The following is a 54,779-nucleotide window of genomic DNA, read 5'->3' on the forward strand; positions in this document are numbered from 1 at the left end:
GAGATTTGTTGGGCATACGTTCTCCGTTAGAGAACTGTCCCTAATTTCCCGTGTCTCACTTTTGGGGGGCACTCCAGCATCCGCCGATCAAGTGGCCCCGGATTGCGCTGCGCTCCATCCGGGCTACGCACGTCACCCCACGGCCACGCTTGCAGATAGTTTCAGCCATCACGATAAATTATCCCGCGAAACCTCGTCCCAAACCCTCCCGTAGCTGCGGCCAACGACGGCCCAATCGAATAGCCGCACCGTCGTTGCCTTCATCCCCGGCGGCAGCTCCGCCGGTCATTGTTAGCCAAACGGGAGATTGTCCATGTTGAAACGTACAGCACTTCTCGCCGCCGCAGCGTTCAGTGCGCTGACGTTCACCGCAAGCGTGATGGCGCCGGTTCGCGCCGAGGAAAAGACCGTGATGGTCGGCGGCGCCGCGATGTTCCCGTCCAGGAACATCGTCCAGAACGCGGTCAATTCCAAGGACCACACCACCCTCGTCGCCGCGGTGAAGGCCGCCGGCCTCGTTGGCACGTTGGAAGGCAAGGGCCCGTTCACGGTGTTCGCGCCGACCAACATGGCGTTCGGCAAACTGCCGGCCGGCACCGTCGAAACCCTGGTCAAGCCGGAGAACAAGGCGACGCTGACCAAGATCCTGACCTATCACGTCGTGCCCGGGAAGTATGAAGCCTCCAGCCTTGCCGACGGCAAGAAGCTCACGACGGTGGAGGGCGAGGAACTGACGGTGAAGAAGCAGGACGGCAAGGTCTGGATCGGCGACGCCAAGGGCAACTGGTCGACGGTGACGACCTCCAACGTCAACCAGTCCAACGGCGTGATCCATGTGGTCGACACCGTGTTGATGCCTGCCTCGTAACACCGCACGCGCCTGTTTCATCCCCCGACAGGCAGCGTAAGGACCAGCGAGCCGGGGGAAACCCGGCTCGCTTTTTTGTGACCGCGAAGCGACGTGCGTATCGCACTTGTACCAGGTGTCGCGGTAACAAGGCCCCGATCCGGGCGTATAGATCGGTAACGAACCCCGAGCAGGGAAACAGCCATGTCGAGCCTTGCAGTCAGCAACGAGCACGCAGCCTCCGCCAGCACGGGCAAGGTGATCCAGCCGGCCTGGGTGCGGATCGTGCACTGGATCAACGCGGTCGCGATGATCCTGATGATCATGTCGGGCTGGCAGATCTACAACGCCTCGCCGCTGTTCAACTTCACGTTCTCCCGCAGCATCACGCTCGGCGGCTGGCTCGGCGGCGCGCTGCTCTGGCACTTTGCCGCGATGTGGCTGTTGATGGTCAATGGCCTGGTCTATCTTGTCCTTGGCTTCGTCACCGGCCGCTTCCGCAGGAAGCTGCTGCCGATTACCCCTAGCGGCGTGATCTCGGACGCCAAGGCGGCGCTGACCTTCAAGCTCTCGCACGACGATCTCGCCAAGTACAATTACGTGCAGAAGCTGCTCTATGCCGGCATTATCATCGTCGGTGTGGTTATTGTGCTGTCGGGGCTGTCGATCTGGAAGCCGGTGCAGTTGCAGTGGCTGACCGCGCTGTTCGGAGGCTACGACGTCGCGCGCTATGTCCATTTCATCTGCATGGCGCTGATCGTGGCCTTCCTCGTCATTCACGTCGCGCTGGCCGTCCTGGTGCCGCGAAGCTTGCGCGCCATGATCATCGGCCGCTGAATTCAGGGAGAGAGACATGGGTCGCACGCGCAAGCTCCTGATCCCCGGCGTCGACAAGAAGCTCCTGGTCAAGGACGCCGTGAAACTGATGCCTGATCTGACACGCCGGCGTTTCATCACCGGCGGCGCCAGCTTGGGGGCGCTGACGCTGCTCACCGGCTGCGATGTCGTCGACAGCTCCTCGGCGGAAACGATGCTGGCGCAGGTTTCGAAGTTCAACGATGCGGTGCAGGCCTGGATGTTCAATCCGAACGCGCTGGCGCCGACCTTTCCGGAAAGCGCCATCACCAAGCCGTTTCCGTTCAACGGCTACTATGATGTCGACGAAGCGCCCGACATCGACGGCAAGGACTGGAAGTTGGAGGTGCGCGGCCTGGTCGAGAACAACAAGCCGTGGACGCTGGAGGAGCTCTACAAGCTGCCGCAGGTCAAGCAGGTCACGCGCCATATCTGCGTCGAGGGCTGGAGCGCGATCGGCAGTTGGACCGGCACGCCGCTGCGCGATTTCTTGAAGCTCGTCGGCGCCGACACCCGCGCGAAATATGTCTGGTTCCAGTGCGCCGACAAGGACGGCTACAACTCGCCGCTGGACATGCCGACCGCGCTGCATCCGCAGACCCAGATGACCTTCAAATTCGCCGACGAGATCCTGCCGCGCGCCTACGGCTATCCGATGAAGATCCGGGTCCCGACCAAGCTCGGCTTCAAGAACCCGAAATATGTGATCTCGATGGAAGTCACTAACGACTACAAGGGCGGCTACTGGGAAGACCAGGGCTACAATTCGTTTAGCGGAAGCTGAGTCTCTCGCTGTCATTCCGGGGCGCGCGCAGCGCGAGCCCGGAATCCATCGAACCGCAGGCGCAAGCGGAGAAATGGATTCCGGGCTCATCGCTTCGCGCTGCCCGGAATGACAGCACCCGTCATTGCGAGCGGAGCGAAGCAATCCATGTCTCCACTTGCCGCACCATGGATTGCTTCGCTCCGTCGCAATGACGACGCCGGGAAAGCGCGCCTGCCTACGCCGTCACGTCCAGCTTCCTTTGGAACGCCGAGAGGACGGCGCCGAGCGCGAGCATCGCCGCCGATATGTTCAGCGCGAATGACAGGCTGCCGACCGCATCGGTGATCGCGCCGACGACGATCGGCCCGATGGTCTGGCCGGTCCCGAACGAGATCGTCAGCGCGGCGATCGCGGTCGGCCAGGACGATGGCGGATAGTTGAAGCGCACGAAGGCGGTGGTCGATCCCACCACCGCGAAGAACGCGACGCCGAACACCAGGGCGGAGACCGCGAGCAACAGCGGCGAGTGTCCGAAAATCGGTAGGCCGGCGCCGATCGCGTTGACGCCGAGGATGATCGTGGTGGCAAGCCCGCCGCGGTTGAGCCCGAGCACGCCTCGCCACACCCACGGCGTCACGAAAGCGCTCAGCCCGATCAGGCTCCAGAAGGCGCTTTGCGCCAGTGCGCCGCCGCCGGCGTCGCGCACATAGGCGATCATGAACGTCATGTAGGCGATATAGCCGGCACCGAACAGGAAATAGCCGCCGAGATAGATCGCAACCGGCGTTATCGCGAACTTCGCCGCTGACTCCTGCCTGGTCATGGCGTCAGAAGGGAAGGATGTGAGCCAGAGCGGAATGGTCATGATGGCCGCAAGCAGCGTCATCGCCCACCACACGATCCACCACGAGCCCGGGCCGAACCATTGCAGCACGAACGGCGCCACCAGTCCCGACAGCAGGATGCCGCTGCCGGGTCCGGCATAGAACAGGCTGAGCAGGAAATTGGCGCGTTCGGGCCGCGTCTGCGCGATCATCGCCGCAAGCGCGCCGCCGCCGACGAAGCCGGCAGCAGCGCCAAGGCCGGCGAGCAGCCGCGCAAAGCTCAGCACCACGTAGTTCGCGGTGATGGCGCAAAGCGCGAGCGACACCACGCAGGCCAGCGTTCCCCAGCGTACCGACGCCACCAGCCCGAAGCGCCGGATCAGCCGTGCGGCGAGCAGCGCGCCGATCAGATAGCCGGCGGCGTTGATGGTGTTCATGAAGCCCGCCGCCGAATAAGACCACGCAAGCTGCTCGCGCATATCAGGCAGCACCAGCGAATAGGCGAAACGGCCGATGCCGAGCCCCGCGGTCGGCGCCAGCGACAGGATCAGAATCAGCCGCGCGGGGTGCGCGGAAGATGGGGGCAGGTCGGGGGCTTTCACTGAGAACTCCGGCAGGGCCGCATTGTGGCAGGCCTGGCCATGCTTGCACAGGCCAACTCCGGGAATGGTGTCTTGCCAACCGCGCAACAGCGCTTTAGCACTCCGCGCGGATTTCCTTAGATCTCAAGGCGAAAACCCCATGGCGACCCACAAGCTCCTGCTCCTGCCCGGCGACGGCATCGGCCCCGAAGTGATGGCGGAGGTGAAGCGCCTGATCGGCTGGCTCAAGGCGGAAGGAATCGCCACCTTCGAGACCGAAGAGGGGCTGGTCGGCGGCGCTGCCTATGATGCGCACAAGGTCTCGATCTCGGAAGGCGACATGACCAAGGCGAAAGCCGCCGATGCCGTGATCTTCGGCGCGGTCGGCGGGCCGAAATGGGACAGCGTTCCCTATGAGGTGCGGCCCGAGGCCGGCCTGCTGCGGCTGCGCAAGGATCTCGGCCTGTTCGCCAATCTGCGGCCCGCCGTATGCTATCCGGCGCTCGCGGATGCCTCCAGCCTGAAGCGCGAGGCGGTCGAAGGGCTCGATATCATGATCGTGCGCGAGCTCACCGGCGGCGTCTATTTCGGCGAACCGAAGACCATCACCGATCTCGGAAACGGCCAGAAGCGCGCCATCGACACCCAGGTCTACGACACCTACGAGATCGAGCGTATCGCCCGCGTCGCCTTCGACCTTGCCAAGAAGCGCCGCAACAAGGTGACCTCGATGGAAAAGCGCAACGTCATGAAATCGGGCGTGCTCTGGAACGAGGTCGTCACCCAGGTGCACAAGCGCGAATACCCCGATGTGACGCTGGAGCATCAGCTCGCCGATTCCGGCGGCATGATGCTGGTCAAATGGCCGAAGCAGTTCGACGTCATCGTCACCGATAATCTGTTCGGCGACATGCTCTCCGACATCGCGGCGATGCTCACCGGCTCGCTCGGCATGCTGCCGTCGGCTTCGCTCGGCGAGACCGATGCCAAGAGCGGCAAGCGCAAGGCGCTGTACGAGCCGGTGCACGGCTCGGCGCCGGATATCGCAGGCCAAGGCCTTGCCAACCCGATCGCGATGCTCGCTTCGTTCGGGATGGCGCTGCGCTACTCCTTCGACATGGGTGCGCTCGCCGACAAGCTCGATGCCGCAATCGCCGCCGTGCTCGCAAGCGGCCTGCGTACCGCAGACATCAAGTCCGAAGGCACGACATCAGCCTCGACCACGCAGATGGGCGAAGCAATTCTGAAGGAATTGCAGAAGCTGCACGCTTAGGTGCAACAGGCACCGGGATTGGTAAGGGTGGGCAAAGCGAAGCGTGCCCACCGCCACGAGCGGAGCGTAAAATGGTGGGCACGGCGCGATGCGCCTTTGCCCACCTTATGCCCTCAGCTCAATACAGCGGGAACCGGGTCGGCTCGCCACCCAAATCCGACGGCGGGTTGAGCGGCTGGCGGTCGATCGGCCGATTGAGGTTTTCCCGCGCGAAGTCCGGGTACCCGAACGGCGACGGGAAGGCGTAGTCCTGGAACTTGCGGTCGCCCGGCAGCACCTCGGTGCCGGCATCGAGCCAGGAGCGGGTGGTCACGAAGACGCGGGTGCGCGGTCCCTGCTGGTAGGAACGGTTGGGCCCCTGCCCTCCGTAAGTGACCCGGCCGTCGCGGTCATACCGGAGCTGGTCCTGACGCCTGCTCTGGGCATCGGCAGGGCTGGCGAGGAGACCGGCCACGGCCGCGGCGGTGGCAAAAAATACCGCGAGCTTGGTCGCAGCAGGAAATTTGGCAGTCATTTCATCCTCGTCACTGTGCCCGCACGCCGGGCTGGCAGATCGCCCATCTGATTTGGCCATATTGTAGCCTTGGCGCAACGGTCGCAACTAGGTCAAATGCGCCACACCCGCGCGCGATAATGCCGCGGGAAGCGCAAAAGTTTCATGAAAACCAGTGCCTTGCCGCGATAACGCCATCATCGAAGGCGCCGCAACCGATGGCGGCCGGCCCCTAAGTGATTACATAGCGTCACGGCGCGAGGCGGCCGGACCAGCAAAGCGCTACGACTAACGTTGTCTTAACGGCGTTTCTCGCATAGAAGCGCTGCGCTTCCTGATCCGCCGGACTGCGCGGGCGAGCATTTTTCCTCGGAGAATGAACGATGGGTTACAAAGTCGCGGTGGTGGGTGCGACCGGTAATGTCGGGCGGGAAATGCTCGGCATTCTGGACGAGCGCAAATTCCCGGCTGACGAGGTGGTCGCGCTGGCCTCGCGCCGCAGCGTCGGCGTCGACGTCTCCTATGGCGATCGGACCCTGAAGGTCAAAGCGCTCGAGCATTACGACTTCTCCGATGTCGACATCTGCCTGATGTCGGCGGGCGGGGCGGTGTCGAAGGAATGGTCGCCGAAGATTGGTGCCGCCGGCGCGGTCGTGATCGACAATTCCTCGGCCTGGCGCATGGATCCGGATGTGCCGCTGATCGTGCCGGAAGTGAATGCGGACGCGGCGGCGGGCTTCACCAAGAAGAACATCATCGCCAATCCGAACTGCTCGACCGCGCAGCTCGTGGTGGCGCTGAAGCCCCTGCACGACAAGGCGACGATCAAGCGCGTCGTGGTCTCGACCTATCAATCGGTCTCGGGCGCCGGCAAGGACGCGATGGACGAATTGTTCTCACAGACCAAGGCCGTCTACACCAATGACGAGCTGATCAACAAGAAATTCCCCAAGCGCATCGCCTTCAACGTCATCCCGCACATCGACGTGTTCATGGAGGACGGCTACACCAAGGAAGAGTGGAAGATGATGGCGGAGACCAAGAAGATTCTTGATCCCAAGATCAAGCTTTCCGCGACCTGCGTGCGCGTGCCGGTCTTCGTCGGCCATTCGGAAGCCGTCAACATCGAGTTCGAGAATCCGATCTCGGCGGATGAGGCGCGCAACATCCTGCGCAATGCGCCGGGCTGTCTCGTCATCGACAAGCAGGAGCCCGGCGGCTACGTCACGCCCTATGAGGCTGCGGGCGAGGACGCCACCTATATCAGCCGCATCCGCGAGGACGCGACGGTGGAGAACGGGCTCGTGCTGTGGTGCGTGTCGGACAATCTGCGCAAGGGCGCCGCGCTGAATGCGGTGCAGATCGCCGAATGCCTGATCAACCGCAAGTTGCTCACCGCCAAGAAGAAGGCGGCCTGAGAATAGCGGCGAATGGTGAATGACCGGGGAGCCGGAATCGATGACCGACGAGCCGGTTCCCTATCGACCTGATCCCAGGCTGAAACGCGTTGAGATCGGCTTCGAAAGCCTGATCTTCAACAGTCGCTGGCTGATGGCGCCGTTCTATTTCGGTCTCGTCGTCAGCCTCGCCGTGCTGCTCTACAAATTCGTTGCACTGCTGTGGGAGTTCATCCTGCACGTGCCCTACGCCAAGGAATCCGACATCATCCTTGGCGTGCTCAGTCTGATCGATGTGTCGCTGACCGGCAATCTGATCCTGATCGTGGTGTTCTCGGGCTATGAGAACTTCGTGTCCCGGATCGATCCCGCCGGCCATCCGGACTGGCCGGAATGGATGACCAAGGTCGATTTCGGCGGCCTGAAGCAGAAGCTGCTGTCCTCGATCGTGGCGATCTCGGCGATCCAGGTGCTGAAGGCCTTCCTGAACATTGATGCGATCTTCGACGCGCAGAAGCTCGGATGGCTGGTTGGCATCCACCTGGTGTTCGTGATCTCGACCCTGATCCTGGCGTTGTCGGACCGCTGGGGCGCCGGCCACGGGGCGGATTAGGTTGATTGGCGAATAGGGAGTAGCGAATAGCGAGTGGAATTACGCTACTCGCTACCCGCCATACGCGCACTCACGAATTCCTTCGTCGTCCGGTCGAGCACGAACAGCGAGCCTTCGGCGACGCCGAAATAGGCGCCGTGCAGGTTCGTCTCGCCCTTCTGCACCCGCTCGCGCACGAACGGGAACGTCATCAGGTTCTCGATCGAGCGGAACACCGCGGCTTTCTCGATCCGGATGGTGAAATCCTGCATCGTCTCATGCTCGCGCTGCTCGACGACCTCGCCGGGCTTGATGAACATCTGCATCCACTTGCCGATGAAGTCGCCGGGCGACAGCGGCTGGATTTTATCGATAAAGGCGCGGATGCCGCCGCATTGGGCGTGGCCAAGCACGACGATGTGCTTCACCTTCAGCACGTTGACGGCATATTCCAGCGCAGCCGAAACGCCGTGAGCGCCGCTGTCGGGCTGGTAGACCGGAACCAGGTTGGCGACGTTGCGCACCACGAACAATTCACCCGGCCCGGCGTCGAAGATCACTTCCGGCGAGACGCGGGAATCGCAGCAGCCGATCACCATCACCTCGGGTGACTGGCCGCGCACGGACAATTCGCGGTAGCGGGATTGTTCCGTGGGCAGCCGCTGCGTGGCGAAAGCCCGGTAGCCGTCGAGCAGATTTTTCGGGAAGAGCTCCATGCCCTTGCCTAACCACAAGCCGATGACCGGAACAAGGCTTTCGGAGCGATGGCCGAAATGATAGGCGGGATGGAAACGACCGAAAGGAAACGACCATGACCCGTCCGCGCCGCAGCCTGTTGTTTATGCCCGGATCCAACGCGCGGGCGCTGGAGAAAGCGCGCAACCTGCCGGCCGACGGTATCATCCTCGACCTCGAGGATTCGGTGGCGCCGGACGCCAAGGGCCTGGCGCGGGACCAGATTGCTGCGGCTGTGGCGGCCAAGGGCTTCGGCAAGCGCGAGGTGCTGGTCCGGATCAACGGCCTGGACACGCCGTGGTGGGTCGACGACATCGGCATGGCCGGCAAGGCGCAGCCCGACGGCATCCTGGTTCCCAAGGTCTCCAGCGTCGACGACCTCAATGCGATTGCCGACCGCCTGAGCGACATCAACGCGCCTGCCTCGATCCGGGTCTGGGCCATGATCGAGACCGCGCGTGCGGTGCTGCATGCCGAGGAACTCGCCGCGGCCTCAAAGGATTCCGAGACCCGGCTTGCCGGTTTCGTGTTCGGCCCGAACGACATTTCGCGGGAGACGCGGATCAAGATGCAGCCGGGCCGTGCGATCATGATTCCGATGATCACCCATTGCATCCTGGCGACGCGCGCGCACGGATTGGAGATCCTCGACGGTCCCTATAGCGATTTCGCCAATGTCGATGGCTTTGCCGCCGAATGCGCACAAGCGCGCGATCTCGGTTTCGACGGCAAGACACTGATCCATCCGGGCCAGATCGAAGCCTGTAACGCGATCTTCACCCCGCCGGCGGAAGAAGTCGCGGAAGCCCGCAAGATCCTCGCTGCGTTCGACAAGCCGGAGAATGCCTCGCGCGGCGCGATCCAGATCGACGGCCGCATGGTGGAGCGACTCCACGCCGAGATGGCGCGCCGCACGATCGCAATCGCTGATGCGATCGCGGCAATGAAGGGTTGAGACGACGGGTTAGCGAAATTTTTCCGCCGCCCACGCGTAGAGACTGCCTGGGATCGGCGCTTCGCGGCCGCGGCCTTTCGGCGAGATGTGCAGGCCGATGACGTCGGGGTTGCCGAGCAGTTTCGAGAAGTCGCGCGGTTCGAAGAACAATTTCGGTTCGGCGTGCACGGCGTAAAATGACTGCTTCGGCAGGGCGTATTGCAACTCCCCTGCGCGGCGGGCGAGCGCGGTGATCGCCGGCGGGCCGTAGAGCGAGATCCGGATATCGGAGAGACGGTCGGAAACGCCGCGCAGGCGTCGCAGCGCGAAGACGACGCGATGACGAAGCGCGAGCCACTCCGGCGTCAGCTCCTCCTGCTTCATCAATCCTTCGAAGGCGCGCACGATCGGATCGTCCGGTGGCAGATAAAGCACGGAGTTGCCGAGCTGGCGCGGCCGCTCCCACGCAAAGTAAGGCTTGGCCGGATCAATCTCGATCGGCTTCAGCAGCAGCACATCGGCATCGAGCCAAACGCCGGCGCGCTCAGTCATCAGCCGCATGCGGAAGAAATCGCTGAACTGCAGGATGGTCCAGCCGTGCCAGCTCCCGTCCGGCCCCGGCGGGCGCAGTTTCTCGGAGAACGCATGCGGCAGGATTGCCTCGGCCTCCGCATTGCCGACGCCGTCGGGCAGGCCGGGCAGCGGATCGAAACTGTAGACGGTGACCTTGTGGCCGGCGGCGACCTGCGAACGCAGGCAGGTCAGCCGCAGCCGGTCGAGCGGACCGTGCCAGAAGCTAACGACGTCCGGACGCATGCGCCGTCCCTCTAGAGCATGATCCGGAGCGGAAAGATCAGGCCCAGGCGCGCTCGCGGCTGGCCTTGGCCTCGTAGTCGTCGATCGACGACTTCTTCTCCATCGTCAGCCCGATATCGTCGAGACCGTTGATCAGGCAGTGCTTGCGGAACGGGTCGATCTCGAACTTCACCGCGCCGCCGTCGGGACCGCGGATTTCCTGGTTCGCCAAGTCGATCGTCAGCGTCGCATTGGCGCCGCGCTCAGCGTCGTCGAACAGCTTGTCGAGGTCTTCCTGGGCAACGCGGATCGGCAGGATGCCGTTCTTGAAGCAGTTATTGTAGAAGATGTCGCCGAACGAGGTCGAGATCACGCAGCGGATGCCGAAATCGAGCAGCGCCCAAGGTGCGTGCTCGCGGCTCGAGCCGCAGCCGAAATTGTCGCCGGCGACCAGGACCTTGGCATTGCGATAGGCCGGCTTGTTCAGCACGAAGTCGGGATTCTCGCTGCCATCGTCCTTGTAGCGTTGCTCCGAGAAGAGCCCCTTGCCAAGGCCGGTGCGCTTGATGGTCTTCAGGTACTGCTTGGGGATGATCATGTCGGTGTCGACATTGATGATCTTCAATGGCGCCGCGACGCCTTCCAGCTTGGTAAATTTTTCCATCGATCGCACTTCCCGGTTCAAGGTGGGAGAGGGGTTATCTATCCCGAAAAACCCCCTGAAAAAAGGCCAATTTACGCAATCCTAGCCTGCGGCAGCCTCGATCGCCTCCATATCGGCGTCCGAAAGGCCGAAATGGTGGCCGATCTCATGGACCAGGACGTGGCGGACGATGTGGCCCAGCGTCTCCTCGTGCTCGGCCCAATAGTCGAGGATCGGCCGGCGGTAGAGCCAGATCATGTTGGGCAAATGCGGGATGTCGCCATGGCTCTGGTGCGGCAGACCTATGCCCTGGAACAGGCCGAGCAGGTCGAATTCGCTTTCGCAGCCCATCTCGTCCATGACTTCGTCGGTCGGGAAATCGTCGACGCGGATAATCACGCCTTCGCAAAGACTGCGAAAACGCTGGGGCAGGCGCTCGAAAACGTCATGCGCCATGACCTCCATTTCGGCGAGCGACGGCGCTTTGGCTGTGGTCCACATGGCGCCTGTTTAGCGCGAGTTTCGCACAGGGCGCCAGCGCTGTTGACCTTGTCGCGGCAATCGGAGACCGTACGGCCCGCGAACAGGACTTTGGGTGGGCGTGATGCGGCGGATCGTGATGGGAATGCTACTGGCGGCTTTGGCGGGAGCCTCGCTGCCGGTTGCTGGCGCGCAGGCGCAAACGGCGCCATCGACCAGAGGGGCCGTGCAGGCGGCTGCGCCCACCGTCTCCGAGACCTCCGCGCAACGTCGGCGGCCGCTGCGACGGATTCCGATCTACCGCCAGGATCACTGGGAACCGGATGTCATTCCGCGCTACAATCCGGGCCCGAACGCCGTGCGCGATTGCACTGCCCACTATGTGCAGGAATACCGGCCGAGCGGGACCGTGATCACACCGCGCATGCACTGCTACTGGCGTCCCGGTTAGCTTCCCGCTGGGGCGTGATGACTTTCTTCGAATCGTCATCCCGCTCTAGCTCTTTGTTTGAGCATGATCTTTTTCGGAAAACCGGTCTCCACTTTTCCGGATCATGCTCTAGCCGCATCGCCAATCGCCAATACCGCGGGCGGCCAGAATTCCTGACTTTGTCAGGGAACTGAAACGCGCAGTCCTGCGTTCACGTCCGCGGCGCAGATTCATTCCCTCCACATTCACGTCGTCCGCTTCTGCTTGCGACCTGCGTCGCGGCAGCCTCACTCGATTCGAATCGATGGTTGCAGACGTGACATCCGAGGACGTTCGGGAGAACAAAAAAATGAAAGTGACAAAACTTCTGGGGCTGGTTGCCGCCGGTTCACTGTTTGCTCTTGCCGTGCCGGGCGAACGCGCTCACGCGCTTTCGCTGAACAGCCCCGGCGCCGCTGCGGCAGTTCAGGATGCTCCGAAGCAGATGTCGGGGACGACCGAAGTGCGCTGGCAGCCCCGCCGCCATCACCGTTGGCACCGACCGCATCCTCGCCGCCACTGGCGCCGCTAACAGGCACGCGGCATTCAACGCAGAGCGCACAGGCCCGTTAGCAACGGGCCTGTTTTGATTTTGGCCGCGAAATCGGCATGATGGCTTCCTTATCGCCCGCCCGATTGCTTCAAGGAGTCCTGTCATGAAAAGTTGGATCGATATAGCGCTCGTCGTAGGTGTATTGGCATTGGCATCAACGCCGTCGCTGACGACGAGGGCAGCAGCGCAGCAGCGGATCGTCACGGAAACGGCCGACACAGGCAAAGCCACGGATCTCAGCGCGCGCCGTTACAGGCCATACTACCGAAACATTGATCGGTCCTATGCGGGCTTCTATTACAGGCCCTATCAGCCTTACGTTCGCACTTACACGGAGCCTTACTACTTCCGACCATATCCATACGACAGGCTGGTCCCGTACGCATTCGGCTTCCGGCATGACCCGTCGTGGTGGTGAAGACGGAAAGCCTCCCAGCAGAGGGCGACCGCGTCGCACGCTTCGTATTATTAGGGCGTTCACTTCGTTATCTCTGACGTCGTGACAGGAGCGACCGAACATGCGCGACGACACGCCGCTGACGCGGCGCAATCATCGTTGGGCACGTAGCAGCGAACCGCAGGAGATGTGGACGCCCGGGGTCAAGCCCGGGCGTGACAAGTCAGTCGCGAAATCGACCTCTCAAATCGGTGCGGTGCATCAGTCCCAGTCCCTGAACTTCCAGGACTTCAGTTTCCACGGCGTCAGATTCTCCACCCGCCATTGCGCCCAGCGGTCCGGCGGCCAGTGGCTGAGGCGCGAGGTCTCTTTCGCCTGCGGCATTGGATCGATCACGCGCGGCGTGGTTCGGCGCCGGCTCTGGCGCGTCGCCTCGCTGATCATATCGACATATTCGCGCTTGTCGGCCATGGCTGGCTCCTTGCGAAACGATGCATTCGCAAGGAGCAAGTTTGCGCCTCGTCGCTTAACGAGGCGTTTCCGGGATCGATCGAGCTTGAACGAAGGCGGTTAGCGCCAGTCCCTCACGTCGACGAAGTGGCCGGCAATTGCCGCGGCGGCCGCCATTGCCGGCGACACCAAATGGGTGCGGCCCTTGAAGCCCTGGCGTCCCTCGAAGTTGCGGTTCGAGGTAGAGGCGCAGCGCTCCTCCGGCTTCAGCTTGTCCGGATTCATGGCAAGGCACATCGAGCAGCCCGGCTCGCGCCACTCAAAGCCGGCCTTGATGAAGATCTTGTCGAGACCTTCCGCCTCCGCCTGCTCCTTCACGATGCCGGAGCCCGGCACGATCATGGCGTTGACGTTGGCATTCACCGTCTTGCCTTCAGCGATCTTGGCCGCGGCGCGCAGATCCTCGATGCGGCCGTTGGTGCAGGAGCCGATGAAGACGCGGTCGAGCTTGATGTCGGTGATCTTCGTGCCCGCTGTCAGGCCCATATATTTCAGCGCGCGATGCTTGGAGAGACGCTTGGCCTCGTCCGCGATCTTGTCGGGATCTGGCACGAAACCGGTAACCGAGATGACATCCTCCGGCGAGGTGCCCCAGGTCACGATCGGCGGCAGCTTCGCTGCGTCCAGCCGGAGTTCGTGATCGAAATGCGCGCCCTCGTCGGAACGCAGCGTCTCCCAATAGCGCAGCGCCGCATCCCAGGCCTCGGCCTTCGGTGCCTTCGGACGACCGCGCAGGAAGTCGAACGCCTTCTCGTCGGGCGCGACCAGGCCGGCGCGCGCGCCGCCTTCGATCGACATGTTGCAGACGGTCATGCGGCCTTCCATCGACAGTGCGCGGATCGCCTCGCCGGCATATTCCAGCACGTAGCCGGTGCCGCCGGCGGTGCCGATCTCGCCGATGATGGCGAGGATGATGTCCTTGCCGGTCACGCCTTCGGGCAATTTGCCGTCGACGGTGACGCGCATGTTCTTGGCTTTCTTCTGGATCAGCGTCTGCGTCGCGAGCACATGCTCGACTTCGGACGTGCCGATGCCGTGCGCGAGTGCGCCGAACGCGCCATGCGTCGAGGTGTGGCTGTCACCGCAGACGATGGTGGTGCCGGGCAGCGTGAAGCCCTGCTCGGGGCCGATGACGTGGACGATGCCTTGGCGCTTGTCGAACTCGTTGTAATATTCGATGCCGAATTCCTCGGCGTTCTCGGCCAGCGCCTTGATCTGCTCGATGCTTTCAGGGTCGGGGTTTGGCTTGGTGCGGTCGGTGGTTGGCACGTTATGGTCGACGACGGCCAGCGTCTTTTGCGGCGCGTGGACCTTGCGGCCAGCGGTGCGCAGGCCTTCGAACGCCTGCGGCGAGGTGACTTCGTGCACCAGATGGCGGTCGATATAGAGCAGGCAGGTGCCGTCTTCGGCTTCGTGCACCAGATGGTCGTTCCAGATCTTGTCATACAGGGTGGTCGGTTTGGACATGAGCAGCAGCTCCAGCGATGTTGTGATAGCGGATCGGCGCGGTTAGGCGCCGGGGCAAACGAAGGGACGGCGCAGCATCAAGCTGCGCGCGTAAGCTCCGACGTCGCCGAGGTCGCAAAGCGCCCGAAGAACCGGCCAGGCAGCCGCGAGCGATCGTCGATCACGACGCGCTTGATGGGCTCGATGCTGGTCTGATCTGGAACCATTCTACAAATATATAGCAGGCCAATCCGGAATCGCGAGTGCTTTCAATGCGCGTCTGGATGCGCCATATGCGCGATTACGTGACCTTCACCCTCTCGGGATGAGGGATGAGCAGTTGGGTCCGCTGTGACGGCGGTAACAAAAAAGCGCGGGGACCGGCCCCGCGCTCTTGGTCGCATCCGATTTGGTCGGATGGGATTACTCGTTGACCGCGGCGGCGCGATCCTGCTTGTCCTGCTTCTCGACGATGCGGGCCGATTTGCCGCGCAGGCCGCGCAGATAATAAAGCTTGGCGCGACGCACCTTGCCGCGGCGCACCACCTTGATCGAGTCGATCATCGGCGACATCACCGGGAAGACGCGCTCCACGCCCTCGCCATAGGAGATCTTGCGCACCGTGAAGCTCTCGTTGAGGCCGGAGCCCGAACGGCCGATGCAAACGCCTTCATAGGCCTGCACGCGGGTGCGGTCGCCTTCGACCACCTTGACGTTGACGATCACGGTGTCGCCGGGCGCGAATTCCGGGATCTGCTTGGTCGCAGCGAGCTTGTCGTACTGCTCTTTTTCGAGCTGCTGGATGAGGTTCATTGAAATCTCCATCGGAGGCGCGCCCAGCACCGACGCGGGCTGCGCAAGAATTCGGTCTATCCTGATTGCGGATTTGGGCGCTCCTATAAGGCAAAGCGGAGGCTTTGTCACCCGTCTGTCGTGTTTTTTGTGCCGTGCCGCGCGGCCCACAAGTCCGGCCGCCTGGCCCGGGTCAGAGCCTCGGATTGGGCCTGCCGCCAGGCTGCAACCTTGGCATGATCGCCCGACGTGAGAATTTCCGGGATCGGCCGGCCCTCGAACTCCTGCGGGCGGGTAAATTGAGGGTATTCCAGTAGTCCTTCGGAGAAGCTTTCGTCTTCGCCGGAGGCCTGCTTGCCCATCACCCCCGGCAACAGCCGCACGCAGGCGTCGATCAGGGCCATGGCGGCGATTTCTCCGCCCGAGAGCACATAATCCCCGATCGAGACCTCCTGAAGGCCGCGCGCCTCGATTACCCGCTCATCGACCCCCTCGAAACGGCCGCAGACGATGAGGGGACCTGGGCCGGACGCGAGTTCCGCAACCAGGGACTGGGTCAGTGGCCGACCGCGCGGGCTCATTAAGAGCCGTGGCCGGTTCGGCGCGATCTCGGTGGCATCGATGGCTGCGGCCAGGATGTCGGCACGGAGCACCATGCCCGGCCCGCCGCCGGCGGGGGTGTCGTCCACGCTGCGGTGCCTGTCGGTCGCAGAATCCCTGATGTCCCGCGTTTCCAGAGCCCATAGCCCGGAGGCGAGTGCCCTGCCGGCAAGGCTGACGCCGAGCGGCCCGGGAAACATCTCCGGGAACAGGGTCAGGACGGTGGCGCGCCATATGGTCAGATCGGTCATCGGGTTCCGTTACGGTACCACGCACGTAAGGTCGAGACCCTGCATCAGTGCGGCGGCGTCTACCGCACGCTTGATGTCGGCGAGCGAAAACGTCGTGACGTTGATTTGGCGGAGATCGAGCAGGTTCTCGGCGGCCAGCGCCGCCAATTGGCCAGGCGCCGTCCGGTCGTACATGAATTGCCCGACCACCTCCCAGTCGTTCGCCAGCATTTCGCGGAACGAGAGCTCGAGCGGCACCTGCGCGCTGCCCATCAGCACTAGCCGCCCGCCGCGCCTAAGCGCGTGCAGGCACGACAGCGTGGTCGAGGTGCTGCCGGCGTTGCCGAGCAGGTCGAGCGCAAGGTCGGCGCTGCCGCCTGCCGCGCGGCGGATGATCGGGATATCCTTGGCCATATCGCCAGTGACGACGGCCGGAATGGCGCGCGGACCGCACGTTTCGCGCAACATCTCCAGCGCCGCCTGCTGGCGCCCGACCGCGACTACGCGTCCAGCGCCCATCGCGACGGCTAGCATCACCGCGCCCGACCCGAAGTAGCCTGATGCGCCGTTGATGATGATGGTTTGTCCGCCGCGCAGGCCCGAACGCTGCAACCCGCCGAACGGCACGATCAGTTTTGCGAGTCCGATCAATTCGGTCGCGGGTCTGTCCTCGAGCCCCGGAAGCGGCGTTACGCAGGCTGCCGGCCAATGCGCGACCTCGGCAAATACCCCGTCGCGCCAGCGTGTCTGCAGGGCCAGCGCTTCCGGCGTGGTCGTCATAGCCGTAAGCCCGATCAGGATCTGTGGTGGCTCGCGGTCGGGCACATCGCCGCGCAGATGCGGGCTCAGGAAGACGCGGTCGCCGGCTTCGACATGGTTGACATTGTTGCCGACCGCGATCACGCGCGCGATGGCATTGGTCCCGGGCACGAATGGTGTTGGCGGCAGGCTGTAGGGCGCCGCGCCTGACAGTACCTTGCCTGTGTAAGAAAGCACCATGCCGGCTTCGATGCGGACCACGACGCCATCGGGCGCGGGCGCTGGAGTCTCCACTTCGTCAAAGCGAAGATCGTTAGGCGCGTGCAGGCGCCAAGCCTTGTGGGTATTCGTCATCGCGACTCTTCCTGATTCGTCGTCTCAGCGGACGCCGGGATCCAACCCGAACGCTCATGGCGCGCTGAATTTAGGCGCTTGCCGATGCAACAACAAACGCCCGCGGCTATGGGTCCCCGCTTTCGCGGGGACGACTTGGGGAGGGTTCCTCGCCCTCTATCTCATCAGGCAATTCGACGATCACCCGTCCGCCAGCGAGGTCGACAGTCGGCACGACCGCATTGGTGAATGGCAGCAGCATTGTCGCGCCCTGCGGCGGTGCGATTTCGATGATGTTGCCGGCGCCGAAATTATGGATCGCAACGACCTTGCCAAGCGGCTGGTCGGCGGTCGTGACAGCGGCAAGGCCGATCAGATCGGCGTGGTAGTATTCGTCGTCGTCCGTTTCGGGCAATCGCTCGCGCGGAACGTAGAGCTCAAGCCCGTTCAGCCGCTCGGCCTCTTCGCGCGTGGATACGTCCTTGAACGTCGCGACCAGATGATCCTTCGCCTCGCGGACATGCGCGACCTCGAACTGGCGCGTGCCGTCCTTGGTCGTCAGCGGGCCGTAATGCTTCACGGCCAGCGGGTCTTCGGTGAAGGTCCAAAGCTTAACGGCGCCGCGCACGCCATGCGCAGCGCCGATCCGAGCGACGCAAACCGGTGTGGACACCGTCGTGCGCCGAAAAGCTTACGCCTTCGCGGCGGCTTCGGCCTGGGCCTTCCGCTCCTTGCGCGGCACGGCCTTTTCCGGGTTGTTGCGCGGCGCGCGCTTCACGACGCCGGCCGCATCGAGGAAGCGGGTGACGCGGTCCGATGGCTGCGCGCCCTTGGCGAGCCAGGCCTTCACTTTGTCCATGTCGAGCTTCAGCCGCGCCTCGCTGTCCTTCGGCAGCAGCGGATTGAAGTGGCCGAGCCGCTCGATGAAGCGGCCGTCGCGCGGAAAGCGCGAGTCGGCGACGACGACGTGATAGACCGGACGCTTCTTGGTGCCGGCGCGCGCAAGACGGATAACGACAGACATTTAGTTCTCCTGATGAATGGTTTGATTGGATGTTGGTCAGTTACGCCGTCATTGCGAGCGCAAGCGAAGCAATCCATAGCGCCGCATGTGGAGGCGTGGATTGCTTCGTCGCTTCGCTCCTCGCAATGACGAGAGACGTCATTTCTTCTTCCCCGGAAAGCCGCCGAGGCCCGGCAGTGTCGGCTTGCCGCTGAGGCCGGTGAGCCCTGGCACGTTCGGCAGGCCCTGGCGCAGCCCGACGGGGAGTTCCTTCGGCAGGTTTGGCAGGCCGCCACCGGGCGCGCCCTGCATCTTCTCGGCCAACGCCTTCATCTCTTCCGGCGAAGGCGGCTTCATGCCGCCGCCAAAACCCATCGCCTGCGCGATGCCGGCGAGCGGGCCGCGTTTGCCCGAACCCATGGCCTTCATCATGTCGGACATGTTCCGGTGCATTTTGAGCAGTTTGTTGACCTGCTCGACGTTCTGCCCTGCGCCCGCGGCGATGCGCTTCTTGCGGCTGGCCTTGAGGATGTCCGGGTTCTTGCGCTCCTGCCGCGTCATCGAATCGATGATCGCGACCTGGCGCTTCAGGATCTTGTCGTCGATCCCGGCGGCGGCGATCTGGTTCTTCATCTTCGCAATGCCGGGCATCATGCCCATCAGGCCGCTGATGCCGCCCATATTCGCCATCTGCATGAGCTGCTCGCGCATGTCGTTGAGGTCGAACTGGCCCTTGCGCATCCGCTCGGCGGTGCGCGCGGCCTTCTCGGCATCGATGTTGGCGGCGGCACGCTCGACCAGCGACACCACGTCGCCCATGCCGAGGATGCGGCCGGCGATGCGGCTCGGATGGAAGTCTTCCAGCGCATCGGTCTTTTCGCCGGTACCGATCAGCTTGATCGGCTTGCCGGTCACCGCGCGCATCGACAGCGCGGCGCCGCCGCGGCCATCACCGTCGACGCGCGTCAGCACGATGCCAGTCAGCCCGACGCGCTGGTCGAACGAGCGCGCGAGGTTGACCGCGTCCTGGCCGGTCAGGGAGTCCGCGACCAGGAGCACTTCATGCGGATTGGTGGCGGCTTTGATCTCGGCCGCCTCTTGCATCATCTCTTCGTCGAGTGTGGTGCGGCCCGCGGTGTCGAGCAGCACGACGTCATAGCCGCCGAGCTTGCCGGCCTCGATCGCACGCCGCGCGATCTGCGGCGGCTTCTGGCCGGCGACGATCGGCAGCGTCGGGATGTCGAGGTCGCGGCCGAGCACGGCCAATTGCTCCATCGCCGCCGGACGATAGACGTCGAGCGAAGCCATCAGCACCTTGCGCTTGTCGCGCTGGACCATGCGGCGGGCGAGCTTTGCGGTGGTGGTCGTTTTACCGGAACCCTGCAGGCCGACCATCATGATCGGAACCGGCGGCACCGTGTTGAGGTCGATGGTCTGGCCGTCGGAACCGAGCGTGGCGACCAGCTCGTCATGGACGATCTTGACCACCATCTGGCCTGGCGTGACCGACTTGACGACGGTGGCGCCGACCGCCTGCTCGCGCACGCGCTCGATGAAACTCCTGACAACCTCGAGCGCGACGTCGGCCTCGAGCAGCGCGCGGCGCACTTCGCGCATCGCGGCGTCGACATCCTTTTCGGTGAGCGCACCGCGCCCTGTCAGCCGATCAAGGATGCCACCAAGCTTTTCCGACAGATTGTCGAACAATGCCGTTGTCCTTTGCCTGTTACAGGCGCTGCCTTAGACTCTTTGTCCGTCATACCCCGCGAAGGCGGGGTATCCAGTACGCCGGGACCTTGCATCAAAACGAACGCGGCCGGTTACTGGATCACCCGCCTTCGCGGGTGATGACCACCTAGGTGTCCCGACGCAGAACGCCAAGACGATCTGCAAAAAGACGGTCTTCCAAACACTTTCGCGCCCGAGGGCGCACAGCGCTGTCGGGCGTTGACCTCCGGTCTCGAGGGGCCGGTCGGCGGGTCGAAAAGAACGATCTTTCCGAGAAAGTGGCGGCGTTAAACCCCCACCGAGGCCAAAAGTCAAGGAAAAGTCGGGTGAGGTGATCCGAATTGAACCCGTAAAGACATGAAAGTACTTATGTTTCGGTCATAGGTTCCGATTTATGTACTCACCGCCATATAAATTCCCACGTCACTACCCGTGATACAGGCCCGTGCCCATCACCCGTCGCCGCATTTTTGGACTGCTCGCCGGTACTGCCGCCGTAGTGGGCGTGCCGTCTGCTTGGATTGACCGCATGAAGACCTATGACGGCCCCGTCTCCGATCATTTCGATGGCTTGCGCTTCTTCGATCCTCACGGCGCGCCGCCCAAGAAACTGGCTGAGGTGCTGCGCTGGCAGTTCGACGGCGAGCGGAAGCGCGTGACCTGGCCGGACTGGGTGCCAAGTCCTCACGCCGATACGCCGCCGCCGCGGGTCGAGGGCGACAAGGTGCGGCTGTCCTTTGTCGGCCATGTGAGCTGGCTGATCCAGGCCGCCGGTCTCAATATATTGGTCGACCCGGTGTGGTCGATGCGCGCCTCGCCGTTCTCCTGGGCGGGGCCGAAGCGACGCAATGATCCCGGCATCGCCTTCGAGGCGCTGCCCGAGATCGATGTCGTGCTGGTATCGCACGGCCATTACGATCATCTCGATATCGCGACGCTGTCGAAGCTGGCGGCGAAGTTCTCGCCGCGCGTGATCACGCCGCTCGGCAACGACGTCACCATGCGCGAGGCGGATCGCGCGATCAAAGCCGAAGCGTTCGACTGGCAGGATCGTGTCGAGCTCGGCAACGGCCTCGCGGTGACGCTGGTGCCGACGCGGCACTGGTCGGCGCGTGGGCTACTCGACCGCAACAAGGCGCTGTGGGCGAGCTTCGTGCTGGAGACGCCGGTCGGCAAACTCTACATCGTCTGCGATTCCGGCTATGGCGACGGCGGGCATTTTCGCCGTGTCGCCGAAGCGCACGGCCCGCTGCGCCTCGCGATCCTGCCGATCGGCGCCTATGAGCCGCGCTGGTTCATGCGTGACCAGCACATGAATCCGGAAGATGCGGTGAAGGCGCTGGCCGATTGCGGCGCCGCGCAGGCGCTGGCGCATCACCATGGCACCTTCCAGCTCACCGATGAGGCCATCGATGCGCCGGTGATCGCGCTCGGCGAGGCCCTGGACCAGGCGGAAGTGCCGCGGGACAAATTCGCGGTGCTGAAGCCGGGACAGGTGTTCGAGATCTAACGTCGTCCCGGCCGAGCGCGGGACGACAGCCTCATCTGTTCGGCTTGCTCATTGCTTCGGCTTGATCGCCCAGGACACGTTCACTGAGACCGACAGCGTCTCCTCGCCCGGCGCGACGGGAGCTGATGCCGCCATTGGCGCGGCCATCTTGCCGCGGAAGAGGGGCGTCGGCGGTCCGCCTTCCGTGACGCTGAGTGCATCGCCAAGCGTGACGCCGGCCGCCCTGGCGTAGATTTCCGCCTTGCGACGCGCGTCGGCGACGGCCTTTTCGCGTGCGTCATCGAGCAGTTTTGACGCCTGCGAGACCAAGAAGCCGATACCGCCGATCTCATTGGCGCCGGCGCCAACCAGGACATCGATCAGGCCCGCGATCTTGGTGACGTCGCGCGCCTTGATGATCACGCGATTGGTGGCGCGATAGCCGGAAATCGTTGCCGGCCCCGGCCGGCTTTGGGTCGTGGGATATTGCGGCTGCAGCGACAATCGCGAGGTCTGGTAGTCCTTCTCATCGATGCCAGCGCCTTTCAGCGCCAGCAGCACCTTGCCCATTGCGGCGTTGTTGATGTCGGACGCCTCGCGCGCGGTCTTGGCTTCCGAGGTTACGCCGGCGTCGATCTCGGCCTGGTCGGGCGCTGCCGAGATGGTGGCTTCGCCGTTGACGGAAATCGCAGGAGGCGGGACCGTCTGCGCGAGGGCAGGCGATGCCGCCAGCGCCAGCGCCGCGAGGGCAACGAGCTGTTTCATTCGCTTCACTTCACTTCAGTTCACTTCAGGGGAACGTAGACGTTGATCACCAGCTTGTCTTCCGCCGTCTTCAGCGGATCGGTGGTGTATTCCTCGATAAAGGTGTCTTTTGCTTCGAGTTTCTTGTCGTCGAGGTGATTGGTGATCGCCTCGTAGGTGTTGTCCATATTGTCGTAGGATCCGCGGTGGACGAACTTCAAGGCTTTGCCGTCAGGCGAGTTGCCCATGCTCATGTTTTTGCCGAGGTTCTTCACCTCCTGGTCGACAGGGATTTCCGCGATGAAGGTGAAGCCGGTGTCGTCGGTCGAGGTGTAGACGATCATCGCATTGCCCGTCGGCTTGATGTTCTGCTTCTCAAGCAGCGCCGTCAGCGCCTTCAGCGAATCGGTCAGGGAGTCGAACGCCGAGTCCCAGTTGGCGGAGCCCTTCACCATGACAACCTTCTTCGGCTCCAGCGTGAACTCCTCGCCGAAGGGGTCGGCCGTCTGCACCGGCGCGGAGGCCGGGGGCGTCGGACTCTGGGCGGTTGAAGGGGCGTCGGCCGGCGATTTGGTCTCGGCCGGCGGCGGCGCGGGAGTAGGGGCGGGCGCAGGCGGCACCGGCGCGGCCGAAGGCGCCGGCGATGGCGAGGCGGCTGGAGCCGGCGCTTGCGCCAGCGCCACGCTGCCCCAGGCAATAGCGATTATCGGGACCAATGCGACCAATGCGCCGCGGAAACCATTGAATCGAATCATCTTGATATTCTCCATCCCCATCCCGAGCGGCCGCCTTTTTGTCCCGGCTGACGTCCGCAAGGCGCGATAGTCCTAACACGCAAGTTCCGCTTTCGTCCCATGACACTTGTGCCATGGGCGGCCGCGGGTGCGGAATGAATAGCGTCGTTTCGCGACATCATTCCGCTGCATCTTTCTGTCTGAGCGGGATCTTTTTCGGAAACGGACGCCGCTTTGCACGGGGCGCCACCTTCCGGGTCCGGACCATGCTCTGGCCAATTCGGCCTCATTCGCCATATAAGGCAGGCATAAATTGGGAAATTCCATGAGCGCGCTCGCCAACCACGCATTCGCCAAGATGAACGGTATCGGCAATGAGATCGTCGTGGTCGACATGCGTGATTCGAAGGCTCAGGTAGCGCCGGAGGACGCCCGCGCGGTGGCCGCCCCGGCCGGCGTGCCTTACGACCAGCTCATGGTGCTGCAGCCGCCGCGGCTGCAGGGGACGGAAGCCTTTATCAAGATCTACAACAATGATGGCTCGGAAGCCGGCGCCTGCGGCAATGGCATGCGCTGCGTGGTGCGCCGGGTGTTCGAGAAGACCGGGCAGACCGCCGCCACCTTCGAGACCCGGGCGGGGCTGCTCAATTGCTGGCAGGGCCCGGCGCCCGATCTTTACACCGTCGACATGGGCACGCCGAAATTCGGCTGGCAGGACATTCCGCTGGCCGAGGAGTTTCGCGACACCCGTTATATCGAATTGCAGATCGGACCGATCGATGCGCCGATCCTGCATTCGCCCTCGGTCGTCAGCATGGGCAATCCGCACGCGATCTTCTGGGTCGAAGACGTCAACGCCTATGACCTTTCCCGCTTCGGGCCGCTTCTGGAAAATCATCCGATCTTTCCGGAGCGCGCCAACATCACGCTCGCCCATATCGTCGATGCCGACCACATCACGATCCGGACCTGGGAACGCGGGGCGGGCCTGACCAAGGCGTGCGGCTCGGCCGCCTGCGCGACCGCGGTGGCGGCGGCGCGGCTGAAGCGCGCCAGTCGTACCGTCGAGATCACGCTGCCCGGAGGCAAGCTCAATATCGAATGGCGCGAGCGCGACGACCACGTGCTGATGACGGGGACGGCAACCTTCGAATATGAAGGCCGCTTCGATCCTGCGCTGTTCGCCAGCGCCAGCGTCACCTGAGATGACCGTCGACGTCATCACCTTCGGCTGTCGCCTGAATGCGTTCGAATCGGAGCTGATCCGGCACGAGGCTGACAACGCCGGCCTTGCCGACACCATCGTCATCAATAGCTGCGCGGTTACCAATGAGGCGGTGGCGCAGGCGCGCCAATCGATCCGCCGGTTGAAGCGCGAGCGCCCCGAAGCGCGCATCGTCGTCACCGGCTGCGCGGCGCAGACCCAAGCGCAGATGTTCGCTGACATGGCCGAAGTCGATCGCGTCATCGGCAATGATGAGAAGACGCGAAGCGCAGCCTGGCACGATGCACGCGCGGTGTTCGATGCGGGCCTTGGTGTGGCGGCGAGCGAGAAGATCGCGGTCGCCGATATCATGGCGGTCAGGGAAATGGCGCCGCATCTGCTGGAAGGTTTTCAGAAGGGCCTGCCGCGGGTGTTCGTGCAGGTGCAGAACGGCTGCGACCATCGCTGCACCTTCTGCATCATCCCGTTCGGCCGCGGCAATTCGCGTTCGGTACCGATGGGCGCGGTGGTCGATCAGGTGCGTGCGCTGGTCGAACGCGGCCATGTCGAGATCGTACTGACGGGCGTTGACCTCACGAGCTATGGCGCCGACCTGCCGGGCACGCCCAAGCTTGGCACATTGACGCGGCAGATCCTGAAGCACGTGCCGGAGTTGCAGCGCCTGCGCATTTCCTCGATCGATTCCATCGAGGCTGACCGCGACCTGCTCGATGTCATCGCTGACGATAACAGGCTGATGCCGCATCTGCATCTGTCGCTGCAGTCCGGTGACGATCTGATCCTGAAGCGGATGAAGCGGCGGCACTCGCGTCAGGACGCGATCGAGTTCTGCGCGCAGGTACGGCGGCTGCGGCCGGATATGGCGTTGGGCGCCGACATCATCGCAGGCTTCCCGACCGAGACGGAAGAGATGTTTGCGCGCTCGCAGGATCTGGTCGCGGAATGCGATCTTACTTTCCTGCATGTGTTTCCGTATTCCAAGCGCCCCGGCACGCCGGCGGCACGGATGCCGCAGGTGGCAGGCGGAGAGATCAAGGAACGTGCGCGACGACTGCGCGCCGTGGGCGACGCGGCGTTGCGCAAGCGGCTTGCCGCCGAAGTCGGCGCGACGCGTCAGGTCCTGATCGAGAGTGACAGGCAAGGCCGCACGGAGCACTTTTTGCCGGTCGCGATCAGAGGCGAAACGCCGGGCGCGGTGCGGGCGCTTGCGATCAGTGGCCACGATGGTGCGAGGCTGACCATCTAGTTCTCCGTCATGCCCGGGCTTGTCCCGGGCATCCACGTCTTGCTTTTCTCAAGCGGCACGACGTGGATGGCCGGGACAAGCCCGGCCATGACGAGCTCGGGGCTACTCGCTACTCCCCATTCCACCCGCACGCCCGCAGTCGCTCATGCATGTGCTCGGGCGCCGGCGCGATCACGCGCACCGGGTCCTTGTTCTTCGAGATCGGGATCACCAATTCGCGCGAGTGCAGATGCAGGCGCGGCTCGCCGAAGCGCGGGCCGTTGCCGTAGATGTTGTCGCCAAAGATCGGCCAGCCCATGGCGGAAGCGTGCACGCGCAATTGATGGGTGCGGCCGGTGACCGGTTCCATCGCGAGCCAGGCAAGACTGTCGCCGCGGCCGAGCACCTTCCAGTTTGTCACGGCCTTTTGACCTTCCGGGTCCGGCTTCTGCCACCAGCCGCGTTCGGCGTTCTTGCGGCCGAGCGGCAGATCGATCGTGCCTTGCTCTTCGGCAGGTCCGCCTTCGACCACGGCCCAATATGTCTTTGATATCTTGCCGTGCTTGAACAACAGGCCAAGCGAGGCGGTCGCCTTGCGATGCCGCCCAAGGACGAGGCAGCCCGAGGTGTCCCGGTCCAGCCGATGGGCGAGCACCGGCGGCCGCGGCAGGCCGAAACGCAGCGCGTCGAACGAGGCTTCCAGGTTGGCGCCGCCTTTTGGGCCACGATGCACCGGAATTCCGGCCGGTTTGTCGATCACCAGCATCAGGCCATCGCGATGGAGCACGCGGGCCTCGATTTCCGCCGGCGTCAATTGTGGAACATCGTTCACGCGTCGAGACTTTCGTTTGCGGGGCGAAACGGCTAACACACCCGTGCCATGAACGATACCACTGCACCCAAACTGAGCTGGTGGAAGCGGCTCTCCAACGGGCTGAAGCGGACCTCGAGTTCGATCGGCACTGCCGTTGCCGGCCTCGTCACCAAGCGCAAGCTCGACCGCGCCATGCTCGATGATATCGAGGATGTGCTGCTGCGCGCCGATCTCGGCACCGATGTCGCCGTGCGTATCGCGGACGCCGTCGGCGCCGGACGCTATGACAAGGAGATCTCCGCCGACGAGGTCAAGGCCGTGGTCGCAACCGAGGTCGAGAAGGTGCTGGCGCCGGTGGCCCAGCCGCTCGAGATCGATGCGGCGAAAAAACCATTCGTCGTCCTCGTGGTCGGCGTCAACGGCTCCGGCAAGACCACGACCATCGGCAAGCTCGCGGCGAAGTTTTCCGCCGAAGGCCGCAAGGTAATGCTGGCCGCCGGTGACACCTTCCGGGCCGCCGCGATCGAGCAGCTCAAGATCTGGGGCGAACGGACGAAATCTCCCGTCATCGCCGGCGCGCAGGGGTCGGATTCCGCAAGCCTCGCCTTCAATGCGCTCAGCGCGGCCAGGGAGCAGAAGCTCGACGTGCTGCTGATCGATACCGCCGGCCGGCTGCAGAACAAAGCCGAATTGATGAACGAGCTCGAAAAGGTCGTGCGCGTGATCCGGAAGGTCGATGCCACGGCGCCGCATGCGGTGCTGCTGGTCCTCGACGCCACGGTGGGACAAAATGCGCTGTCGCAGGTCGAGGCCTTTCACCGTACTGCTGGCGTCACCGGCCTCGTGATGACGAAACTGGACGGCACCGCGCGGGGCGGCATTCTGGTGGCGCTGTCGGAGAAACACAAATTGCCGGTGCACTTCATCGGGGTCGGCGAAGGCGTCGATGATCTTGCCCCCTTCACCGCGCGTGATTTCGCCAGGGCGATCGCAGGGATCGAGTAGTAATGGACAAGAAAGCACCGCATCCTCTGTTCAAGCTCGCAACCGAGCTTGGTCCGCTGCTCATCTTCTTCTTCGTCAATGCCAAGTCGAACCTGTTCATCGCCACCGGCGTATTCATGGTGGCCGTGGTGATTGCGATCATCGCGGCTTACCTCGTGACGCGGCATGTGCCCTTGATGGCGATCGTCACGGCGGTGGTTGTCGTCGTGTTCGGCACGCTGACGCTGATCCTGCACGATGAGACCTTCATCAAGATGAAGCCTACCATCGTCTACACGCTGTTCGCCGCGATTTTGGGCGGCGGCCTGCTGTTCGGCCGCTCCTTCATCGCGATCATGTTCGACCAGATGTTCAACCTCACCCCGCACGGCTGGCGCATCCTCACCTTCCGCTGGGCATTGTGGTTCCTGGCGATGGCCGTGGTGAACGAGATCGTCTGGCGCACCCAGACCACCGATTTCTGGGTCACCTTCAAGGTGTTCGGCATGGTGCCGCTGACGATGCTGTTTGCCGTCACCCAGATGCCGCTGATCAAGCGCTACCAGCTCGAGCCGGTCTCGCTGGAGCGGAGCGAGGCGGAGGCCGGGGACGTCAGCAAGGGGTAGTCTTTCCGCCCGTCATTCCGGGGCACGCGTAGCGTGAGCCCGGAATCCATTTTGCCATTTGCGCTCGCGGGCCAATGGATTCCGGGCTCGTGCTACGCACGCCCCGGAATGACGGAGAAAACTACGTCCCGGCCTTCAGCGCCTTCTCGATCTCGACTTTGAGCACGCTGTCGAAATTCTGCGGCGTCACCGGTCCGACCATCTTGTAGACGATGGTGCCCTCGCGTCCGACGATGAAGGTCTCGGGCACGCCATAGACGCCCCATTCGATCGAAGCGCGGCCGTTGGCATCGACGCCGACGATGCTGAACGGATTGCCGTAGCGGCCGAGGAAGCGGCGGGCGTTGTCGGGCGCATCCTTGTAGTTGATGCCGACGAGCTGCAGCCGGTTGTCCTTGGCGAGCTCGGTCAAGAGCGGCGCTTCGTCATGGCACGGCACGCACCAGGACGCCCAGACATTGACGAGGCTGACCTTGCCCTTGAAGGCGGCGGGATCGAGTCCGGGCACCTGCGCGCCATCTCTGGTCAACCCTTCGAGCGCGGGCAGCGCGGTTTGCGGCGCCGGCCGGCCGATCAGTGCCGATGGAATCCTCGAGGGATCGCCGCCATAGAGCCGCAGCAGGAATAGCGCGGCGAGGGCGGCAAAGACCACCAGCGGCAGCGCCACCAGCCAGCGCCGGCTCCGCGGCGCGGTTTCGGCAATGGGTTCGCTCATGAGATCTTTTCGGAAAACCGATTTCCCCTTTTCCGGATCATGCTCTAGATCTCCGCCGCGCTGCGCCCGGAGCGCCTGACAATGCCGCTGGCCTCGAGTTCGCGCAGCCGCGCCGTCTGCTGGCGGTAGTCGAGAAAGATCCAGACGATCAGCAGCACCACCACGGCTGCTACCAGCCCGTAGGATGTCGCAATGAAGGAGGCGTAGGGGCCGAGCGCTGCCATCATGCCGCCTTTTGATTGGCCTGCATCATCTGCAGGCTGCGCACCCTGCGGCGCAGGATTTCGTTCCGCATCGCCGCCAGGTGCAGCGTGATGAACAGCAGCGAGAATGCGACCGCCATCACCAGGAGCGGAATCAGGAAGGCATTATCCAGCGTCGGCCCGCCCATCCGGATCACGGATGCCGGCTGGTGCAGCGTGTTCCACCAGTCGACCGAGAACTTGATGATTGGGATGTTGATCGCGCCGACCAGCGTCAGCACCGCAGCGGCGCGCGCCGCGCGCGAGGGATCCTCCACCGCGCGCCACAGCGCGATCAGGCCGAGATACATCAAAAACAGGATCAGGACCGAGGTGAGCCGGGCGTCCCATTCCCAATAGGTCCCCCACATCGGCCGGCCCCATAGCGAGCCGGTGACGAGGGCGAGGAAGGTGAAGGCGGCGCCGATCGGGGCTGCAGCCTTTGCCGCGACGTCAGCGAGCGGATGTCGCCAGACCAGCGTGCCGAGCGAGGCGATGCTCATGATGCCCCAGACGAACATCGACAGCCACGCGTTCGGCACGTGGATGAACATGATCTTGACTGTCGCGCCCTGCTGGTAATCGTCCGGCGCCATCGCGGACTGGTAGAGCCCGATCAGCAGCAGGATCGCGGTCGCGCCCGCCAGCCACGGCAGCACGCGCGCGGTCAGCGCGAGGAATTTCGTGGGGTTGGCAAGGTCGATCAGGCTCATGGCTTTCTCTGATAGTCGCGGCCGGCGTCGCAAGCAATTGGCCCAAAACCTCTCGTGAAGAGTTGATTGATCTCAATCCAGCCCATGCCGCAGGCTGGCGGCTGCGGCAAAAGGCCCGACCACGAAACTCACCAGCGACAGCGCGCACAGGATCGAGAACGGGGTTCCGAACGACAATGGGCCCGTGATCGCGGCTTGCGAGGCCGCGACGCCGAAAATCAGCACCGGAATCGATAGCGGCAGCACGAGCACGGCCAGCAGCAGCCCGCCGCGGTGCAACGTGACGGCAAGCGCCGCCCCGATCATGCCGGTGAAGGTGAGCGCGGGGGTTCCCGCCAGCAGCGTCAGCGCCACCGCCAAGGTCGCGGTGCCATCGAGATTGAGCAGCAGCCCGAGCACGGGCGTCGCCACGATCAGCGGCAGGCCGGCGGCGAGCCAATGCGCCAGCGCCTTCGCCGCGCAGGCGAGTTCCAGAGGCGTCCGGCTCATCACGATGAGATCCAGCGAGCCGTCCTCGTGGTCGGCCATGAACAGCCGGTCGAGCGTCAGAAGGCTCGCCAGCAGCGCGCCGAGCCAGAGGATCGCGGGTCCCAGCCGCGTCAGCAGCGCCAGGTCCGGCCCGACCGCGAACGGCATCAGCACGGTGACGGTGAGGAAGAACAACACGCCGATCAGCGCGCCGCCGCCGACGCGCAGCGCAATCCGGATGTCGCGCCGAATCAGTGCCGAGAGCCCGGTCATGACGCGGCCCCCATGCGCATTTCCCTGACGTCGATGCCGAGCGGGGTATGGGTCGCGGCGATCAGGATGCCGCCGCCTGCGAGATGATCGCGCATCAAACCCACGAAGAGGTCCTGGCCTTTGGTGTCGAGCGCGGAGGTCGGTTCGTCCAGCAGCCAGACCGGCCGCCGCGCGACCAGCAGCCGCGCGATCGAAAGCCGTCGGCGCTGGCCAGCGGAGAGGTAGGCGGCGGGCAGATGGGTCGCATGGTCAAGACCGACGGAGGCGAGGCATCGGCCGGCGTCATCCGATTCGCCGCCGAGAAAATCCCGCCAGAAGGAAAGATTTTCGAGCACGCTTAAGCCCGGCTTCAGCGCGTCGCGATGGCCGAGATAGTGCGCCTGCTCGGCCACCGTCAGTTCGGCCTCGCCGCCATCGAGCGTGATCGAGCCGTCCGACGGCATTAAAAGGCCGGCGATCACGCGCAACAGCGAGGTCTTGCCCGAGCCATTGGGGCCGGTGATGGCAAGCGCTTCGCCCGATGATGCTGCAAAGCCTAATCCGGAAAACACTTCGCGGCCGCCCCGCACGCATCGCAAGTTTTGTCCTGAGAGCCGCATCATGCCCTTCACGGCCCTCTAGATCTGCTCAAGCACGATCGCCGCGCAGACGCTTCGCGTTTGTCGCGGGGAAAACCGGTCCCCACTTTTTCGGATCATGCTCAAAGAAATCTTTCGCTAGCCGTTGAGAATTTTTGGGTGGCGCAAGGCTGTGGCGCGCTCGTCGGTGTGGCGGCGCTTCTAGAAAGATTCTATAAGCCCCGGAACTTGATGCAGCACACCATCGGCCTCCGCAAGCCGGAAGCCGACCTCGCCGCTGCCGGTATAAAAATACCCTTGCCGGGTATAACGGAATAAGTGGGATTTCCTCGCATGACCTCGCTCGACAGCTTCAAATGCCGCAAGACCCTGAAGGTCGGTGGCAAGACCTACGTCTATTACAGCCTGCCTACGGCAGAGAAGAACGGTCTGAAGGGCATTTCGAAGCTGCCATACTCGATGAAGGTGCTGCTTGAAAACCTTCTGCGCAACGAGGACGGCCGCACCGTCAAGAAGGAAGATATCGTCGCAGTCAGCAAATGGCTGAGGAAGCGCAAGCTCGAGCATGAAATCGCCTTCCGCCCCGCGCGCGTGCTGATGCAGGATTTCACGGGTGTTCCGGCTGTGGTCGATCTCGCGGCGATGCGCAACGCGATGCAGAATCTCGGCGGCGATGCGGAGAAGATCAACCCCCTGGTGCCGGTCGACCTCGTCATCGACCACTCCGTGATCGTCAACTTCTTCGGCGACAACAAGGCCTTCGCCAAGAATGTGGTCGAGGAATACAAGCAGAATCAGGAGCGTTACGAGTTCCTGAAATGGGGCCAGAAGGCATTCTCGAACTTCTCGGTGGTGCCGCCTGGTACCGGCATCTGCCACCAGGTCAATCTCGAATATCTGGCCCAGACGGTGTGGACCAAGAAGGAGAAGATGACGGTCGGCAAGAAGACCGGCACCTTCGAGGTCGCCTATCCCGATTCGCTTGTTGGTACTGATTCGCACACCACGATGGTTAACGGCCTTGCCGTGCTCGGCTGGGGCGTCGGCGGCATCGAGGCGGAAGCCTGCATGCTCGGCCAGCCCTTGTCGATGCTGCTGCCCGAAGTGGTCGGCTTCAAGCTCAAGGGACAGCTCAAGGAAGGTGTCACCGCGACCGACCTGGTGCTGACAGTGACGCAGATGCTGCGCAAGCAGGGCGTCGTCGGCAAGTTCGTCGAGTTCTTCGGCCCTGGCCTCGATTATCTTTCGGTCGCGGACAAGGCGACGATCGGCAACATGGCGCCGGAATATGGCGCGACCTGCGGCTTCTTCCCGGTGGACGCCGCGACCATCGATTATCTCAAGACCTCCGGCCGCAAGGCGGACCGTGTCGCGCTGGTCGCCGCCTATGCCAAGGCGCAGGGCCTGTTCCGCACGGCGAAATCGACCGATCCGGTGTTCACGGAAAAGCTGATTCTCGATCTCAAGGATGTCGTGCCGTCGATGGCCGGGCCGAAGCGCCCAGAGGGCCGCGTCGCCCTTCCTGCGGTCGCGACCGGCTTCGCAACGGCGCTCGCCAGCGAATACAAGAAGGCCGATGATGCGGAGAAGCGCTATCAGGTCGAGGGCCGCAACTTCGATCTCGGCCATGGCGACGTCGTGATCGCGGCGATCACCTCCTGCACCAACACCTCCAATCCGAGCGTTCTGATCGGCGCCGGCCTTTTGGCACGCAACGCGGTTGCCAAGGGCCTGAAAGCGAAGCCTTGGGTGAAGACCTCGCTTGCCCCGGGTAGCCAGGTGGTGGCGGAATATCTCGCCAATTCCGGCCTGCAGGCCGATCTCGACAAGGTCGGCTTCAACCTGGTCGGCTTCGGCTGCACCACCTGCATCGGCAATTCCGGCCCGCTGCCGGAAGAGATTTCGAAATCGATCAACGACAACGGCATCGTCGCCGCCGCCGTGCTGTCGGGCAACCGCAACTTCGAGGGCCGCGTCAGTCCTGACGTGCAGGCGAACTATCTCGCCTCGCCGCCGCTGGTCGTAGCGCACGCGCTGGCGGGCACCGTGACCAAGGATCTCGCGGTCGAGCCGATCGGCGAGGGCAAGGACGGCAAGCCGGTCTACCTGAAGGACATCTGGCCGACCGCGAAGGAAATCAACGCCTTCATGAAGAAGTTCGTCACCGCGTCGATCTTCAAGAAGAAATACGCCGACGTGTTCAAGGGCGATACCAACTGGCGCAAGATCAAGACGGTCGAGAGCGAGACCTATCGCTGGAATATGAGCTCGACCTATGTGCAGAACCCGCCCTATTTCGAGGGCATGAAGAAGGAGCCCGAGCCGATCACCGACATCGTCGAGGCGCGGATCCTCGCCATGTTCGGCGACAAGATCACGACCGACCACATCTCGCCGGCCGGCTCGATCAAGCTGACGTCACCCGCCGGCAAATTCCTGAGCGAGCATCAGGTGCGCCCCGCCGACTTCAACCAGTACGGCACGCGGCGCGGCAATCATGAGGTCATGATGCGCGGCACCTTTGCCAACATCCGCATCAAGAACTTCATGCTCAAGGGCGCCGACGGCAATATTCCGGAAGGCGGAAACACCAAGCACTGGCCCGACGGCGAGCAGATGTCGATCTACGATGCCGCGATGAAGTACCAAGCGGAAGGCGTGCCGCTGGTGGTGTTCGCCGGCGCCGAGTACGGCAACGGCTCATCGCGCGACTGGGCGGCCAAGGGCACCCGCCTGCTCGGTGTTCGCGCGGTGATCTGCCAGAGCTTCGAGCGCATCCATCGCTCCAATCTGGTCGGCATGGGTGTGCTGCCACTCACCTTCGAGCCGGGCACGTCATGGCAGTCGCTCGGCATCAAGGGCGACGAGAAGGTCACGATTCGTGGCTTGCAGGGCGATTTGAAGCCCCGCCAGATGCTGACGGCGGACGTCACCTCCAGCGATGGCAAAGTGCAGCATGTCCCGCTGCTTTGCCGCATCGATACGCTCGATGAGCTCGATTATTATCGCAACGGCGGCATCCTGCACTACGTGTTGCGCAAGCTCGCGGCCTAACGCGGATTTGTGATCGGTGCCTCACTGCTACGTGAATGGCTAGGAAAATGCGGGCGGCCTATGAAAAAGGCCGCTTTCGCACGTCAGGGGCATGCTCTTCAGGGTCGTCTCTCATGCCCCGTACAAGTACGGATGGAAATCATCACGATCGGTTCTCAGTATGACAGCGATGATGGCCTATAATCGTCTTTCGCTTTGGTCCGGCGCGCTCAGTGTTTGCGCCATTATCGCGATCATCCGACCCGCCCACGCCGATCCGCGTGCGGTCGTCGAGCTCTTCACCTCACAGGGTTGTTCGTCCTGCCCGCCCGCCGACAAGATCATCGGCGAACTCGCCAAGGACCCGAATGTCATCGCGCTCAGCATGCCGATCGACTACTGGGATTATCTCGGCTGGAAGGACACGCTGGCTGATTCGCGCTTCAGCGCACGCCAGAAAGCCTATTCGCATGTGCGCGGCGACCGCGACGTCTATACGCCGCAAGTCATCGTTAACGGCTCGGCGAAGGTGATCGGCAGCGATCGCGTCGGCATCGAGACTGCGATCAAGGATACCGCGACCGAGGGCGTGATGTCGGTGCCGGTGACGATGTCGCTGTCCGGCAAGCAGATCAATGTCTCGGTGGCGGCGAGCAATGGGCCGCGCGTCAAGCATGGCGAAGTCTGGATTTGCTCGATCTCCAAGGCGGTGCCGATCTCGATCGGGCGCGGCGAGAATCGCGGGCAAGAGATCACCTACCACAACGTGGTGCGTAACCTGTTGAAGGTCGGCGACTGGAATGGCAGCGCGGGAAGCTGGACCGTGCCGATCGAGAACATCTCGCGTGAAGGCGTCGATGCCGCCGTCGTCTATGTCCAGGACGGCAATCGCGACAAGCCGGGCCCCATGCTCGGCGCGGCTATGACGCCGCTGCGGTAAGGTCTAAATCAAACCCGCCACATCCTGTCATTCCGAGCGCGCATCGCGCGAACCCGGAATCTCTCGCCATCAACCTCCAGTTTCCGGGTTCACGCTGTCGCGTGCCCGGAATGACGTGTCGTGAGGAACCCCCAAAAAAGAAAAGGACCAACTCTCGTTGGCCCAGTCAAAAGGGAGTTAACTCCCCTGCGAACAGGCCCGGTCCCGACGGCCCCGGGGGGCTGGGGGCTGAGGAATCCGGAACCGAAAGAACCGGGCCAACGCAGGATTTCCTTTTCGCAGGGCAGCGGGGCGGGCGGTGGGCGGAAGTGGGGCAGCAATAAGATTCTTTCTAACGATACTGTGACTCCTGGAAAATCTTCCCATTCGTCGCACGGCGGCTCTGAACCCTTGCGGCGCTGCCCGGTTAGCGCAATCATGTCAGCCGCATGACAGGAGGCGCTTGATGATATCGATATCGGAGGACAGCGAGCCAAGCGGGCTTCGCGCGGCGGCGCGGCCCGCCGCTGCCACCCCGCTACAGAACCGCGTGACGTTCAATCGTCTCGAACTCAATCGCATCCTCAATCTCTATGGTCGCATGGTCGCCGACGGCGAGTGGCGGGATTACGCCATCGACTTCCTGAAGGATCGCGCCGTGTTCTCGGTGTTCCGCCGCTCCTCCGAAGTCCCGATCTATCGAATCGAAAAGGACCCGCGGCTCGCCCGCAAGCAGGGCATGTACAGCGTGATCTCGGCGACCGGCCTGATCCTGCGCCGCGGCCATGAGCTGGAGCGCGTGCTGCTCGTGATCGACCGCAAGCTGGCGGTTGTTTAAGGCCGCGTCCATCATTCCGGGGCGCGAAGCGAACCCGGAATCTCGTGCGGCAATTGCGCTCTCACCAACCTCTGGATTCCGGGTTCGCGCTTACGCGGGCCCCGGAATGACGGAGAATTAACGCCGGCCCGGATCCTCGGTCGGTATCGTGGTCGCGCCGTCGCCGAGCGCGCGCTGCATCATCACCGTGTCGAGCCAGCGGCCGAATTTGAGGCCGACGCTCGGATGGGTTCCGATCAGCGTGAAGCCGGTCTTGAGGTGAACGCCAATTGAGCCGGCGTTGGCGGAGTCCCCGATCACCGCGATCATCTGCCGGTAGCCGCGCGCCTCGCATTCGCTGATCAGCCGCTGCAGCAGTTGCAGGCCGACGCCGCGGCGGTGGATCGAGGGATCCAGATAAATCGAATTCTCCACCGTGAAGCGATAGGCCGGACGCGGGCGGTAGGCGCCGGCATAGGCATAACCGACCACGCCTCCGTCAAGGGCGGCGATGAAATAGGGAAAGCCGCCATCCGTCAGCGCCCTGAAGCGGCGCGTCATCTCCGCGAGGTCCGGCGGGACCAGCTCGAACGTCGCGGTGCCGAAGCGCACCGCGTGCTCGTAAATTGCAGTGACGGAGGGAAGGTCGGCCTCGGTGGCGGGCCTGATCTCGACGGCGGACATGGCGGCAAGATAGCAGCAGGTTTCCCGGGAGCAACGCTCTCCTTATCTGTCATGGCCGGGCTTGACCCGGCCATCCACGCCTTTCTCGTCAATGGTGGATGCTCGGGAACGAGCCCGGGTAGGGGACTGAGTGCGCAAACGAAAAGCCCCGGCGGTGAGGCCGGGGCTTCGATCGTTGGTACTGCCGGAGGCGCTTAGTCGCGCTGTCCGAGGAGCTGCAGGAGCAGCGTGAACAGGTTGATGAAGTTCAGGTAGAGCGAGAGTGCGCCGGTAATCGCCGCACGCTCGGCAATCGCGCCACCCTGCGAGGCGTAGCCGTAGATGTAGTCGTTCTTCAGCCGTTGGGTATCCCAAGCGGTGAGGCCCGCGAACACCAGCACGCCGACCACCGAAACGATGAACTGCAGCGCCGAGCTCGCCAGGAACAGGTTGACCAGGCTGGCGATGATGATGCCGATCAGGCCCATGAACAGGAACGAGCCCATGCCGCTCATGTCACGCTTGGTGGTGTAGCCGTAGAGGCTGAGCGCACCAAAGGTCGCCGCGGTGATGAAGAACACCCGCACGATCGAGGTGTGCGTATACACCAGGAAGATCGACGACAGCGAGAGGCCCATCAGCGCCGAGAACACCCAGAACAGGAGCTGAGCAGTCGCGGGCTGCAGCCGGTTAATGCCGGCCGAGATCACGAACACCATCACCAGCGGTGCGAGGATGAACAGCCACTTCAGCGGGCTGACGAACATCGCATAGCCGAACTGCGTCAGATAGGCGTTGCCGAACTTTGCGACGGCTGCGGACGGATCCGCCGTCACCGCCGCCATATAGACGCCGAGCGCGGCCAGGCCCGTGATCGCGAGGCCGATCGACATGTAGTTGTAGATGCGCAGCATGTAGGCGCGCAGACCGGCGTCGACCGTCGCAGTGTCAATGCGACCGGCGGCCCGGCCGAAGGGAGAGGCATAGTTACGGTCTAGGTCCGACATGGTCGAATTCCCGTGGTTGTTCCGGTCGCAAGGGATTTGCGGGACCGAGTATAATCTATCTCAGATAGCGCGGCCTGCGGACATTAAAATCCGTGTCATCAAACCGCCCATCCGACCCAAGGCGTATGTGGGAAACTAACACAACCGCCGCAAGCTTCCACGCGCGGCTGAATGTCGCTCTGGCCTTTATTTCAAGGCAAAACCGGTATTAACCGAGCTCGTTCCCCGCTTCAAATTGTCACAAATTCCGCAACACGGCCGCGGGCTTCTGGTTCAGGGCGAGCAGCGTGCCGGCCAGCCCGAGCCCGACGGTGACGATCAGCGCCGCGACCACCACCGCCGCGGCGCTGCCGGCCTCCCAGACGAAACTCAGCGTCATCAGCCGGGTGACGATCAGCCAGGCGGCGATCGAGCCGGCGAACACGCCGAACAGCGCGGTGGCGAAGCCAATCATCAGATATTCGAGCGCATAGGCGCCCAGCAGGCGGGCGCGGGTGGCGCCGAGCGTCTTCAGGATCACCGCGTCATAGACGCGGTGGCGGTGGCCGGCGGCGAGCGCGCCGCCCAGCACCAGGATAGCCGAGATCAGCGTCACCGCGCTGGCGCCGCGGATCGCCAGCACGAGATTGGTGACGACGCTGCCGATGGTCTCCAGCGCCTCGCGGACCCGGACGCTCGTCACCATCGGGAAAGCGTCGGCGACCTGCTTGATGATGCGGGCGTCGTCGGAAGGGGACGGATGCGCCTCCGTCAGGGTCGCCACATGGCTGTGCGGGGCGCCCTTGAAGGCGTTGGGCGAAAACACCAGCACGAAATTGATGCCGAGCCCCTGCCAGTCGATGTTGCGGAGATTGGCGATCTTCGCCGAAATGTCGCGGCCGAGCACGTTGACGACGATCTCGTCGCCGATCTTGAGCCTCAGCCCGTCGGCGATCTTCTTCTCCATCGAGACCAGCGGCGGGCCGTGATAGTCGGCGCCCCACCATTCGCCCTCGACGACCTTCGAGCCTTTGGGAACCTCCCCGGTGTAGGTGAGGCCGCGGTCGCTCTGCAGCACCCATTCGGCGTCGACCGATGGTTTCAACTCGTCCGCCTTGACGCCGCGGGCGGCAACGATGCGCCCGCGCAGCATCGGCACGTCCTCGACCGTTCCGTCCGGCGTGGTTTGCTTCAGAAAAGCGCTGAACCGGTCGGCCTCGGTGGAGGGAATATCAATGAAAAAGAACGAGGGGGCGCGGTCGGGCAGGGCGGCGAGGAATTGCCGGCGCAGATTGCCGTCGATCTGGGTGATGGTCACGAGCACGGCGAGCCCGAGGCCGAGCGAAAGCACCACCGATGGCGTCAACGCGCCTGGCCGGTGGATGTTGGCGACCGCCAGCCGCACCATGGTGACGCGGCTACGCGGCAGCCGGCGCGCCAGCGCCATCAACCCGGCGGCGATCAAACGGAGCAGCACGAAGACTGCGATAGAGGAGGCGACGAACACGGCGGCGATGCGCTTGTCGTAGGAAAGTCCGACCGCAACCGCGATCAATAGCGCGATCACCGCGCCCATCAGCGCCAGATAGCTCCAGCGCGGCCGGTGCCATTCGCTGGCGACCGTATCGCGGAACAGCGCCGCGACCGGCACGTCGTGCACCCGGCCGAGCGGCCACAGCCCGAACGCGAGCGCGGTCAGGAGACCGTAGACGAACGACAATGCGAGTTCATCGGGATGCAGCGCCGGGATCACCGGCAGCGGCAGCAGCTTCCCGAACACGCCGACGATGACGAAGGGCAGGGCCGCGCCGAGCGCCAGCCCGATCACCGAGCCGATGGTGGCGAGCACGATCACCTGGGTCAGATAGATCGTGAAGACGTCGCGGCCGGTGGCGCCGAGCGCCTTGAAGGAGGCGATGACGTCGCGCCGACGGTCAATGTGGCTCTTGACGGCGTTGGCGACGCCGACGCCGCCGACCAGGAGCGCGGCGAGGCCGACCAGGGTCAGGAACTGAGTGAAGCGATTGATATTGCGTTCGAGTTGCGGCGAGGCGTTGTCGCGGCTGCGGATCTCCCAGCCGGCTTCGGGCAGCGCATTGCGCGCGCCATCGATGAACGTGGTGGTCGCGCGGTCGTCATTGGCGTTGGCCGGCAGCTTCACGCGGTAGACCCAGCGCACCAGGCTGCCGGGCTGCAGCAACCCGGTTGCGCGCAGGCCCGCCTCGCTGACAAGGAAGCGGGGGCCCAGGCCAACGCCGCCGACGAGCTTGTCCGGCTCGGCCTCGACCACGCTGCGGATCTGGAACGTCGCGCCGCCGATGCTGACGTCGTCACCGAGCTTCAGATCAAGCCGCGCCAGCAAGGTCGAATCGACGCCGGCGCCGAACACGCCGTTGCGTTCGGCGAAGAGGTCGGAGACCCGCATCTTCGGATTGAGCGTCAGTTCGCCGAGCAGCGGATAAGACCCGTCGACGGCCTTCAGCTCGACCAGCGCCAGAGTGCCCGCCGGATTGCGCGCCATCGCGCGCAGCGTTGCCCCGACTGAGACGTCGCCATGTGTGCGCAGGAACGCGATCTCGGCCGGCTTGGCCTCGCGCTGCATCAGGGAAAAGCTGACGTCGCCGCCAAGCAGCGTCCGGCCCTCGCGTGTAAGCCCTTCGCTCAAGCTCGCCGCCACCGAGCCGACGCCGGCGATGGCCATCACGCCGAGCGCGATGCAGGCGATGAAGACGTAGAAGCCGCGCAGGCCGCCGCGCAACTCGCGCAGCGCATAGCGGAGCGCAAGCGACGGTGCGCGGCTCGTCGTGGCAGCCTCGACAGCAATGCTCATGTTGCGGACTGTCCGTCGATCCGTCCCGAACGAAGCCGCACCACGCGGTCGCAGCGCTGCGCCAGCGAAGAGTCATGGGTGACGAGCACCAGCGTCATGCCGCGCTCGGCATGTTTGGTGAACAGGAGGTCTACGATCTGCTTGCCCGTTGCCTCATCGAGATTGCCGGTCGGCTCGTCCGCGACCAGGATCGCGGGATCGGGCGCCAGCGCACGCGCGAGCGCCACGCGCTGCTGCTCGCCGCCGGAGAGTTGCGTCGGATAGTGGTGCAGCCGGTGGCCGAGGCCGACCGATGTCAGTTCCACGGCGGCGCGCTCGGCGGCGTCGGGATTGCCGGCAAGTTCGAGCGGCACCGCGACATTTTCCAGCGCCGTCATGGTGGGGATCAGGTGGAACGACTGAAAGACGATACCGACCTGGCGGCCTCGGAAACGCGCCAGCGCGTCCTCGTCGAGCGTATTGAACGGCGTGCCATTGACTACCACCTCACCGCTGTCAGGACGTTCCAATCCCGCCATCACCATCAACAGCGTCGACTTGCCCGAGCCTGACGGCCCGATCAGTCCGATCGCTTCCCCCGATGCCACACGAAGGCTGATATCCTTCAGGATATGAACCCGGGCCGCACCGGTGCCGAGCGAGAGGTTGACGTTGGAAATGGAAACGGAGTCCGGCGCGACGCCGGAGAGCGAAGAGGATTCTATGAGACTGTCCATGGCTCGGTCATATGGCACTTCCGCCGCGCGGGTCGAGGGTCGGATTGCGACCCTCGTGCACATACTTGTGTTGATTGTGGCCTTGATGACGGCGGCTACGGCAACGGCACAGGGACAATCGGCCGGGGCGGCCAAACCGATCAAGATGGTGGTATTGGGCGATTCCTTGAGCGCCGGGCTTGGTCTTCCGGCCAATGCCGCGTTCCCCGCTAAACTGCAAAAGGCTTTGGAGACCAAGGGGATAAGGGTCGATATGATCAATGCCGGGGTGTCCGGCGATACCGCCTCCAGCGGCCGCGAGCGGCTCGATTGGTCGGTGCCCGAGGGAACCGACGCCGTCATCCTCGAACTCGGAGCCAACGACGCGCTGCGCGGCACCGATCCCGCGGTGACCCGTGCCGCTCTGTCCGACATCCTGTCGCGGCTGAAGGCGCGCGGCATAGCGGTGCTCATCTGTGGCATGCTTGCGCCGCCCAACTACGGAGGCGACTATGCGGCGCGCTTCAATGCGATCTATCCGGAGCTTTCGAAATCCTTCGGCGTGCCGCTTTACCCGTTCTTTCTTGAAGGTGTCGCGGCCGACGCCAAGCTCAACCAGGCCGACGGCATGCATCCGACCGCTGATGGCATCGACATCATCGTAAAAAATATGCTGCCCACCGTAGAGGCACTTGTTGGCACGATCTCCGGGCAGCGGAGTTGAAAAACAGGCAGTGGACAAGCCTGGCTTGCGGTTTCTCCGTAGGTTTACGAGCTGTTAATCTCGCCTGCTTCGCAGAGTCATATAAGTCGGGTACAAATAATCACCGGTGATTCGCTGCCGGGCTATTCTCAGCGAGGGCTCTTCGAGCTCACGCTCTGCATCGAGGATCTTGCGATGCCGCGTCTGTTCACTGGACTGGAAATCCCGGCCGAAATCGGCCAGACCCTTTCCAGCTTGCGTGGCGGCCTTCCCGGCGCACGCTGGATCGATCCCGAAAATTATCACGTCACCTTGCGCTTCATCGGCGATATCGACGGCGTCTCTGCCAACGAGATCGCGTCGATGTTGTTGCGGATCAACCGCAAGCCGTTCGAGGTCAAGCTGCAGGGGCTGTCGAGCTTTGGCGGACGCAAGCCGCGCGCCGTGGTTGCCTCCGTCGAGCCGAGCAAGCCGTTGATCGACCTGCAGGCCGAGCTTGAGCGGTTGATGCAGCGGATCGGGCTCGATCCGGAAGGGCGCAAATTCACGCCGCATGTCACGCTGGCGCGGTTGCATGACGCTTCGAGCCAGGACGTCGCCGACTATCTCTCGGTGCGCGGCTACTTCCCGAGCCGCACCTTCCTGGCTTCGCGCTTCGTGCTGTTCTCCTCGCGCGCCTCCACCGGCGGAGGACCCTATGTGGTCGAGGATTCATACGCGCTGAGCGCGTGAGCGCCGGTCAGGGCGTAGATGGCGACGTGGGGATTCCTCCGGGCCAACCACCGGGGCATGACCGCCGTTAGAATTTGTCATAGCCCCGGCGTCATTCACGGCTTGCAATTTTTCGTCCCATAGGGCGGAAAGGGGCATGCTCTCCACCTCGCCGAGTTCCTTCCGCGCGCATTATCAGGCTCTCGTTGACTCCGGGGCGATCGAAGCCGATCCGGAGCAGGCTCGCGTCGCCGACGCTTTCGGCTCGCTCGAGGACCGCCTTGCAAGCTATAAGCCCTCGCGCAAGCAGGGCCTGTTCGGCCGGCTGTTCGGCGGCGACAAGAACGAGCCGCCGCACGGGCTGTACGTCCATGGCGAGGTCGGCCGCGGCAAGACCATGCTGATGGACCTGTTCTTCCAGCAGTGTCCGATCGAGCACAAGCGCCGCGCCCATTTTCACGAATTCATGGCCGAGGCGCACGAGCGGATCTACGGCTACCGGCAGCAGATCGCGCGCGGCGAGATCGCCGATGCCGACGTGATCGCGCTCACCGCGCAGGCGATCTTCGATGAGGCCTGGCTGCTCTGCTTCGACGAATTCCACGTCACCGACATCGCGGATGCGATGATCCTGGGGCGGCTGTTCGCCAAACTGTTCGAGCTCGGCACCGTCGTGGTCGCGACCTCCAACGTCGCGCCGGAAGATCTCTACAAAGGCGGCCTCAACCGCGCGCTATTCCTGCCCTTCATCGCGCAGATCTCCGAGCATATGGACGTGCTGCGGCTCGATGCGCGCACCGATTTCCGTCTGGAAAAACTTGCCGGCGGGAAGATGTGGCTCGTGCCGGCCGATGATGAGGCGGAGGCCGCGCTGAATACGGCCTGGGCCAGGATGACCGGCAATGCGCCCTGCAAACCGCGCGACATTCCGATCAAGGGTCGCATCCTGCAGGTGCCCTGCTCGTCGCATGGCGTGGCGCGTTTTAGCTTTGCCGAGATTTGCGAGAGGCCATTGGCTGCCTCCGACTATCTGAGACTCGCGCACGATTATCACACCATTCTGATCGATCGGATCCCGGTGATGGATCTGGCCGATCGGAACGCTGCCAAGCGCTTCATCTCGCTGATTGATACGCTCTATGACAATGCCGTGAAACTGATGGCCTCTGCCCAAGCCAACCCGGTGTCGCTTTACCTCGCGACCGAAGGTGTCGAGGCCAACGAATTCAAGCGCACGTCCTCGCGCCTGATCGAAATGAGCTCGGCCTCCTATCTGGCGCTTCCGCACGGGAAGCGAAAGGATTCCACGGCCAGCGGCGCGAGCACGGGACTGGTGGAGACGTAGCGCCTCACTCGTCATTCCGGGGCGCGCGTTAGCGCGAACCCGGAATCTTGAGATGGCCGCGCGAGATTCCGGGTTCATCGCTGCGCGATGCCCCGGAATGACGGGGGGCACGCTGGTATGCCTCTGATGCGAATGCGCGGCCGGCCCGACAATTGGGCATGGCCGCGACTTGAATGGATCATTCGAAAGGGATAACCAGCGATCCGATCTGCTATCCATCCTCCTCTTTGTGCTCAAAGGACAGATTTCCCATGGCGCGCGACAAGATTGCTTTGATTGGCTCCGGCCAGATCGGCGGAACGCTGGCTCACATGATCGGCCTGAAAGAGCTTGGCGACGTCGTGCTGTTCGACATCGCCGAGGGCGTGCCGCAGGGCAAGGCGCTTGATATCGCGCAGTCCTCGCCGGTCGACGGCTTCGATTCCAAGTTGGTCGGCGCCAATTCCTACGAGGCGCTCGATGGCGCCAAAGTCTGCATCGTCACCGCCGGCGTGCCGCGCAAGCCTGGCATGAGCCGCGATGACCTCTTGAGCATCAATTTGAAGGTGATGGAGCAGGTCGGCGCCGGCATCAAGAAGTATGCCCCCGATGCCTTCGTCATCTGCATCACCAACCCGCTCGACGCCATGGTCTGGGCGCTGCAGAAGGCCTCCGGGATGCCGAGCAAGAAAGTTGTCGGCATGGCCGGCGTGCTCGATTCGGCGCGCTTCCGCTATTTCCTCGCCGACGAGTTCAACGTCAGTGTTGAGGACGTCACCGCCTTCGTGCTTGGCGGTCATGGCGACACCATGGTGCCGCTGACGCGCTACTCCACGGTCGCGGGCATCCCGCTGCCCGATCTGGTCAAGATGGGCTGGACCTCGCAGGCGCGCATCGACGAGATCGTCGACCGCACCCGCAATGGCGGCGCCGAGATCGTCAACCTCCTGAAGACCGGGTCGGCCTTCTATGCGCCGGCGGCATCCGCGATCGCGATGGCCGAGAGCTATCTGAAGGACAAGAAGCGCGTGCTGCCTTGCGCCGCCTACCTCAACGGGGAATACGGCGTGAAGGATATGTATGTCGGCGTGCCCGTGGTGATCGGCTCCAAGGGCGTCGAGCGCGTGGTCGAGATCGAGCTGGCCGGCAAGGACCGCGAGGCGTTCGACAAGTCGGTTGGCGCGGTGCAGGGTCTGGTCGACGCCTGCAAGAAGATCGCGCCCGATCTGCTCGGTCATTGATTTCGTTCAGTTTTCGGCCCCGATCGGGGGCCGAAAGCGTTTCTGGGTTGCAGTTCTTTTGGTATGTGGTATGCCAACTACCAAGGTGAACTGTAGAACTTCGCCGTAGAGGGTTTTGGGGAGCGTCCCGATGAATATCCACGAATATCAGGCCAAGGCATTGCTGCACGACTTCGGCGTGCCGATCTCGCGCGGCGTACCCGTGCTGAAGCCTGAGGATGCCGAGGTGGCGGCCAAGACGCTTCCCGGCCCGATCTGGGTGGTGAAGAGCCAGATCCACGCCGGCGGCCGCGGCAAAGGCAAGTTCAAGGAGGCCTCCGCCGGCGACAAGGGTGGCGTCCGCATCGCCAAGTCGGTGGCCGAGGTTGCTGCGTTCGCCAAGCAGATGCTCGGCGCGACGCTCGTGACGGTGCAGACCGGGGCGCCTGGCAAGCAGGTCAACCGCCTCTACATCGAGGAAGGCTCCGAGATCGACAAGGAGTTCTATCTCTCGATCCTGGTCAACCGCGAGACCTCCGAGGTCTCGTTCGTGGTTTCGACCGAAGGCGGCGTCAACATCGAGGACGTCGCGCACTCGACCCCGGAGAAGATCATTACCTTCTCGGTCGATCCGGCCACCGGCATCATGCCACATCACGGCCGCACCGTCGCGAAGGCGCTGAACCTTTCCGGCGATCTGGCCAAGCAGGCGGAAAAGCTCGTAAGCCAGCTTTATGCCGCGTTCACGGCCAAGGACATGGCGATGCTGGAGATCAATCCGCTCGTCGTCACCAAGCAGGGGCAGCTCCGCGTGCTCGACGCCAAGGTGTCCTTCGACGATAACGCCATGTTCCGCCATCCCGACGTCGCGGCGCTGCGCGACGAGACCGAGGAGGATGCCAAGGAGATCGAGGCGTCGAAATACGACCTCAACTATGTTGCGCTCGACGGCACCATCGGCTGCATGGTCAACGGCGCCGGGCTTGCCATGGCGACCATGGACATCATCAAGCTCTATGGCATGGAGCCCGCGAACTTCCTCGACGTCGGCGGCGGTGCTAGTGTCGACAAGGTGGCCGCGGCGTTCAAGATCATCACCGCGGACCCCAATGTGAAGGGCATCCTGGTCAACATCTTCGGCGGCATCATGAAGTGCGATGTGATCGCCGAGGGTGTCGTGGCTGCGGTCAAGCAGGTCGGCCTGAAGGTGCCGCTGGTGGTGCGGCTCGAAGGCACCAACGTCGAGCAGGGCAAGAAGATCATCAACAATAGCGGTCTCAATGTCCTGCCCGCTGACAATCTCGATGACGCCGCGCAGAAAATCGTGAATGCCGTCAAGGGAGGCTAGCAATGGCTCAGGACCATCTCGCCGCACCGTCACCGCTTCCGGAGCACAAGAAGCTCGGAGTCTTCGCGGGTGAATGGGCCGGCGAGGAGGTGGTCTACCCGTCGCGCTGGAACCCGGGCGGTCCCGCCACCTCGCATGTGGTGGCGCGCATCGATCTCAACGGCTTCTACCTGATCCAGGACTCGCGCCAGACGCGAGACGGCCAGGAGATATTCGCTACCCATGCCCTGTTCACCTATGACCGCGACGACCGGCTCTACAAATTGTTCTGGCACGATTCGCTCGGCTACTATCCGCCGTCGCCGGCGTCCGGAAGCTGGGTCGGCAAGACGCTGACGCTCGTTCGGGGCTCGCTGCGCGGCAACGCGCGTCACCTCTACGAGGTCGTCGACGACAACAGCTACACCATGAAGATCCAGTTCTCGCCCGACGCGGAAGGATGGGCAGACGTGCTCACCGGCGTGTATCGGCGTGTCCACTAAGCCTGATTCGGCTCAAACAACTAAACCTGTCACCGGCGTTTCGCGAAAGCATCTGAAGACATGTCCATCCTGATCGACAACAACACCAGGGTCATCTGCCAGGGTTTCACCGGCAAGAACGGCACTTTCCATTCGGAAGCGGCGATCGCCTACGGAACCAAGATGGTCGGCGGCACGTCGCCCGGCAAAGGCGGCTCGACCCATCTCGGCCTGCCGGTGTTCGACACCGTGCGCGAGGCGCGCGAGAAGACCGGCGCCGATGCGTCGGTGATCTATGTGCCGCCGCCGGGTGCGGCGGACGCGATCTGCGAGGCGATCGATGCGGAGATCCCGCTGATCGTCTGCATCACCGAGGGCATCCCGGTGCTCGACATGGTGCGCGTCAAGCGCTCGCTGTCAGGCTCGAAGTCGCGGCTGATCGGGCCGAACTGCCCGGGCGTCATGACCGCTGGCGAGTGCAAGATCGGGATCATGCCGGCCAACATCTTCCGGCCCGGCAGCGTCGGGATCGTTTCGCGCTCGGGCACGTTGACCTACGAGGCCGTGTTCCAGACCTCGCAGGAGGGGCTCGGCCAGACCACGGCTGTCGGCATCGGCGGCGACCCGGTCAAGGGCACCGAATTCATCGATGTACTGGAAATGTTCCTGAAGGACGACGCTACCAAGTCGATCATCATGATCGGCGAGATTGGCGGCTCGGCCGAGGAGGATGCCGCCCAGTTCATCAAGGACCAGGCCAAGCGGGGCCGCAAGAAGCCGATGGTCGGCTTCATCGCCGGCGTTACCGCCCCTCCCGGCCGCCGCATGGGTCATGCCGGTGCGATCATCTCCGGCGGCAAGGGCGACGCCGGTTCCAAGACCGCGGCCATGGAAGCGGCCGGAATCACCGTTTCTCCGTCACCCGCACGCCTCGGGCATACCCTTGCCGAGAAATTGAAGTCTTGATTCAGTCCTTGGTTCTTTTCGGCGCGAAGTTTAGGATTAAATAGGGTAAACCATCCTAATCTCAGCCAGCCGGCCTTCCGGGCCGGCTGCTTGCGCCGTCACTTGCGCGCGAACCGAAAATCACCAGGACGCTATCATGTCTCGCCAGGACGCGAACGCCGCTTTTGCCCTTTCCTCCTTTTTGCAGGGCACCAACGCCACCTACATCGACGATCTCTACGCCCGCTACGAGCAGGACCCGGCGTCGGTCGACACCGACTGGCAGGATTTCTTCAAGAGCCTGAAGGACACCCCGGCGGACGTCCAGAAGAACGCCGAAGGGCCGTCCTGGAGCCGTCCCAACTGGCCGGTAACGCCGCGTGACGACCTGACCTCGGCGCTGGACGGCAATTGGGCGCAGGTCGAGAAGGCCGTCGGCAACAAGATCGCCGCCAAGGCGCAGGCCAAGGGCGCCGAACTCTCGCCAGTCGACGTCAACCAGGCGACGCGCGATTCGGTCCGTGCGCTGATGCTGATCCGCGCCTACCGCATGCGCGGTCACTTCCACGCCAAGCTCGACCCGCTCGGCATCGAGGCGCCGCGCGACCGCGAAGAGCTCGATCCGCGCACCTACGGGTTCACGGAAGCCGATTTCGACCGCAAGATCTTCCTCGACCACGTGCTCGGGCTCGAATACGGCACCTTGCGCGAAATCGTCGCGATCTGCGAGCGCACCTACTGCCAGACGCTCGGCGTCGAGTTCATGCACATCTCCAATGCCGCGCAGAAGGCGTGGATTCAGGAGCGCATCGAGGGGCCGGACAAGGAGATCAGCTTCACCCCTGAGGGGCGCCGCGCGATCCTGAACAAGCTGATCGAGACCGAGGGCTTCGAGAAATTCTGTGACGTCAAGTTCACCGGCACCAAGCGTTTCGGCCTCGATGGCGGCGAATCGCTGATTCCGGCGCTGGAGCAGATCATCAAGCGCGGCGGCAATCTCGGTGTGAAGGAGATCGTGGTCGGCATGCCGCATCGCGGCCGCCTCAACGTGCTGACCCAGGTGATGGGCAAGCCGCATCGCGCGCTGTTCCACGAATTCAAGGGCGGTTCGGCCAATCCCGACGCCGTCGAAGGCTCCGGCGACGTGAAGTACCACCTCGGTGCTTCTTCGGATCGCGAGTTCGATGGCAACAGCATCCATCTGTCATTGACCGCGAACCCCTCACATCTCGAGATCGTCGACCCCGTGGTGCTCGGCAAAGTGCGCGCCAAGCAGGACCAGCATGGCGATCCGCCGGACATGCGTATTTCCGTGCTGCCGCTCTTGATGCATGGCGACGCGGCGTTCGCCGGCCAGGGCGTGGTGGCGGAATGCTTCAGCCTGTCCGACCTCAAGGGGTATCGCACCGGCGGCTCGCTGCACTTCATCGTCAACAACCAGATCGGCTTCACCACCTATCCGCGCTACTCGCGCTCCTCGCCCTATCCGTCCGACGTGGCGAAGATGATCGACGCGCCGATCTTCCATGTGAACGGCGACGATCCGGAAGCGGTGGTGTTCGCGGCCAAGGTCGCGATCGAGTTCCGCCAGAAGTTCCACAAGCCCGTGGTCATCGACATGTTCTGCTACCGCAGGCATGGCCACAACGAGGGCGACGAGCCGGCTTTCACCCAGCCGGTGATGTACAAGAAGATCGCCTCGCATCCGTCCACGCTGGATATCTATGCCAAGCGGCTGATCGCCGAGGGTGTCGTCACCGAGGTCGAGGTCGAGAAGGCCAAGTCCGACTGGCGCGCCCGGCTCGATGCTGAATTCGAGGCCGGCGCCAGCTATAAGCCGAACAAGGCCGACTGGCTCGACGGCAAATGGGCCGGCTTCAAGATCGCGGACCAGGAGGAGGACGCGCGCCGGGGTGTCACCGGCGTCGATGCCGCCGTGCTCAAGGACATCGGCCGCAAGATCACCAAGGTGCCGGATGGCTTCCGCGTCCACCGCACCATCCAGCGCTTCCTCGATAACCGTGCGAAGGCAATCGACAGCGGTGTCGGCATCGACTGGGCGACCGCTGAGGCGCTGGCATTCTGCTCGCTGCTGGAGGAAGGCCATCACGTCCGCCTGTCCGGCCAGGATTCCGAGCGCGGCACCTTCTCGCAGCGCCACTCGGTCTTGATCGACCAGGAGGACGAGAGCCGCTACACGCCGTTCAACCATCTCGGCGGTGACCAGGGACACTACGAGGTCATCAACTCGCTGTTGTCGGAAGAAGCGGTGCTCGGCTTCGAATACGGCTATTCGCTCGCCGAGCCGAATGCGCTGGCGATCTGGGAGGCGCAGTTCGGCGACTTCGCCAACGGCGCCCAGGTGGTGTTCGACCAGTTCATCTCGTCGGGTGAGCGCAAATGGCTGCGCATGTCCGGCCTCGTCTGCATGCTGCCGCATGGCTACGAAGGGCAGGGTCCGGAACATTCTTCGGCCCGTCTCGAGCGCTACCTGCAGATGTGCGCCGAGGACAACATGCAGGTGGTCTATCCGACCACGCCGGCCAACCATTTCCACGTGCTGCGGCGGCAGTTGCATCGCGAGATCCGCAAGCCGCTCATCATGATGACGCCGAAGTCGCTGCTGCGGCACAAGCGCGCCGTCTCGCGGCTCGAGGAGCTGGCCAAGGGTACGACCTTCCACCGCATCCTATACGATGACGCCCAGATGCTGCCGGATGAAAAGATCAAGCTGCAGCCGGACGCCAAGATCCGCCGCGTCATCCTGTGCTCGGGCAAGGTCTATTACGACCTCTACGAAGAGCGCGAGAAGCGCGGCATCGACGACATCTATCTGCTGCGCATCGAGCAGCTCTATCCGGTGCCGTTGAAGGCGCTGGTGCAGGAGCTTGGCCGCTTCAAGGGCGCCGAGATCGTGTGGTGCCAGGAAGAGCCGCGCAACATGGGTGCCTGGCACTTCATCGAGCCTTATCTCGAGTGGGTGCTGAACCAGATCCATGCGCCGAACAGGCGTCCGCGCTACGCCGGCCGCGCGGCCGCTGCGGCGACCGCCACGGGCTTGATGTCGAAGCATCTCGCGCAGCTCAAGGCGTTCCTGGACGAGGCGTTGAACTGACATTCGATCCGTCATGCCCCGCGGAAGCGAGGCATTCAGTAACCCGCGCTGCCGCTGCTTGATTGCAGCCGCCGCGGGCTATTGGATCCTCCTCTTTCGCGGAGGATGACAGCTAGAGTTTATGACCGCACAGGTTGTTTTAAGGAAACGAGACCATGACTGAAATTCGCGTTCCGACGCTAGGCGAATCCGTGACCGAGGCCACCATCGGCCGCTGGTTCAAGAAGGCCGGCGATGCCGTTGCCGTCGATGAACCCTTGGTTGAGCTCGAGACCGACAAGGTTACGATCGAGGTGCCGGCGCCTTCCGCCGGCACACTGGGCGAAATCATCGCCAAGGACGGCGAAACCGTCGCGGTCGGCGCGCTGCTCGGCCAGATCACTGATGGCGCCGCTGGCGCTGCCGCCAAGCCGGCCGCTGCGCCGGCGCCGGCCAAGCCCGCGGCTGCACCGCCGCCGCCTCCCCCGGCTGCCGCAGCGCCCGCGCCGTCAGCACCGAAGGCACTCCCTGCGGATACGCCGCTGGCACCGTCGGTGCGCAAGCTCTCGGTTGAAAGCGGGATCGATGCCTCCACCGTGCCGGGCTCCGGCAAGGATGGCCGTGTGACCAAGGGCGACATGCTGGCGGCGATCGAGCGCGCGGCTTCCGCGCCGACGCCGGTCTTTCAGCCGGCGGCTTCGGTGCAGGTGCGGGCGCCGTCGCCGGCGGACGATGCCGCGCGCGAAGAGCGCGTGAAGATGACGCGGCTGCGCCAGACCATCGCGCGGCGGCTGAAGGATGTGCAGAACACGGCGGCGATGCTGACGACCTTCAACGAGGTCGACATGAGCCACGTCATGGCGCTGCGCTCCCAGTACAAGGACGCGTTCGAGAAGAAGCATGGCGTCAAGCTTGGTTTCATGGGCTTCTTCACCAAGGCCTGCGTGCAGGCCTTGAAGGAGATTCCGGCGGCGAACGCCGAGATCGATGGCACCGACCTGATCTACAAGAACTACTACCACGTCGGCATCGCCGTCGGCACCGACAAGGGCCTGGTCGTGCCGGTGGTGCGGGATTGCGACACCAAGTCGATCGCGGAGATCGAGAAGGGAATCGCCGATTACGGCCGCAGGGCCCGCGATGGCCAGCTCAAGATCGAGGAGATGCAGGGCGGCACTTTCACCATCACCAATGGCGGCATCTATGGTTCGCTGATGTCGACGCCGATCCTGAACGCGCCGCAGTCCGGCATCCTCGGCATGCACAAGATCCAGGAGCGTCCCGTCGTGGTCGGCGGCAAGATTGAGATCCGCCCGATGATGTATCTGGCGCTGTCCTACGATCACCGCGTGATCGACGGCAAGGAAGCCGTGACCTTCCTGGTGCGCGTCAAGGAAAGCTTGGAAGACCCGGCGCGGCTGGTGCTGGATCTCTGAGCTTGCTTTCGTGCGGCGCCCGAACTTCTCGGGCGTCGTGACCGGTGTCGCATGAACGTTCAGGGGCGAATGTGACGGACAAGGTCGTTGTCATCACCGGCGGCAGCCGCGGCATCGGTCGCGCTACCGCCATCGCCGCGGCGGCGCGAGGCTTTCGCGTCGTTGTCGGCTACGCCAGCAACCAGGCGGCGGCCAACGAAGTCGTCTCCGCAATCGAGGCCAGCAACGGCAAGGCGATCGCGGTGAAATGCGATGTCGGCAGCGAGGCCGACATTCTTGCGCTGTTCAAGGCGGCCGACGAATTCGGCGCGCTCGGCGCGCTCGTCAACAATGCCGGCATCGTCGGTCCGTCGATCCGGGTCGAGGACATGTCGGCCGAGCGCATCGAGCGCATGATGGCGGTCAACGTCACCGGCAGCATTCTGTGCGCGCGCGAGGCGGTGAAGCGAATGTCGACACGCAATGGCGGACAGGGCGGCGTCATTGTCAACCTGTCGTCGGTCGCGGCCAAGCTCGGCTCGCCCAACACTTACGTCGACTACGCCGCCTCGAAAGGCGCGATCGACTCCTTCACCATCGGCCTTGGTCATGAAGTCGCGGCCGAAGGCATCCGCGTCGCCGGGATCCGCCCGGGTCTGATCGATACCGAAATCCACGCCTCCGGCGGTGAGCCCGATCGTGCCCATCGCCTCGCTCACATGGTGCCGATGAAGCGCGTCGGCACCGCGGAGGAAATCGCCAACGCCATCGTCTGGCTAATGTCGGACGAGGCTTCATATGTGACAAGCGCCATCCTTGATGTCTCAGGCGGCCGCTAATACCTGTCACGGACTTCAGCAGCAGGATCTTCGAAATGGCTTCTTATGATCTCGTCGTCATCGGCACCGGGCCCGGTGGATATGTCTGCGCGGTGCGCGCGGCGCAACTTGGCATGAAGGTCGCGGTGGTCGAGAAGAACCCGACGCTTGGCGGCACCTGTCTCAACGTTGGCTGCATGCCGTCCAAGGCACTGTTGCACGCCTCCGAGATGTTCGAGGAAGCCGCGCATTCCTTCGCCAAGATGGGCGTCAGCGTATCGGCGCCGAAACTCGATCTGCCCTCGATGATGAACTTCAAGCAGCAGGGCATTGACGGTAACGTCAAGGGCGTCGACTTCCTGATGAAGAAGAACAAGATCGACGTGCTGAAGGGCGCTGGCAAGATTCTTGGCGCGGGCAAGGTCGAGGTCTCCGCCAATGGCAGCACGCAGACGGTCGAGACCAAGAACATCGTCATTGCCACCGGCTCCGATATCGCGCGGCTGAAGGGCATCGAGATCGACGAAAAGCGCATCGTGTCGTCAACCGGCGCGCTGTCGCTGGAGAAGGTGCCGGAAAGGCTCTTGATCATCGGTGCGGGCGTGATCGGACTCGAACTCGGCTCGGTGTGGAAGCGCCTCGGCGCGGAGGTCATGGTGGTCGAATTCCTCGACCGCATCCTGCCCGGCATGGATGGCGAGATCGCCAAGCAGTTCCAGCGCATCCTTGAAAAGCAGGGCTTTGCGTTCAAGCTCGGCACCAAGGTGACCGCCGTGGATACCTCGGGCAAGACTCTATTGGCCAAGGTCGAGCCCGCCGCGGGCGGGGCTTCGGAAACGATCGAAGCCGACGTGGTACTGGTTGCGATCGGCCGCGTGCCCTTTACCGATGGCCTCGGCCTGAAGGAAGCCGGCGTCGCGCTCGACAATCGCGGCCGGGTGCAGATCGACCCGCATTTCGCGACCACCGTGAAAGGCATCTATGCGATCGGGGACGTCGTTGCCGGGCCGATGCTGGCGCACAAGGCCGAAGATGAAGGCGTGGCGGTTGCCGAGATCATCGCAGGCCAGGCCGGCCATGTGAACTACGATGTTATCCCAGGAGTCGTGTATACCACGCCGGAAGTTTCTTCCGTCGGCAAGACCGAGGAAGAGCTTAAGCAGGCCGGCATTGCCTATACCGTCGGGAAATTTCCGTTCACCGCCAACGGCCGCTCCAAGGTCAACCAGACCACGGAAGGATTCGTCAAGATTCTCGCAGATGCGAAGACCGATCGGGTGCTTGGCGTGCACATCATCGGCCGCGAAGCCGGCGAAATGATCCATGAAGCCGCGGTTCTCATGGAATTCGGCGGCTCCGCCGAGGATCTGGCGCGCACCTGCCACGCCCATCCGACCCGCTCCGAGGCGATCAAGGAAGCTGCGCTTGCGGTCGGCAAGCGGGCCATCCATATGTGATCGACGCCCGGCCTGAGCAGGGTCCGTAAAGGATTATACTCGAAGGTAAAATCTGGCCGGGGTCGAGACAACAGATGCTGCGCCGCCTGCTTCAGCCTTTCTGGGTCCTGCTTGCGATCATCTTCCTGATCGAGGCGTGGCTTTGGGATCACCTCGAGCCGATCGTGGCGCGCGTGGTGGCGCTGATCCCGCTGCGCGCGTTCAAGCAGTGGCTTGCCGATCGGGTCGATTCGTTGTCGCCGGCAATGACGCTGATCGTGTTCATCGTGCCGGTGATCCCGTTGTTTCCGCTCAAGCTGGTCGGCCTTTGGCTGCTCGCCCACGAACATTGGCTGAGCGCGATCGGCACCCTCCTGTTCGCGAAGTTTCTCGGCGTCGGCGTCACCGCTTTCATCTTCGACGTGACCCGCCCGAAGCTTCTGGAGATGCGCTGGTTCGAGGCGCTCTATGATTTCGTGCTGAGGATGCGCGCGCA

Annotated in this window: 56 protein-coding genes (1 of these 56 running past the window's edge); 30 read left to right on the forward strand and 26 right to left on the reverse strand. The window is 63.7% G+C overall.

Annotation, left to right across the window (positions count from 1 at the left end):
- Positions 1–313 precede the first annotated feature (313 nt).
- The 3 genes from AC5ZG5_RS33415 to AC5ZG5_RS33425 all read left to right on the forward strand — a co-directional run bounded on the left by AC5ZG5_RS33415 (position 314) and on the right by AC5ZG5_RS33425 (position 2,486).
- Positions 314–868 carry a fasciclin domain-containing protein gene (locus tag AC5ZG5_RS33415; RefSeq protein WP_456645303.1) on the forward strand — a complete coding sequence of 185 codons (555 nt, stop codon included), beginning with the start codon at positions 314–316 and terminating at the stop codon, positions 866–868.
- Positions 869–1,051: 183 nt separating this feature from the next.
- Complete coding sequence (locus AC5ZG5_RS33420) at positions 1,052–1,684, forward strand: cytochrome b/b6 domain-containing protein (RefSeq protein ID WP_456645302.1); 633 nt, start codon at positions 1,052–1,054, stop codon at positions 1,682–1,684.
- A gap of 16 nt (positions 1,685–1,700) precedes the next feature.
- Positions 1,701–2,486: a molybdopterin-dependent oxidoreductase gene (locus AC5ZG5_RS33425; RefSeq protein WP_456645301.1), complete on the forward strand. Its 786-nt coding sequence runs from the start codon at positions 1,701–1,703 to the stop codon at positions 2,484–2,486.
- Between the two features lie 217 nt (positions 2,487–2,703).
- On the opposite strand, the gene AC5ZG5_RS33430 is transcribed toward AC5ZG5_RS33425, so the two are convergent.
- Positions 2,704–3,894, reverse strand: a complete 1,191-nt coding sequence (locus AC5ZG5_RS33430; protein ID WP_456645300.1) for a YbfB/YjiJ family MFS transporter — start codon at positions 3,892–3,894, stop codon at positions 2,704–2,706.
- 139 nt (positions 3,895–4,033) lie between these two features.
- Here AC5ZG5_RS33430 and leuB point away from each other — a divergent pair, with 139 nt between their 5' ends.
- The gene (gene leuB, locus AC5ZG5_RS33435; RefSeq protein ID WP_456645299.1) at positions 4,034–5,146 is read left to right on the forward strand and encodes a 3-isopropylmalate dehydrogenase; all 1,113 of its coding nucleotides are present in this window, start codon (positions 4,034–4,036) and stop codon (positions 5,144–5,146) included.
- A gap of 118 nt (positions 5,147–5,264) precedes the next feature.
- On the opposite strand, the gene AC5ZG5_RS33440 is transcribed toward leuB, so the two are convergent.
- Positions 5,265–5,660 (reverse strand): hypothetical protein, encoded by a 396-nt coding sequence (locus tag AC5ZG5_RS33440; protein WP_208829815.1) that lies wholly within the window; start codon positions 5,658–5,660, stop codon positions 5,265–5,267.
- A 362-nt stretch (positions 5,661–6,022) separates the two neighbouring features.
- Between AC5ZG5_RS33440 and AC5ZG5_RS33445 the strand changes: the two genes are divergently transcribed.
- Together AC5ZG5_RS33445 and AC5ZG5_RS33450 are read left to right on the forward strand one after the other, a co-directional pair.
- Positions 6,023–7,057, forward strand: a complete 1,035-nt coding sequence (locus AC5ZG5_RS33445; RefSeq protein ID WP_456645298.1) for an aspartate-semialdehyde dehydrogenase — start codon at positions 6,023–6,025, stop codon at positions 7,055–7,057.
- A gap of 40 nt (positions 7,058–7,097) precedes the next feature.
- Entirely contained in the window at positions 7,098–7,649 is a 552-nt protein-coding gene (locus tag AC5ZG5_RS33450; RefSeq protein WP_130229081.1) for a TIGR00645 family protein, read from the forward strand.
- Between the two features lie 44 nt (positions 7,650–7,693).
- Here AC5ZG5_RS33450 and AC5ZG5_RS33455 read toward each other — a convergent pair whose 3' ends face one another.
- A complete protein-coding gene (locus tag AC5ZG5_RS33455; protein WP_456645297.1) occupies positions 7,694–8,344 on the reverse strand; it encodes a carbonic anhydrase in 651 nt (216 codons plus the stop codon).
- Positions 8,345–8,439: 95 nt separating this feature from the next.
- Between AC5ZG5_RS33455 and AC5ZG5_RS33460 the strand changes: the two genes are divergently transcribed.
- Complete coding sequence (locus tag AC5ZG5_RS33460; protein WP_456645296.1) at positions 8,440–9,318, forward strand: HpcH/HpaI aldolase/citrate lyase family protein; 879 nt, start codon at positions 8,440–8,442, stop codon at positions 9,316–9,318.
- Between the two features lie 9 nt (positions 9,319–9,327).
- Here the strand turns inward: AC5ZG5_RS33460 and AC5ZG5_RS33465 are convergent, their stop codons facing one another.
- From AC5ZG5_RS33465 to AC5ZG5_RS33475, 3 genes are all read right to left on the reverse strand, one after another.
- Positions 9,328–10,113, reverse strand: a complete 786-nt coding sequence (locus tag AC5ZG5_RS33465) for a glycosyltransferase family 32 protein (protein ID WP_456645295.1) — start codon at positions 10,111–10,113, stop codon at positions 9,328–9,330.
- A gap of 37 nt (positions 10,114–10,150) precedes the next feature.
- Entirely contained in the window at positions 10,151–10,756 is a 606-nt protein-coding gene (leuD, locus tag AC5ZG5_RS33470) for a 3-isopropylmalate dehydratase small subunit (RefSeq protein WP_208829809.1), read from the reverse strand.
- An 81-nt stretch (positions 10,757–10,837) separates the two neighbouring features.
- Entirely contained in the window at positions 10,838–11,236 is a 399-nt protein-coding gene (locus AC5ZG5_RS33475; protein ID WP_028165133.1) for a metallopeptidase family protein, read from the reverse strand.
- A 103-nt stretch (positions 11,237–11,339) separates the two neighbouring features.
- On the opposite strand from AC5ZG5_RS33475, the gene AC5ZG5_RS33480 reads away from it, so the two are divergent.
- The 3 genes from AC5ZG5_RS33480 (at position 11,340) to AC5ZG5_RS33490 (ending at position 12,655) form a co-directional block, all read left to right on the forward strand.
- Positions 11,340–11,666, forward strand: a complete 327-nt coding sequence (locus tag AC5ZG5_RS33480) for a hypothetical protein (RefSeq protein WP_456645294.1) — start codon at positions 11,340–11,342, stop codon at positions 11,664–11,666.
- A gap of 283 nt (positions 11,667–11,949) precedes the next feature.
- A complete protein-coding gene (locus tag AC5ZG5_RS33485) occupies positions 11,950–12,216 on the forward strand; it encodes a hypothetical protein (protein WP_456645293.1) in 267 nt (88 codons plus the stop codon).
- Between the two features lie 124 nt (positions 12,217–12,340).
- Positions 12,341–12,655: a hypothetical protein gene (locus AC5ZG5_RS33490; RefSeq protein WP_456645292.1), complete on the forward strand. Its 315-nt coding sequence runs from the start codon at positions 12,341–12,343 to the stop codon at positions 12,653–12,655.
- A 240-nt stretch (positions 12,656–12,895) separates the two neighbouring features.
- Here AC5ZG5_RS33490 and AC5ZG5_RS33495 read toward each other — a convergent pair whose 3' ends face one another.
- The 8 genes from AC5ZG5_RS33495 to ffh all read right to left on the reverse strand — a co-directional run bounded on the left by AC5ZG5_RS33495 (position 12,896) and on the right by ffh (position 20,014).
- The gene (locus tag AC5ZG5_RS33495) at positions 12,896–13,105 is read right to left on the reverse strand and encodes a hypothetical protein (protein WP_456645291.1); all 210 of its coding nucleotides are present in this window, start codon (positions 13,103–13,105) and stop codon (positions 12,896–12,898) included.
- A 99-nt stretch (positions 13,106–13,204) separates the two neighbouring features.
- A complete protein-coding gene (gene leuC, locus AC5ZG5_RS33500) occupies positions 13,205–14,611 on the reverse strand; it encodes a 3-isopropylmalate dehydratase large subunit (protein ID WP_456645290.1) in 1,407 nt (468 codons plus the stop codon).
- Positions 14,612–15,013: 402 nt separating this feature from the next.
- Positions 15,014–15,403 (reverse strand): 50S ribosomal protein L19, encoded by a 390-nt coding sequence (gene rplS / locus AC5ZG5_RS33505; RefSeq protein ID WP_028166210.1) that lies wholly within the window; start codon positions 15,401–15,403, stop codon positions 15,014–15,016.
- Positions 15,404–15,510: 107 nt separating this feature from the next.
- The gene (gene trmD, locus AC5ZG5_RS33510; RefSeq protein ID WP_130229088.1) at positions 15,511–16,233 is read right to left on the reverse strand and encodes a tRNA (guanosine(37)-N1)-methyltransferase TrmD; all 723 of its coding nucleotides are present in this window, start codon (positions 16,231–16,233) and stop codon (positions 15,511–15,513) included.
- A gap of 9 nt (positions 16,234–16,242) precedes the next feature.
- The gene (locus tag AC5ZG5_RS33515) at positions 16,243–17,325 is read right to left on the reverse strand and encodes a zinc-binding dehydrogenase (RefSeq protein ID WP_456645289.1); all 1,083 of its coding nucleotides are present in this window, start codon (positions 17,323–17,325) and stop codon (positions 16,243–16,245) included.
- Positions 17,326–17,431: 106 nt separating this feature from the next.
- Positions 17,432–17,977, reverse strand: coding sequence for a ribosome maturation factor RimM (gene rimM, locus AC5ZG5_RS33520; protein WP_456645288.1), 546 nt, complete (start codon positions 17,975–17,977; stop codon positions 17,432–17,434).
- An 18-nt stretch (positions 17,978–17,995) separates the two neighbouring features.
- Positions 17,996–18,328 carry a 30S ribosomal protein S16 gene (rpsP, locus tag AC5ZG5_RS33525; RefSeq protein ID WP_130229090.1) on the reverse strand — a complete coding sequence of 111 codons (333 nt, stop codon included), beginning with the start codon at positions 18,326–18,328 and terminating at the stop codon, positions 17,996–17,998.
- A gap of 138 nt (positions 18,329–18,466) precedes the next feature.
- On the reverse strand, positions 18,467–20,014 hold the full coding sequence (gene ffh / locus AC5ZG5_RS33530) for a signal recognition particle protein (protein WP_456645287.1): 1,548 nt from the start codon (positions 20,012–20,014) through the stop codon (positions 18,467–18,469).
- 466 nt (positions 20,015–20,480) lie between these two features.
- Between ffh and AC5ZG5_RS33535 the strand changes: the two genes are divergently transcribed.
- On the forward strand, positions 20,481–21,545 hold the full coding sequence (locus tag AC5ZG5_RS33535) for an MBL fold metallo-hydrolase (protein ID WP_028166215.1): 1,065 nt from the start codon (positions 20,481–20,483) through the stop codon (positions 21,543–21,545).
- A 48-nt stretch (positions 21,546–21,593) separates the two neighbouring features.
- Here the strand turns inward: AC5ZG5_RS33535 and AC5ZG5_RS33540 are convergent, their stop codons facing one another.
- Together AC5ZG5_RS33540 and AC5ZG5_RS33545 are read right to left on the reverse strand one after the other, a co-directional pair.
- Positions 21,594–22,289 (reverse strand): SIMPL domain-containing protein, encoded by a 696-nt coding sequence (locus AC5ZG5_RS33540; protein ID WP_456645286.1) that lies wholly within the window; start codon positions 22,287–22,289, stop codon positions 21,594–21,596.
- Positions 22,290–22,309: 20 nt separating this feature from the next.
- A complete protein-coding gene (locus AC5ZG5_RS33545; RefSeq protein ID WP_456645285.1) occupies positions 22,310–23,023 on the reverse strand; it encodes a GyrI-like domain-containing protein in 714 nt (237 codons plus the stop codon).
- Positions 23,024–23,327: 304 nt separating this feature from the next.
- Between AC5ZG5_RS33545 and dapF the strand changes: the two genes are divergently transcribed.
- Both dapF and mtaB read left to right on the forward strand, forming a co-directional pair.
- Positions 23,328–24,206 (forward strand): diaminopimelate epimerase, encoded by an 879-nt coding sequence (gene dapF, locus AC5ZG5_RS33550; protein ID WP_456645284.1) that lies wholly within the window; start codon positions 23,328–23,330, stop codon positions 24,204–24,206.
- A gap of 1 nt (position 24,207) precedes the next feature.
- Positions 24,208–25,473, forward strand: a complete 1,266-nt coding sequence (gene mtaB, locus AC5ZG5_RS33555) for a tRNA (N(6)-L-threonylcarbamoyladenosine(37)-C(2))-methylthiotransferase MtaB (protein WP_456645283.1) — start codon at positions 24,208–24,210, stop codon at positions 25,471–25,473.
- 109 nt (positions 25,474–25,582) lie between these two features.
- On the opposite strand, the gene AC5ZG5_RS33560 is transcribed toward mtaB, so the two are convergent.
- A complete protein-coding gene (locus AC5ZG5_RS33560) occupies positions 25,583–26,284 on the reverse strand; it encodes an RluA family pseudouridine synthase (protein WP_456645282.1) in 702 nt (233 codons plus the stop codon).
- Positions 26,285–26,332: 48 nt separating this feature from the next.
- Here AC5ZG5_RS33560 and ftsY point away from each other — a divergent pair, with 48 nt between their 5' ends.
- Positions 26,333–27,271 (forward strand): signal recognition particle-docking protein FtsY, encoded by a 939-nt coding sequence (ftsY, locus tag AC5ZG5_RS33565; protein ID WP_028166220.1) that lies wholly within the window; start codon positions 26,333–26,335, stop codon positions 27,269–27,271.
- Between the two features lie 2 nt (positions 27,272–27,273).
- Positions 27,274–27,876, forward strand: coding sequence for a septation protein A (locus AC5ZG5_RS33570; RefSeq protein WP_028166221.1), 603 nt, complete (start codon positions 27,274–27,276; stop codon positions 27,874–27,876).
- A 121-nt stretch (positions 27,877–27,997) separates the two neighbouring features.
- Here AC5ZG5_RS33570 and AC5ZG5_RS33575 read toward each other — a convergent pair whose 3' ends face one another.
- From AC5ZG5_RS33575 to ccmA, 5 genes are all read right to left on the reverse strand, one after another.
- Entirely contained in the window at positions 27,998–28,591 is a 594-nt protein-coding gene (locus AC5ZG5_RS33575; protein ID WP_130228362.1) for a DsbE family thiol:disulfide interchange protein, read from the reverse strand.
- A 44-nt stretch (positions 28,592–28,635) separates the two neighbouring features.
- Positions 28,636–28,815: a heme exporter protein CcmD gene (gene ccmD, locus AC5ZG5_RS33580; RefSeq protein WP_409334867.1), complete on the reverse strand. Its 180-nt coding sequence runs from the start codon at positions 28,813–28,815 to the stop codon at positions 28,636–28,638.
- The gene (locus AC5ZG5_RS33585) at positions 28,815–29,546 is read right to left on the reverse strand and encodes a heme ABC transporter permease (protein WP_130228363.1); all 732 of its coding nucleotides are present in this window, start codon (positions 29,544–29,546) and stop codon (positions 28,815–28,817) included. The genes ccmD and AC5ZG5_RS33585 overlap by 1 nt, the downstream gene beginning before the upstream one ends.
- A 72-nt stretch (positions 29,547–29,618) precedes the next feature.
- Positions 29,619–30,287 carry a heme exporter protein CcmB gene (gene ccmB / locus AC5ZG5_RS33590; protein WP_456645280.1) on the reverse strand — a complete coding sequence of 223 codons (669 nt, stop codon included), beginning with the start codon at positions 30,285–30,287 and terminating at the stop codon, positions 29,619–29,621.
- Positions 30,284–30,886, reverse strand: a complete 603-nt coding sequence (gene ccmA / locus AC5ZG5_RS33595; RefSeq protein WP_456645307.1) for a heme ABC exporter ATP-binding protein CcmA — start codon at positions 30,884–30,886, stop codon at positions 30,284–30,286. The genes ccmB and ccmA overlap by 4 nt, the downstream gene beginning before the upstream one ends.
- Positions 30,887–31,198: 312 nt before the next feature.
- Between ccmA and acnA the strand changes: the two genes are divergently transcribed.
- The 3 genes from acnA (at position 31,199) to AC5ZG5_RS33610 (ending at position 35,655) form a co-directional block, all read left to right on the forward strand.
- Positions 31,199–33,919, forward strand: a complete 2,721-nt coding sequence (gene acnA / locus AC5ZG5_RS33600; RefSeq protein ID WP_456645279.1) for an aconitate hydratase AcnA — start codon at positions 31,199–31,201, stop codon at positions 33,917–33,919.
- Between the two features lie 160 nt (positions 33,920–34,079).
- Positions 34,080–34,838: a DUF1223 domain-containing protein gene (locus tag AC5ZG5_RS33605; RefSeq protein ID WP_028166228.1), complete on the forward strand. Its 759-nt coding sequence runs from the start codon at positions 34,080–34,082 to the stop codon at positions 34,836–34,838.
- Positions 34,839–35,283: 445 nt separating this feature from the next.
- Positions 35,284–35,655, forward strand: coding sequence for a DUF2794 domain-containing protein (locus tag AC5ZG5_RS33610; protein WP_456645278.1), 372 nt, complete (start codon positions 35,284–35,286; stop codon positions 35,653–35,655).
- A 117-nt stretch (positions 35,656–35,772) separates the two neighbouring features.
- Here the strand turns inward: AC5ZG5_RS33610 and AC5ZG5_RS33615 are convergent, their stop codons facing one another.
- The 4 genes from AC5ZG5_RS33615 to AC5ZG5_RS33630 all read right to left on the reverse strand — a co-directional run bounded on the left by AC5ZG5_RS33615 (position 35,773) and on the right by AC5ZG5_RS33630 (position 40,829).
- Positions 35,773–36,318, reverse strand: a complete 546-nt coding sequence (locus tag AC5ZG5_RS33615) for a GNAT family N-acetyltransferase (RefSeq protein ID WP_456645277.1) — start codon at positions 36,316–36,318, stop codon at positions 35,773–35,775.
- Between the two features lie 194 nt (positions 36,319–36,512).
- Complete coding sequence (locus AC5ZG5_RS33620) at positions 36,513–37,304, reverse strand: Bax inhibitor-1/YccA family protein (protein WP_028166231.1); 792 nt, start codon at positions 37,302–37,304, stop codon at positions 36,513–36,515.
- 238 nt (positions 37,305–37,542) lie between these two features.
- On the reverse strand, positions 37,543–40,113 hold the full coding sequence (locus tag AC5ZG5_RS33625) for an ABC transporter permease (protein ID WP_456645276.1): 2,571 nt from the start codon (positions 40,111–40,113) through the stop codon (positions 37,543–37,545).
- Positions 40,110–40,829 (reverse strand): ABC transporter ATP-binding protein, encoded by a 720-nt coding sequence (locus AC5ZG5_RS33630; RefSeq protein WP_456645275.1) that lies wholly within the window; start codon positions 40,827–40,829, stop codon positions 40,110–40,112. Before AC5ZG5_RS33630 ends, AC5ZG5_RS33625 begins: the two co-directional genes overlap by 4 nt.
- 55 nt (positions 40,830–40,884) lie before the next feature.
- Here AC5ZG5_RS33630 and AC5ZG5_RS33635 point away from each other — a divergent pair, with 55 nt between their 5' ends.
- The 12 genes from AC5ZG5_RS33635 to AC5ZG5_RS33690 all read left to right on the forward strand — a co-directional run.
- Entirely contained in the window at positions 40,885–41,532 is a 648-nt protein-coding gene (locus tag AC5ZG5_RS33635; protein WP_456645306.1) for an arylesterase, read from the forward strand.
- Positions 41,533–41,706: 174 nt separating this feature from the next.
- Positions 41,707–42,243 (forward strand): RNA 2',3'-cyclic phosphodiesterase, encoded by a 537-nt coding sequence (gene thpR / locus AC5ZG5_RS33640; protein ID WP_130228370.1) that lies wholly within the window; start codon positions 41,707–41,709, stop codon positions 42,241–42,243.
- Between the two features lie 136 nt (positions 42,244–42,379).
- Complete coding sequence (gene zapE / locus AC5ZG5_RS33645) at positions 42,380–43,567, forward strand: cell division protein ZapE (protein WP_456645274.1); 1,188 nt, start codon at positions 42,380–42,382, stop codon at positions 43,565–43,567.
- Positions 43,568–43,818: 251 nt separating this feature from the next.
- Positions 43,819–44,787 carry a malate dehydrogenase gene (gene mdh / locus AC5ZG5_RS33650; protein ID WP_130228372.1) on the forward strand — a complete coding sequence of 323 codons (969 nt, stop codon included), beginning with the start codon at positions 43,819–43,821 and terminating at the stop codon, positions 44,785–44,787.
- 130 nt (positions 44,788–44,917) lie between these two features.
- Positions 44,918–46,114: an ADP-forming succinate--CoA ligase subunit beta gene (sucC, locus tag AC5ZG5_RS33655; RefSeq protein WP_456645273.1), complete on the forward strand. Its 1,197-nt coding sequence runs from the start codon at positions 44,918–44,920 to the stop codon at positions 46,112–46,114.
- Positions 46,115–46,116: 2 nt separating this feature from the next.
- Entirely contained in the window at positions 46,117–46,596 is a 480-nt protein-coding gene (locus AC5ZG5_RS33660; RefSeq protein WP_130228374.1) for a DUF1579 family protein, read from the forward strand.
- A gap of 60 nt (positions 46,597–46,656) precedes the next feature.
- Positions 46,657–47,541 (forward strand): succinate--CoA ligase subunit alpha, encoded by an 885-nt coding sequence (sucD, locus tag AC5ZG5_RS33665; protein WP_456645272.1) that lies wholly within the window; start codon positions 46,657–46,659, stop codon positions 47,539–47,541.
- Between the two features lie 136 nt (positions 47,542–47,677).
- Positions 47,678–50,635 carry a 2-oxoglutarate dehydrogenase E1 component gene (locus AC5ZG5_RS33670; RefSeq protein WP_456645271.1) on the forward strand — a complete coding sequence of 986 codons (2,958 nt, stop codon included), beginning with the start codon at positions 47,678–47,680 and terminating at the stop codon, positions 50,633–50,635.
- Between the two features lie 155 nt (positions 50,636–50,790).
- Positions 50,791–52,050 carry a 2-oxoglutarate dehydrogenase complex dihydrolipoyllysine-residue succinyltransferase gene (gene odhB, locus AC5ZG5_RS33675; protein WP_028166242.1) on the forward strand — a complete coding sequence of 420 codons (1,260 nt, stop codon included), beginning with the start codon at positions 50,791–50,793 and terminating at the stop codon, positions 52,048–52,050.
- Positions 52,051–52,121: 71 nt separating this feature from the next.
- Positions 52,122–52,868 carry an SDR family oxidoreductase gene (locus AC5ZG5_RS33680; RefSeq protein WP_130231550.1) on the forward strand — a complete coding sequence of 249 codons (747 nt, stop codon included), beginning with the start codon at positions 52,122–52,124 and terminating at the stop codon, positions 52,866–52,868.
- A gap of 35 nt (positions 52,869–52,903) precedes the next feature.
- The gene (gene lpdA / locus AC5ZG5_RS33685; protein ID WP_028166244.1) at positions 52,904–54,304 is read left to right on the forward strand and encodes a dihydrolipoyl dehydrogenase; all 1,401 of its coding nucleotides are present in this window, start codon (positions 52,904–52,906) and stop codon (positions 54,302–54,304) included.
- Between the two features lie 74 nt (positions 54,305–54,378).
- A protein-coding gene (locus AC5ZG5_RS33690; protein WP_456645270.1) for a hypothetical protein crosses the window boundary here: on the forward strand, positions 54,379–54,779 show its 5' portion. 130 nt of this gene lie beyond the right edge of the window; only the first 401 of its 531 coding nucleotides appear in the window; its start codon is at positions 54,379–54,381; its stop codon lies off the right edge, out of view.

This window comes from Bradyrhizobium sp. Ses1, from assembly GCF_059512365.1.

What these genes read in the sequence shown, in the direction of transcription:
- AC5ZG5_RS33445 (WP_456645298.1), top strand. Translation starts at nt 6,023, where the DNA reads ATGGGTTACAAAGTCGCGGTGGTGGGTGCGACCGGTAATGTCGGGCGG.
- rplS (WP_028166210.1), bottom strand. Translation starts at nt 15,403, where the DNA reads ATGAACCTCATCCAGCAGCTCGAAAAAGAGCAGTACGACAAGCTCGCT.
- AC5ZG5_RS33425 (WP_456645301.1), top strand. Translation starts at nt 1,701, where the DNA reads ATGGGTCGCACGCGCAAGCTCCTGATCCCCGGCGTCGACAAGAAGCTC.
- leuC (WP_456645290.1), bottom strand. Translation starts at nt 14,611, where the DNA reads ATGTCCAAACCGACCACCCTGTATGACAAGATCTGGAACGACCATCTG.
- AC5ZG5_RS33490 (WP_456645292.1), top strand. Translation starts at nt 12,341, where the DNA reads ATGAAAAGTTGGATCGATATAGCGCTCGTCGTAGGTGTATTGGCATTG.
- AC5ZG5_RS33540 (WP_456645286.1), bottom strand. Translation starts at nt 22,289, where the DNA reads ATGAAACAGCTCGTTGCCCTCGCGGCGCTGGCGCTGGCGGCATCGCCT.
- ccmD (WP_409334867.1), bottom strand. Translation starts at nt 28,815, where the DNA reads ATGGCAGCGCTCGGCCCCTACGCCTCCTTCATTGCGACATCCTACGGG.
- AC5ZG5_RS33605 (WP_028166228.1), top strand. Translation starts at nt 34,080, where the DNA reads ATGACAGCGATGATGGCCTATAATCGTCTTTCGCTTTGGTCCGGCGCG.
- ccmB (WP_456645280.1), bottom strand. Translation starts at nt 30,287, where the DNA reads ATGACCGGGCTCTCGGCACTGATTCGGCGCGACATCCGGATTGCGCTG.
- AC5ZG5_RS33615 (WP_456645277.1), bottom strand. Translation starts at nt 36,318, where the DNA reads ATGTCCGCCGTCGAGATCAGGCCCGCCACCGAGGCCGACCTTCCCTCC.
- lpdA (WP_028166244.1), top strand. Translation starts at nt 52,904, where the DNA reads ATGGCTTCTTATGATCTCGTCGTCATCGGCACCGGGCCCGGTGGATAT.
- AC5ZG5_RS33660 (WP_130228374.1), top strand. Translation starts at nt 46,117, where the DNA reads ATGGCTCAGGACCATCTCGCCGCACCGTCACCGCTTCCGGAGCACAAG.
- AC5ZG5_RS33465 (WP_456645295.1), bottom strand. Translation starts at nt 10,113, where the DNA reads ATGCGTCCGGACGTCGTTAGCTTCTGGCACGGTCCGCTCGACCGGCTG.
- AC5ZG5_RS33625 (WP_456645276.1), bottom strand. Translation starts at nt 40,113, where the DNA reads ATGAGCATTGCTGTCGAGGCTGCCACGACGAGCCGCGCACCGTCGCTT.
- mtaB (WP_456645283.1), top strand. Translation starts at nt 24,208, where the DNA reads ATGACCGTCGACGTCATCACCTTCGGCTGTCGCCTGAATGCGTTCGAA.
- AC5ZG5_RS33610 (WP_456645278.1), top strand. Translation starts at nt 35,284, where the DNA reads ATGATATCGATATCGGAGGACAGCGAGCCAAGCGGGCTTCGCGCGGCG.
- AC5ZG5_RS33455 (WP_456645297.1), bottom strand. Translation starts at nt 8,344, where the DNA reads ATGGAGCTCTTCCCGAAAAATCTGCTCGACGGCTACCGGGCTTTCGCC.
- AC5ZG5_RS33515 (WP_456645289.1), bottom strand. Translation starts at nt 17,325, where the DNA reads ATGACGAATACCCACAAGGCTTGGCGCCTGCACGCGCCTAACGATCTT.
- zapE (WP_456645274.1), top strand. Translation starts at nt 42,380, where the DNA reads ATGCTCTCCACCTCGCCGAGTTCCTTCCGCGCGCATTATCAGGCTCTC.
- AC5ZG5_RS33440 (WP_208829815.1), bottom strand. Translation starts at nt 5,660, where the DNA reads ATGACTGCCAAATTTCCTGCTGCGACCAAGCTCGCGGTATTTTTTGCC.
- AC5ZG5_RS33585 (WP_130228363.1), bottom strand. Translation starts at nt 29,546, where the DNA reads ATGAGCCTGATCGACCTTGCCAACCCCACGAAATTCCTCGCGCTGACC.
- AC5ZG5_RS33670 (WP_456645271.1), top strand. Translation starts at nt 47,678, where the DNA reads ATGTCTCGCCAGGACGCGAACGCCGCTTTTGCCCTTTCCTCCTTTTTG.
- thpR (WP_130228370.1), top strand. Translation starts at nt 41,707, where the DNA reads ATGCCGCGTCTGTTCACTGGACTGGAAATCCCGGCCGAAATCGGCCAG.
- AC5ZG5_RS33480 (WP_456645294.1), top strand. Translation starts at nt 11,340, where the DNA reads ATGCGGCGGATCGTGATGGGAATGCTACTGGCGGCTTTGGCGGGAGCC.
- sucD (WP_456645272.1), top strand. Translation starts at nt 46,657, where the DNA reads ATGTCCATCCTGATCGACAACAACACCAGGGTCATCTGCCAGGGTTTC.
- rpsP (WP_130229090.1), bottom strand. Translation starts at nt 18,328, where the DNA reads ATGTCTGTCGTTATCCGTCTTGCGCGCGCCGGCACCAAGAAGCGTCCG.
- AC5ZG5_RS33415 (WP_456645303.1), top strand. Translation starts at nt 314, where the DNA reads ATGTTGAAACGTACAGCACTTCTCGCCGCCGCAGCGTTCAGTGCGCTG.
- AC5ZG5_RS33575 (WP_130228362.1), bottom strand. Translation starts at nt 28,591, where the DNA reads ATGAGCGAACCCATTGCCGAAACCGCGCCGCGGAGCCGGCGCTGGCTG.
- AC5ZG5_RS33460 (WP_456645296.1), top strand. Translation starts at nt 8,440, where the DNA reads ATGACCCGTCCGCGCCGCAGCCTGTTGTTTATGCCCGGATCCAACGCG.
- leuB (WP_456645299.1), top strand. Translation starts at nt 4,034, where the DNA reads ATGGCGACCCACAAGCTCCTGCTCCTGCCCGGCGACGGCATCGGCCCC.
- mdh (WP_130228372.1), top strand. Translation starts at nt 43,819, where the DNA reads ATGGCGCGCGACAAGATTGCTTTGATTGGCTCCGGCCAGATCGGCGGA.
- leuD (WP_208829809.1), bottom strand. Translation starts at nt 10,756, where the DNA reads ATGGAAAAATTTACCAAGCTGGAAGGCGTCGCGGCGCCATTGAAGATC.
- ccmA (WP_456645307.1), bottom strand. Translation starts at nt 30,886, where the DNA reads ATGCGGCTCTCAGGACAAAACTTGCGATGCGTGCGGGGCGGCCGCGAA.
- AC5ZG5_RS33545 (WP_456645285.1), bottom strand. Translation starts at nt 23,023, where the DNA reads ATGATTCGATTCAATGGTTTCCGCGGCGCATTGGTCGCATTGGTCCCG.
- ftsY (WP_028166220.1), top strand. Translation starts at nt 26,333, where the DNA reads ATGAACGATACCACTGCACCCAAACTGAGCTGGTGGAAGCGGCTCTCC.
- acnA (WP_456645279.1), top strand. Translation starts at nt 31,199, where the DNA reads ATGACCTCGCTCGACAGCTTCAAATGCCGCAAGACCCTGAAGGTCGGT.
- trmD (WP_130229088.1), bottom strand. Translation starts at nt 16,233, where the DNA reads ATGACCGATCTGACCATATGGCGCGCCACCGTCCTGACCCTGTTCCCG.
- AC5ZG5_RS33475 (WP_028165133.1), bottom strand. Translation starts at nt 11,236, where the DNA reads ATGTGGACCACAGCCAAAGCGCCGTCGCTCGCCGAAATGGAGGTCATG.
- AC5ZG5_RS33570 (WP_028166221.1), top strand. Translation starts at nt 27,274, where the DNA reads ATGGACAAGAAAGCACCGCATCCTCTGTTCAAGCTCGCAACCGAGCTT.
- dapF (WP_456645284.1), top strand. Translation starts at nt 23,328, where the DNA reads ATGAGCGCGCTCGCCAACCACGCATTCGCCAAGATGAACGGTATCGGC.
- AC5ZG5_RS33620 (WP_028166231.1), bottom strand. Translation starts at nt 37,304, where the DNA reads ATGTCGGACCTAGACCGTAACTATGCCTCTCCCTTCGGCCGGGCCGCC.
- odhB (WP_028166242.1), top strand. Translation starts at nt 50,791, where the DNA reads ATGACTGAAATTCGCGTTCCGACGCTAGGCGAATCCGTGACCGAGGCC.
- AC5ZG5_RS33420 (WP_456645302.1), top strand. Translation starts at nt 1,052, where the DNA reads ATGTCGAGCCTTGCAGTCAGCAACGAGCACGCAGCCTCCGCCAGCACG.
- AC5ZG5_RS33485 (WP_456645293.1), top strand. Translation starts at nt 11,950, where the DNA reads ATGGTTGCAGACGTGACATCCGAGGACGTTCGGGAGAACAAAAAAATG.
- AC5ZG5_RS33450 (WP_130229081.1), top strand. Translation starts at nt 7,098, where the DNA reads ATGACCGACGAGCCGGTTCCCTATCGACCTGATCCCAGGCTGAAACGC.
- AC5ZG5_RS33495 (WP_456645291.1), bottom strand. Translation starts at nt 13,105, where the DNA reads ATGGCCGACAAGCGCGAATATGTCGATATGATCAGCGAGGCGACGCGC.
- sucC (WP_456645273.1), top strand. Translation starts at nt 44,918, where the DNA reads ATGAATATCCACGAATATCAGGCCAAGGCATTGCTGCACGACTTCGGC.
- AC5ZG5_RS33630 (WP_456645275.1), bottom strand. Translation starts at nt 40,829, where the DNA reads ATGGACAGTCTCATAGAATCCTCTTCGCTCTCCGGCGTCGCGCCGGAC.